Source organism: Glycomyces tritici (assembly GCF_030403505.1).
Genome location: NZ_JAUEMJ010000001.1, coordinates 115,078 through 170,583, shown reverse-complemented (window position 1 = coordinate 170,583; position 55,506 = coordinate 115,078). Strand labels below are relative to the sequence as shown.

56 protein-coding genes (2 of these 56 cut by a window edge) are annotated in these 55,506 nt (G+C 70.8%); 32 read left to right on the top strand and 24 right to left on the bottom strand.

Going from position 1 to position 55,506, the window contains the following annotated elements; all coding sequences use genetic code 11:
* Window positions 1–1,902: the 3' portion of a hypothetical protein gene (locus tag QWI33_RS00755; RefSeq protein ID WP_289953909.1), read on the top strand. The gene continues 336 nt to the left of window position 1, outside the view; 1,902 of the gene's 2,238 nt are visible here — the last part of the coding sequence; its start codon lies beyond the left edge, outside the window; its stop codon occupies window positions 1,900–1,902.
* 72 nt (window positions 1,903–1,974) lie between these two features.
* Here the strand turns inward: QWI33_RS00755 and QWI33_RS00750 are convergent, their stop codons facing one another.
* Both QWI33_RS00750 and QWI33_RS00745 read right to left on the bottom strand, forming a co-directional pair.
* Entirely contained in the window at window positions 1,975–3,012 is a 1,038-nt protein-coding gene (locus tag QWI33_RS00750) for an ABC transporter substrate-binding protein (protein WP_289953906.1), read from the bottom strand.
* Between the two features lie 159 nt (window positions 3,013–3,171).
* On the bottom strand, window positions 3,172–4,209 hold the full coding sequence (locus tag QWI33_RS00745; protein ID WP_289953904.1) for an ABC transporter substrate-binding protein: 1,038 nt from the start codon (window positions 4,207–4,209) through the stop codon (window positions 3,172–3,174).
* A 96-nt stretch (window positions 4,210–4,305) separates the two neighbouring features.
* Between QWI33_RS00745 and QWI33_RS00740 the strand changes: the two genes are divergently transcribed.
* From QWI33_RS00740 to QWI33_RS00730, 3 genes are read left to right on the top strand one after another with little or no spacing between them, the layout of a single operon-like run.
* Window positions 4,306–5,373, top strand: a complete 1,068-nt coding sequence (locus QWI33_RS00740; RefSeq protein ID WP_289953903.1) for a FecCD family ABC transporter permease — start codon at window positions 4,306–4,308, stop codon at window positions 5,371–5,373.
* Window positions 5,370–6,416: a FecCD family ABC transporter permease gene (locus tag QWI33_RS00735; protein WP_289953900.1), complete on the top strand. Its 1,047-nt coding sequence runs from the start codon at window positions 5,370–5,372 to the stop codon at window positions 6,414–6,416. The genes QWI33_RS00740 and QWI33_RS00735 overlap by 4 nt, the downstream gene beginning before the upstream one ends.
* On the top strand, window positions 6,413–7,210 hold the full coding sequence (locus tag QWI33_RS00730; RefSeq protein WP_289953899.1) for an ABC transporter ATP-binding protein: 798 nt from the start codon (window positions 6,413–6,415) through the stop codon (window positions 7,208–7,210). The genes QWI33_RS00735 and QWI33_RS00730 overlap by 4 nt, the downstream gene beginning before the upstream one ends.
* Here QWI33_RS00730 and QWI33_RS00725 read toward each other — a convergent pair.
* From QWI33_RS00725 to QWI33_RS00715, 3 genes are all read right to left on the bottom strand, one after another.
* Complete coding sequence (locus QWI33_RS00725; protein WP_289953897.1) at window positions 7,176–8,333, bottom strand: low temperature requirement protein A; 1,158 nt, start codon at window positions 8,331–8,333, stop codon at window positions 7,176–7,178. The genes QWI33_RS00730 and QWI33_RS00725 overlap by 35 nt on opposite strands.
* Before the next feature lie 120 nt (window positions 8,334–8,453).
* Window positions 8,454–9,851: a sensor histidine kinase gene (locus QWI33_RS00720; RefSeq protein ID WP_289953894.1), complete on the bottom strand. Its 1,398-nt coding sequence runs from the start codon at window positions 9,849–9,851 to the stop codon at window positions 8,454–8,456.
* A gap of 6 nt (window positions 9,852–9,857) precedes the next feature.
* Complete coding sequence (locus QWI33_RS00715) at window positions 9,858–10,535, bottom strand: response regulator transcription factor (protein ID WP_289953892.1); 678 nt, start codon at window positions 10,533–10,535, stop codon at window positions 9,858–9,860.
* A 355-nt stretch (window positions 10,536–10,890) separates the two neighbouring features.
* Here QWI33_RS00715 and QWI33_RS00710 point away from each other — a divergent pair, with 355 nt between their 5' ends.
* Entirely contained in the window at window positions 10,891–11,709 is an 819-nt protein-coding gene (locus QWI33_RS00710; protein WP_289953890.1) for an SDR family oxidoreductase, read from the top strand.
* Here QWI33_RS00710 and QWI33_RS00705 read toward each other — a convergent pair.
* The 3 genes from QWI33_RS00705 to QWI33_RS00695 all read right to left on the bottom strand — a co-directional run bounded on the left by QWI33_RS00705 (window position 11,706) and on the right by QWI33_RS00695 (window position 14,715).
* On the bottom strand, window positions 11,706–12,161 hold the full coding sequence (locus QWI33_RS00705; RefSeq protein WP_289953888.1) for a hypothetical protein: 456 nt from the start codon (window positions 12,159–12,161) through the stop codon (window positions 11,706–11,708). The genes QWI33_RS00710 and QWI33_RS00705 overlap by 4 nt on opposite strands.
* A gap of 791 nt (window positions 12,162–12,952) precedes the next feature.
* Entirely contained in the window at window positions 12,953–13,963 is a 1,011-nt protein-coding gene (locus QWI33_RS00700) for an S-adenosylmethionine:tRNA ribosyltransferase-isomerase (protein ID WP_289953886.1), read from the bottom strand.
* Window positions 13,960–14,715: an SDR family oxidoreductase gene (locus tag QWI33_RS00695; protein ID WP_289953885.1), complete on the bottom strand. Its 756-nt coding sequence runs from the start codon at window positions 14,713–14,715 to the stop codon at window positions 13,960–13,962. The genes QWI33_RS00700 and QWI33_RS00695 overlap by 4 nt, the downstream gene beginning before the upstream one ends.
* Window positions 14,716–14,838: 123 nt before the next feature.
* On the opposite strand from QWI33_RS00695, the gene QWI33_RS00690 reads away from it, so the two are divergent.
* Both QWI33_RS00690 and QWI33_RS00685 read left to right on the top strand, forming a co-directional pair.
* Window positions 14,839–16,002, top strand: coding sequence for a GAF domain-containing sensor histidine kinase (locus tag QWI33_RS00690; RefSeq protein ID WP_289953884.1), 1,164 nt, complete (start codon window positions 14,839–14,841; stop codon window positions 16,000–16,002).
* Complete coding sequence (locus QWI33_RS00685; RefSeq protein WP_289953882.1) at window positions 15,995–16,615, top strand: response regulator; 621 nt, start codon at window positions 15,995–15,997, stop codon at window positions 16,613–16,615. The genes QWI33_RS00690 and QWI33_RS00685 overlap by 8 nt, the downstream gene beginning before the upstream one ends.
* 531 nt (window positions 16,616–17,146) lie before the next feature.
* Here the strand turns inward: QWI33_RS00685 and QWI33_RS00680 are convergent.
* Window positions 17,147–17,977 carry an aldo/keto reductase gene (locus QWI33_RS00680; RefSeq protein ID WP_289953880.1) on the bottom strand — a complete coding sequence of 277 codons (831 nt, stop codon included), beginning with the start codon at window positions 17,975–17,977 and terminating at the stop codon, window positions 17,147–17,149.
* Window positions 17,978–18,092: 115 nt separating this feature from the next.
* Here QWI33_RS00680 and QWI33_RS00675 point away from each other — a divergent pair, with 115 nt between their 5' ends.
* Both QWI33_RS00675 and QWI33_RS00670 read left to right on the top strand, forming a co-directional pair.
* Window positions 18,093–18,557: a hypothetical protein gene (locus QWI33_RS00675; protein WP_289953878.1), complete on the top strand. Its 465-nt coding sequence runs from the start codon at window positions 18,093–18,095 to the stop codon at window positions 18,555–18,557.
* On the top strand, window positions 18,554–18,853 hold the full coding sequence (locus QWI33_RS00670; protein ID WP_289953876.1) for a winged helix-turn-helix domain-containing protein: 300 nt from the start codon (window positions 18,554–18,556) through the stop codon (window positions 18,851–18,853). The genes QWI33_RS00675 and QWI33_RS00670 overlap by 4 nt, the downstream gene beginning before the upstream one ends.
* Before the next feature lie 54 nt (window positions 18,854–18,907).
* Here the strand turns inward: QWI33_RS00670 and QWI33_RS00665 are convergent, their stop codons facing one another.
* Entirely contained in the window at window positions 18,908–19,753 is an 846-nt protein-coding gene (locus tag QWI33_RS00665) for an aldo/keto reductase (RefSeq protein WP_289953875.1), read from the bottom strand.
* Window positions 19,754–19,771: 18 nt separating this feature from the next.
* Window positions 19,772–20,779 (bottom strand): GDP-mannose 4,6-dehydratase, encoded by a 1,008-nt coding sequence (gene gmd, locus QWI33_RS00660; RefSeq protein ID WP_289953874.1) that lies wholly within the window; start codon window positions 20,777–20,779, stop codon window positions 19,772–19,774.
* Window positions 20,780–20,980: 201 nt separating this feature from the next.
* Here gmd and QWI33_RS00655 point away from each other — a divergent pair, with 201 nt between their 5' ends.
* The 3 genes from QWI33_RS00655 to QWI33_RS00645 all read left to right on the top strand — a co-directional run bounded on the left by QWI33_RS00655 (window position 20,981) and on the right by QWI33_RS00645 (window position 24,292).
* Entirely contained in the window at window positions 20,981–22,132 is a 1,152-nt protein-coding gene (locus tag QWI33_RS00655) for an alkaline phosphatase PhoX (protein ID WP_289953872.1), read from the top strand.
* A 103-nt stretch (window positions 22,133–22,235) separates the two neighbouring features.
* The gene (locus tag QWI33_RS00650; RefSeq protein ID WP_289953870.1) at window positions 22,236–23,225 is read left to right on the top strand and encodes an NAD(P)/FAD-dependent oxidoreductase; all 990 of its coding nucleotides are present in this window, start codon (window positions 22,236–22,238) and stop codon (window positions 23,223–23,225) included.
* A gap of 101 nt (window positions 23,226–23,326) precedes the next feature.
* Window positions 23,327–24,292, top strand: coding sequence for an NAD(P)H-quinone oxidoreductase (locus tag QWI33_RS00645; protein WP_289953868.1), 966 nt, complete (start codon window positions 23,327–23,329; stop codon window positions 24,290–24,292).
* Between the two features lie 348 nt (window positions 24,293–24,640).
* Here the strand turns inward: QWI33_RS00645 and QWI33_RS00640 are convergent, their stop codons facing one another.
* Window positions 24,641–25,111 carry a MerR family transcriptional regulator gene (locus tag QWI33_RS00640; RefSeq protein WP_289953866.1) on the bottom strand — a complete coding sequence of 157 codons (471 nt, stop codon included), beginning with the start codon at window positions 25,109–25,111 and terminating at the stop codon, window positions 24,641–24,643.
* Window positions 25,112–25,226: 115 nt separating this feature from the next.
* Between QWI33_RS00640 and thrS the strand changes: the two genes are divergently transcribed.
* Window positions 25,227–27,305 carry a threonine--tRNA ligase gene (gene thrS, locus QWI33_RS00635; protein WP_435367542.1) on the top strand — a complete coding sequence of 693 codons (2,079 nt, stop codon included), beginning with the start codon at window positions 25,227–25,229 and terminating at the stop codon, window positions 27,303–27,305.
* Window positions 27,306–27,355: 50 nt separating this feature from the next.
* Here the strand turns inward: thrS and QWI33_RS00630 are convergent, their stop codons facing one another.
* Window positions 27,356–28,849 (bottom strand): potassium/proton antiporter, encoded by a 1,494-nt coding sequence (locus tag QWI33_RS00630; protein WP_289953861.1) that lies wholly within the window; start codon window positions 28,847–28,849, stop codon window positions 27,356–27,358.
* A gap of 245 nt (window positions 28,850–29,094) precedes the next feature.
* Here QWI33_RS00630 and QWI33_RS00625 point away from each other — a divergent pair, with 245 nt between their 5' ends.
* From QWI33_RS00625 to pdxS, 7 genes are all read left to right on the top strand, one after another.
* Window positions 29,095–29,640 (top strand): HIT family protein, encoded by a 546-nt coding sequence (locus QWI33_RS00625; RefSeq protein ID WP_289953859.1) that lies wholly within the window; start codon window positions 29,095–29,097, stop codon window positions 29,638–29,640.
* A gap of 113 nt (window positions 29,641–29,753) precedes the next feature.
* Entirely contained in the window at window positions 29,754–30,383 is a 630-nt protein-coding gene (pgsA, locus tag QWI33_RS00620) for a phosphatidylinositol phosphate synthase (protein WP_289953858.1), read from the top strand.
* Complete coding sequence (locus tag QWI33_RS00615; RefSeq protein WP_289953856.1) at window positions 30,376–31,272, top strand: phosphatidylinositol mannoside acyltransferase; 897 nt, start codon at window positions 30,376–30,378, stop codon at window positions 31,270–31,272. The genes pgsA and QWI33_RS00615 overlap by 8 nt, the downstream gene beginning before the upstream one ends.
* Before the next feature lie 10 nt (window positions 31,273–31,282).
* Entirely contained in the window at window positions 31,283–32,401 is a 1,119-nt protein-coding gene (locus tag QWI33_RS00610; protein WP_353895358.1) for a glycosyltransferase family 4 protein, read from the top strand.
* 130 nt (window positions 32,402–32,531) lie between these two features.
* On the top strand, window positions 32,532–32,987 hold the full coding sequence (locus tag QWI33_RS00605) for an SPW repeat protein (protein WP_289953852.1): 456 nt from the start codon (window positions 32,532–32,534) through the stop codon (window positions 32,985–32,987).
* Between the two features lie 73 nt (window positions 32,988–33,060).
* Complete coding sequence (locus QWI33_RS00600) at window positions 33,061–33,540, top strand: hypothetical protein (protein WP_289953850.1); 480 nt, start codon at window positions 33,061–33,063, stop codon at window positions 33,538–33,540.
* Window positions 33,541–33,669: 129 nt separating this feature from the next.
* Window positions 33,670–34,590 carry a pyridoxal 5'-phosphate synthase lyase subunit PdxS gene (gene pdxS / locus QWI33_RS00595; RefSeq protein ID WP_360413233.1) on the top strand — a complete coding sequence of 307 codons (921 nt, stop codon included), beginning with the start codon at window positions 33,670–33,672 and terminating at the stop codon, window positions 34,588–34,590.
* A gap of 61 nt (window positions 34,591–34,651) precedes the next feature.
* Here pdxS and QWI33_RS00590 read toward each other — a convergent pair whose 3' ends face one another.
* The gene (locus QWI33_RS00590; RefSeq protein ID WP_289953848.1) at window positions 34,652–35,083 is read right to left on the bottom strand and encodes an SSI family serine proteinase inhibitor; all 432 of its coding nucleotides are present in this window, start codon (window positions 35,081–35,083) and stop codon (window positions 34,652–34,654) included.
* Between the two features lie 112 nt (window positions 35,084–35,195).
* Between QWI33_RS00590 and QWI33_RS00585 the strand changes: the two genes are divergently transcribed.
* On the top strand, window positions 35,196–35,495 hold the full coding sequence (locus tag QWI33_RS00585; protein ID WP_289953847.1) for a hypothetical protein: 300 nt from the start codon (window positions 35,196–35,198) through the stop codon (window positions 35,493–35,495).
* Here QWI33_RS00585 and QWI33_RS00580 read toward each other — a convergent pair.
* Together QWI33_RS00580 and QWI33_RS00575 are read right to left on the bottom strand one after the other, a co-directional pair.
* Window positions 35,492–36,061: a hypothetical protein gene (locus tag QWI33_RS00580; protein WP_289953845.1), complete on the bottom strand. Its 570-nt coding sequence runs from the start codon at window positions 36,059–36,061 to the stop codon at window positions 35,492–35,494. The genes QWI33_RS00585 and QWI33_RS00580 overlap by 4 nt on opposite strands.
* Window positions 36,062–36,109: 48 nt before the next feature.
* Window positions 36,110–36,520, bottom strand: a complete 411-nt coding sequence (locus QWI33_RS00575; protein WP_289953844.1) for a hypothetical protein — start codon at window positions 36,518–36,520, stop codon at window positions 36,110–36,112.
* A 181-nt stretch (window positions 36,521–36,701) separates the two neighbouring features.
* Here QWI33_RS00575 and pdxT point away from each other — a divergent pair, with 181 nt between their 5' ends.
* Together pdxT and QWI33_RS00565 are read left to right on the top strand one after the other, a co-directional pair.
* Complete coding sequence (pdxT, locus tag QWI33_RS00570) at window positions 36,702–37,352, top strand: pyridoxal 5'-phosphate synthase glutaminase subunit PdxT (RefSeq protein WP_289953842.1); 651 nt, start codon at window positions 36,702–36,704, stop codon at window positions 37,350–37,352.
* 20 nt (window positions 37,353–37,372) lie between these two features.
* Window positions 37,373–38,134, top strand: a complete 762-nt coding sequence (locus QWI33_RS00565) for a YebC/PmpR family DNA-binding transcriptional regulator (protein WP_289953840.1) — start codon at window positions 37,373–37,375, stop codon at window positions 38,132–38,134.
* Between the two features lie 55 nt (window positions 38,135–38,189).
* On the opposite strand, the gene QWI33_RS00560 is transcribed toward QWI33_RS00565, so the two are convergent.
* Window positions 38,190–39,440, bottom strand: a complete 1,251-nt coding sequence (locus QWI33_RS00560; protein ID WP_289953839.1) for a multidrug effflux MFS transporter — start codon at window positions 39,438–39,440, stop codon at window positions 38,190–38,192.
* Window positions 39,441–39,711: 271 nt separating this feature from the next.
* Here QWI33_RS00560 and ruvC point away from each other — a divergent pair, with 271 nt between their 5' ends.
* The 6 genes from ruvC (at window position 39,712) to secF (ending at window position 45,661) form a co-directional block, all read left to right on the top strand.
* On the top strand, window positions 39,712–40,230 hold the full coding sequence (ruvC, locus tag QWI33_RS00555) for a crossover junction endodeoxyribonuclease RuvC (RefSeq protein WP_353895338.1): 519 nt from the start codon (window positions 39,712–39,714) through the stop codon (window positions 40,228–40,230).
* Window positions 40,227–40,826 carry a Holliday junction branch migration protein RuvA gene (gene ruvA / locus QWI33_RS00550; protein WP_289953837.1) on the top strand — a complete coding sequence of 200 codons (600 nt, stop codon included), beginning with the start codon at window positions 40,227–40,229 and terminating at the stop codon, window positions 40,824–40,826. Before ruvC ends, ruvA begins: the two co-directional genes overlap by 4 nt.
* Before the next feature lie 2 nt (window positions 40,827–40,828).
* Window positions 40,829–41,890 (top strand): Holliday junction branch migration DNA helicase RuvB, encoded by a 1,062-nt coding sequence (gene ruvB / locus QWI33_RS00545; protein WP_289953835.1) that lies wholly within the window; start codon window positions 40,829–40,831, stop codon window positions 41,888–41,890.
* A 108-nt stretch (window positions 41,891–41,998) separates the two neighbouring features.
* Window positions 41,999–42,463 (top strand): preprotein translocase subunit YajC, encoded by a 465-nt coding sequence (yajC, locus tag QWI33_RS00540; protein WP_289953833.1) that lies wholly within the window; start codon window positions 41,999–42,001, stop codon window positions 42,461–42,463.
* 156 nt (window positions 42,464–42,619) lie between these two features.
* Entirely contained in the window at window positions 42,620–44,452 is a 1,833-nt protein-coding gene (secD, locus tag QWI33_RS00535; RefSeq protein WP_289953831.1) for a protein translocase subunit SecD, read from the top strand.
* 9 nt (window positions 44,453–44,461) lie between these two features.
* Window positions 44,462–45,661, top strand: a complete 1,200-nt coding sequence (gene secF / locus QWI33_RS00530) for a protein translocase subunit SecF (protein WP_289953829.1) — start codon at window positions 44,462–44,464, stop codon at window positions 45,659–45,661.
* Window positions 45,662–45,763: 102 nt separating this feature from the next.
* Here the strand turns inward: secF and QWI33_RS00525 are convergent, their stop codons facing one another.
* A complete protein-coding gene (locus QWI33_RS00525) occupies window positions 45,764–46,027 on the bottom strand; it encodes a YtxH domain-containing protein (RefSeq protein WP_289953826.1) in 264 nt (87 codons plus the stop codon).
* Window positions 46,028–46,170: 143 nt separating this feature from the next.
* On the opposite strand from QWI33_RS00525, the gene QWI33_RS00520 reads away from it, so the two are divergent.
* Window positions 46,171–47,382, top strand: coding sequence for an FAD-dependent oxidoreductase (locus QWI33_RS00520; protein ID WP_289953825.1), 1,212 nt, complete (start codon window positions 46,171–46,173; stop codon window positions 47,380–47,382).
* Here the strand turns inward: QWI33_RS00520 and QWI33_RS00515 are convergent.
* The 4 genes from QWI33_RS00515 to QWI33_RS00500 form a co-directional block, all read right to left on the bottom strand.
* Complete coding sequence (locus tag QWI33_RS00515) at window positions 47,379–47,861, bottom strand: hypothetical protein (protein WP_289953822.1); 483 nt, start codon at window positions 47,859–47,861, stop codon at window positions 47,379–47,381. The genes QWI33_RS00520 and QWI33_RS00515 overlap by 4 nt on opposite strands.
* A 66-nt stretch (window positions 47,862–47,927) precedes the next feature.
* The gene (locus QWI33_RS00510; protein WP_435367551.1) at window positions 47,928–50,273 is read right to left on the bottom strand and encodes a RelA/SpoT family protein; all 2,346 of its coding nucleotides are present in this window, start codon (window positions 50,271–50,273) and stop codon (window positions 47,928–47,930) included.
* Window positions 50,274–50,404: 131 nt separating this feature from the next.
* Window positions 50,405–51,322 carry a peptidylprolyl isomerase gene (locus QWI33_RS00505; RefSeq protein ID WP_289953819.1) on the bottom strand — a complete coding sequence of 306 codons (918 nt, stop codon included), beginning with the start codon at window positions 51,320–51,322 and terminating at the stop codon, window positions 50,405–50,407.
* Window positions 51,323–51,355: 33 nt separating this feature from the next.
* Window positions 51,356–51,673 carry a hypothetical protein gene (locus QWI33_RS00500; RefSeq protein WP_289953817.1) on the bottom strand — a complete coding sequence of 106 codons (318 nt, stop codon included), beginning with the start codon at window positions 51,671–51,673 and terminating at the stop codon, window positions 51,356–51,358.
* A 162-nt stretch (window positions 51,674–51,835) separates the two neighbouring features.
* Between QWI33_RS00500 and QWI33_RS00495 the strand changes: the two genes are divergently transcribed.
* Window positions 51,836–52,510 carry an MBL fold metallo-hydrolase gene (locus QWI33_RS00495; protein ID WP_289953815.1) on the top strand — a complete coding sequence of 225 codons (675 nt, stop codon included), beginning with the start codon at window positions 51,836–51,838 and terminating at the stop codon, window positions 52,508–52,510.
* A 59-nt stretch (window positions 52,511–52,569) separates the two neighbouring features.
* A complete protein-coding gene (gene hisS / locus QWI33_RS00490) occupies window positions 52,570–53,901 on the top strand; it encodes a histidine--tRNA ligase (RefSeq protein ID WP_289953813.1) in 1,332 nt (443 codons plus the stop codon).
* A 47-nt stretch (window positions 53,902–53,948) separates the two neighbouring features.
* Here the strand turns inward: hisS and QWI33_RS00485 are convergent, their stop codons facing one another.
* Window positions 53,949–55,172, bottom strand: a complete 1,224-nt coding sequence (locus QWI33_RS00485) for an NAD(P)/FAD-dependent oxidoreductase (protein ID WP_289953812.1) — start codon at window positions 55,170–55,172, stop codon at window positions 53,949–53,951.
* A gap of 91 nt (window positions 55,173–55,263) precedes the next feature.
* Window positions 55,264–55,506, bottom strand: the 3' end of a protein-coding gene (gene sigJ / locus QWI33_RS00480; RefSeq protein ID WP_289953810.1) for an RNA polymerase sigma factor SigJ. The gene runs 705 nt beyond the window's last position; the window shows 243 of its 948 coding nt (coding positions 706–948); the start codon falls outside the window, past its right edge; the stop codon is at window positions 55,264–55,266.

The following is a 55,506-nucleotide window of genomic DNA, read 5'->3' as shown; positions in this document are numbered from 1 at the left end:
ACCCTCAACGGCTCGCCCGCGCAGGCCGAGCTGGGCGCGAACTGGAACGTGCAGGTGGGCGACGAGATCGTCGTGCGCGCCGTCGTGGGCAACTACTTCGGGAACGTCCAGTTCAGCGGCGGCTCCACCTTCGTCTACGACGTGGTCGAGTCGGGCCTGGACCCCCTGGCGGCGGTCGAGCAGGTCGTGGTCGACCCGCCGAACGACGCGAAGGCCTCCACCGAGTACTTCCGCCGCCACCTCGGCATGCAGCTCACGGTCCCCGCCGACTCGGTCGTGACGGCCGGGCGCGACGTGTACTCCAGCGGCGGCGAGGTCTGGGCGATGCGCGGCGACAGCGAAGCGGCCCAGCAGGAGGGCTTCGCCTCCCGCGCCTACCGCGACGCGCACCCGCTCGACACGGTCGAAGGCAGTTTCGACGACGGCAACGGCTACCTGTTCGTCATGGGCGACATGGGCATCCGCGCCACCGAGGGCACGAACGAGACGATCATCGCCCCGGCCAAGACCTACGACGTCATCACCGAGGCCAACACCGGCGGCGTGTACCTCTCGTTCGCGAAGTACGGCATCCAGGTCGCGAACGACCTCGCGCTCGAAGGCGGCCTCGAGCCGGCCGAGAACGAGCCGGTCGAGCCCGCGGGCCGCAACGAGGCCACGATCGCCTCGTACAACATCGAGAACCTCTACGACTTCCGCGACAACCCGAACTCCGGCTGCGACTTCACCGGGAACGGCGGCTGCACCGACGCCGAGGACCCCGAGGGCAACGTCAAGCCGCCGTTCAACTACGTCCCGGCCTCCTATGAGGAGTACGAGGCGCAGCTGCTGCGCCAGGCCGGCCAGATCATGGACGACCTGCACAGCCCCGCGATCCTGATGACCCAGGAGGGCGAGGCCCAGGACGTCTGCTCGGTCAACCCCGAGTGGACGAAACGCTCCGACCTCGGCGCCGACCGCCTCGTGTGCGACCTGGTGAACGCCGGTGACGCCAACACCGGCGGCGACGGCGCCCCGGACTCGATCCAGGAGCTCGCGCTCGTCATCGCCGAGAACGGCGGCCCCGCCTACACGGCCGCGGGCGACCTCGACTCGGCCGACACCCGCGGCATCATGACCGGCTTCCTCTACCAGCCCAAGCTGGCCGGGCTCTCGAAGGTGAAGAGCTGGGACCCGGTCTTCGGCGCGGAGCCGGCGATCGAGTACCCGACCGAGGCCGACGCGATCAACGCCGACGTGCAGAACCCGAAGGCCCTCAACGCGGCGCTGCCGCAAGCGGTCGTCGACCAGTGCACGAACTCGGGCGTCTACGCCTGCAACGGCTTCGACGTCTACAGCCGCCCGGCGCAGGTCGCGAAGTTCCACCTCAAGGACAAGTGGGGCTTCAAGGCCTCGGAGATCTACCTGATCAACAACCACTTCTCCTCGAGCCCGAACACGCGCGTGCTGCACCGCACCGAGCAGGCGAACTACCTGGCCGCCATCAGCTCGGCGATCCTCGACCACGACCGCAAGGCGAAGGTCCTGGCCGGCGGCGACCTCAACGTCTTCCCGCGCCCGGACGACCCGTTCGCCGAGGGCCAGGTGATCGCGGGCGACTGGGTCGGCCCGTCCGACCAGCTCGCGGGCCTCTACGAGGACTCCGGCCTCTCGAGCATGTACGACTACATGGTCGAGGAGCACCCTGAGGCGGCCTACTCCTACACGTACATGGGGCAGACGCAGACCCTTGACCAGATGTTCGTCTCGCCGAGGCTCTTGCGCGAGGTCGAGTCCGCGGTGTCCGCGCACATCAACGCGGACTACCCGGCCGACGCCTACGAGTTCGGCGAGGAGCCCGCTTACGGGAACTACGGCGTCTCCGACCACGACCCGTCGGTGATCACGATCGACATCCGGTAGTACCGGAGCACGGCGAAGGGGCGGGTCCGCATGACCCGCCCCTTCTCAGTACGCACGCTTCAGCAATGCGCCTCAGACGAGCTTCTTCGCGTTCTGGATCGCGGTGGCCAGCGCCTCGATGGAGGCGGCGGCGAGGCCGTAGGCGTACATCGGCTCGGCCTCCCAGCCCACGATCTGTCCTTCCTGGACGGCCGGGAGGGCGGTCCAGGTCGGGAACTCGGTGAGCGCGTCGGGCTGGAGGGCCTGCACGCGGTTGTCGAGCAGCAGCACGTCGGCCTGGTACTTGTCGGCGTTCTCCCACGAGAGCAGTTCGTAGTAGTTGCCGGTGGCCTCGTCCAGCGCGTCGGGCACGATCAGGTCGACGCCGAGCTCGACGAAGAAGCGCAGGTCGTTGCCGGTGGCCGGGTTCGAGGCGTAGAAGGTCTCGGCGGCGGCCGAGCACGCGAGGACCTTGACCGGGTTCGCCTGGACGGCGGCCTTCAGGGCCTCCACGGCGGCGTCGTACCGCTCCTTGTTGGCGGCGTTGGCCTCCGAGTCGAGGTCGGCGCCGAGGGACTCGGCGAGCTCGGCGTGGCGGGCGATGATCTGGTCTTGCGTGTTCGCGCCGTCGTCCACGTTGAGCGCGGTGACGTCGGCCAGGCTCGTGATCTCGTCGTGGCTCTCCTCCGGCACGTACCAGAGGGTCGCGGGGTCGTAGTAGAAGTGCGTCATGAGCACTTCGGGCCCGTAGGCGGCGAAGGCCTCGACGTCGAACTCGCCGTAGACGTTGCCGAAGACCTCGAGGTCGGCCACGGGGAGGTTCCCGGCCTGGGTGGTGGGGGAGCCGTCCTCATTGGTGGTGGGGCCGAAGACGGCCGGGACCTCGACGCCGAAGTCGTACAGCGCGGCGGCCATGCCGGTGAACGCGACGATCTTGGCGGGGGTCCGGTCGAGCTTCACGGTGGCGGGCTGGTCGTCCGTGAACTCCCAGGGCTGCGATTCGGCAGCGTCGTCCCCGGATTCGTCGTCGCCCGCGCCGCAGGCGGCGAGCACGCCGGTGAGCCCGAGGGCGCCGCCGCCCGCGAGCAGGCCGCGGCGGCCGAACTTGACGCTGTCGGCATCGAAAGCCATGTGTTTCTCCTTCTTGAAAGGGGTTTGCGGGCCGGACTGCGAACGGCTCGCGGACGCAGCCCGGCCGATCTGAGGTTAGGCTAACCTCACTGGATTCGGTCGCGCTGCAGTGGGGCCCTCACGTGGCGTCAGCCACTGGCCCCGCGGCTAGCCCGATGCTCACGCGAGGGGCTGTGCGGCGCTGAGGCCTTCGGTGATCCGTTCCAGCTCAACGGCACCGCCGATGTGCGAGTAGACGGGCTCGCCGTTCCAGCCGTACACCTGCCCGGCCTGCACCGCCGGGAGCGCCGCCCAGGTCGGGTAGTCCGCGAGCAGCTGCTCGGCGGTGATGTTCCCGGTGCGGATGTCGAGGAAGATCGCGTCGGCCTCGTACTTGTCGATGTTCTCCCAGGACAGGAGCTCCCAGTAGCCGTTCTGGTCGGGCTTCTCGGGCACGACGAAGTCGACGCCGAGCTCCACGCACTTGGCGAGCACGTTGAACGTGGGCGGGTTCGCGATGTACAGCCCGTCGGGCCACGCACCGACCGCCACGGCCTTGAGCGGCTTGTCGGCGACCGCCGCGGCCACACCGCCGGCGGCGCTGCCGAACCGCTCCACGCCCGCCGCGTTCTCCTCCGACGCGAGGTCCGCGCCGAGCGCTTGCGCAAGGGCCGCATGGCGGTCGATGATCTCGTCGATGGTGGGCTTGGAGACCTCGATGCCGATGCCCGGCGCGAGCGCCTGGACCTCCTCAAGGCGCTCTTCAGGCACGAACCAGAGGTCGAAGCCCTCGTAGTAGTGGGAGACGACGAGTTCGGGGTTCAGCTGCGCGAACTTCTCGACGTCGAACTCGCCCCACGCGTTGCCGAGGATCTCGAGGCCCTCGACGGGCATGCGCCCGGCCTGGATGTCCGGGGAGCCGTCGGCGAGCGTCGTCGGACCGAACACCGCCGCGACCTCCACGCCGTAGTCGTACAGGGCCGCAGCGAGACCGGTGAACGCGACGACCTTCGTGGGCACGGCCTCCAGCTCGACCTCGGTCTGGTCCCGCTCGTCCAGGAAGCTGAACGACCCCGACGCGCCGCCCCCCGCGGCCGGCTCCTCGTCGGAACCGCAGGCCGCGAGGAGTGACACGGCACCGAGGCCGCCGCCGGCGGCGAAGAGGCCGCGGCGGGTGAGTCCGGCGGGGACGAGCACGGGGCGGGCGCGGAGTGGCACGGAAAACTCCTTCAGAGGGAGAGCGAGGATGGCAGGGGTATCGGGGTTAGGTTAGCCTAAACAAAACCGCAGCCACTATCCCTCCGGAGACCGCACTTGTCAACCGCCCAAAGCGCCAGGGAGCAGGCCCCGGAGCTCGATGCGACACGGGCCGGGGGCGGCACCCCGCCCCCCTCGCGCACCGGCCGAAGGGTCCTCGGACTCCTGGCGCTCGTCGCCCTCCTGGCCGCCCTCGCGGTCGTCAGCGTCGCCGTCGGCTCCCGCGCGATGGACCTCGGCCAGGTCTGGGACGGCCTCACCGACCCGGGCTCCGAGTCCTACCCCGTGGTCACCGAACTGCGCCTGCCCCGCACCGTGCTCGGCCTCGCCGCCGGTGCCGCCCTCGGCCTCGCCGGCGCGCTCATGCAGGCCATGACCCGCAACCCCCTCGCCGACCCCGGCCTCCTCGGCGTCAACACCGGCGCGGCCGCCGCCGTCGTCACCGCCTCCTTCTTCTTCGGCTCCTTCGGCTTCGGCCAGACCATCGTCTTCGCGTTCATCGGCGCGGCGGCCGCTTCGGTGGCCGTCTACCTCATCGCCGGCGCCGCCGGTGCGACCCCCGCGCGCCTCGCGCTGGCCGGCGCCGCGGTGACCGCCGCCGGGTACGCGTACGTCTCGGCGGTCCAGCTCATGGACGCGGCCACCCTCGACCAGATGCGGTTCTGGTCGGTCGGGTCGCTCGTGAACGCGCACGTCGCGCCGATGCTGCCGGTCGTGATGCTCATCGGCATCGCCGCCGCGGGAGGGGTGCTCCTCGCCCGGCCCCTCAACGCCCTCGCCCTCGGGGACGCGACCGCGACCGGCCTCGGCGTCGACCCGCGCGTGCTCCGCGTCGCCGGCATCCTCGCGATCACGGTCCTCGCGGGCACCGCGACGGCCGTCTGCGGCCCCATCGTCTTCGTCGGCCTCGTCGTCCCGCACATGGTCCGGGCCTTCACCGGGCCGGACCAGAACTGGGTCCTCCCGTACTCGATGCTCACGGGCGCGGCGTTCCTCATGGCAGCGGACATCCTCGGCCGCATCGTCGCCCGCCCCGCCGAGGTGCAGGTCGGCATCGTCTGCGCCGTCGCGGGCGGCCCGTTCTTCCTCTACCTGGTCAGCCGCAGAAAGGTGGCCCGGCTGTGAGCTCCCTGACCTCCGGATCGACGGTCCTGCGGGTCGGCGCGGCCTCGATCCGCCTGCGCCACCGCACGATCGCCGCGATCCTCGGCACCCTCGCCGTCCTCGCCGCCGTCAGCCTGTGGTCGGCCGCGACCGGCTCGACCGCGCTCGGCCTCGACCGGACCTGGGCCGCACTGCTCGACGAGGGCACCAAAGGCGACGAGTTCATCCTCTGGGACCTGCGCCTCCCGCGGCTCGCCACCGGCCTCGCCGTGGGCGCGTGCATGGGCCTCTCCGGCGCGCTCTTCCAGAACCTCACCCGGAACCCCTTGGGCAGCCCCGACATCCTCGGCCTGACCCAGGGCGCGACCACCGGGGCGCTCATCGCGATCATCCTCACCGACGCCACCCTCGAGCTCACCGCCGGATTCGCGGCGCTCGGCGCGCTCGCGACCGGCCTGGTGATCTGGTCGCTCACGCGCGGCGGCGACTCCTCGGGGTACCGGCTCGTGCTGGTGGGCATCGGGGTCGCGGCGATCCTCGCGGGCGTCAACGGCTACCTGCTCACCCGCACGACCATCGTGGACGCCTTCCGGGCGGTCTACTGGCTCACCGGCGACCTCTCGGGCCGCAACTGGGAGCAGGCCGCCGTCGTCGCCGTCGTCCTGTTCGCGGGCGCGGTGAACGTGGTCCTCCTGTCGCGCGGCCTCGACGCCCTGCGCCTCGGCGAGGCGAGCGCGACCGGGCTCGGCGTGCGCGTCACCGGGACCCGTGTCGCCGCGCTCGTCACCGCCTCGGTCCTCATCGCGGGGGCCGTGGCCGTCGCCGGGCCGCTCGCGTTCGTCGCACTGGCCGCGCCGCACATCGCGGCCCGCCTCACCGGCTCCACCAGGAGCTTCATGCTCTCCGCGATCGTCGGCGCCCTCATCGTCACCGGTGCGGACATGATCGCCGTCGCCGGCCTCGGCGACCGCCAACTGCCCACAGGGGTCGTCACCGGCGTGGTCGGCGGCGTCTACCTGATCTGGCTGCTCATCGCTCAACGCAAGAAGGGGGTCATGTCGTGACCGCAGGTCCGCTCGTCGTCGAGGACGCCACCATCGGCTACGGCCGCGTCGCCATCAGCGAAGGCCTCAGTGTGAACATCCCCGAGGGGGAGTTCACCGTCATCCTGGGCCCCAACGCGTGCGGCAAGTCCACGCTCCTCAAAGCCCTGGCGCGCATGCTGAAACCCTCCGCCGGGCGGGTCCTGCTGGACGGCAAGGACATCCACTCCCAGCCCACCCGCGCGGTCGCGCGCCGCCTCGGCCTGCTCCCGCAGTCGCCGATCGCACCCGACGGCATCACGGTCGCCGACCTCGTCGCCCGCGGGCGCTACCCCCACCAGGGCATCCTGAAGCAGTGGTCGGCGGAGGACGAGCACGTGGTCGCCGAGGCCATGGCCGCCACCGACATCAGCGAACTCGCCTCCCGCGGCGTGGACGAGCTCTCGGGCGGCCAGCGCCAGCGCGTGTGGATCGCCATGGTGCTCGCCCAGCAGACGCCGCTGCTGCTGCTGGACGAGCCGACGACGTTCCTCGACATCACGCACCAGATCGAGGTCCTCGACCTGTGCGCGAAGCTCCACCGCGAGGGCCGCACCCTCGTCGCGGTCCTCCACGACCTCAACCAGGCCGCCCGCTACGCGACGCACCTCATCGCGATGCGCGGGGGCGAGGTGGTGGCCGAGGGCGCCCCGGCCGACATCGTGACCGCCGAGACGGTCAAGCAGGTCTTCGACCTTCCCTGCCGGATCATCGACGACCCCGAGACCGGGACGCCGCTGGTCATTCCGAAGGCGCTGGACTCAGTGCCGATCTAGTCGTCCGCCGCTCGATCTCGAGCCCTGCGACCAGGACGATCACCACGGCGCCCAACTGGAGTGCCGTGTTGACGAGGCCGAGCGGGGCGATCAGGAGGACCGCGGCGGCGAGGGCCACGCGCTCCCAGGGCCTGGGCAGCGGCATCGAGAACCGCAGTCCGGCCGTGCCGAGCAGGAACATCGCCACGCCGCCGGAGAGCAGCAGTGCGGCGGTGAGGCCGAGCGGTTCGGTGGCGTGGCCGACCGCCTTCTTCAGGCCCGCGGCGGTGACCAGGATGCCGACGAGCACCGGGATGAACGCGTACGACAGGCCGGCCAGGACCTTCCGCACCCGCTTCACCGCATCCGTCGTGGAGGTGAGCACGTGCTCGGTCGCGGGGAGGTCGCGCACGAACAGCGACCACCACATGCACGCCCCGATCGCGAGTCCGAGGACCGCGGCGACGAGCAGGTCCGCGTCGATCGGCAGGCCGGCCGCGCCGATCCCGATGGCCACCACCGACTCGCCGAGGGCGACGATCACGACGAGGCCGTGCCGCTCGGTGATGTGCGCGGGGTGGAGGCGGAGGCCGCGCTGGCCGTGCCAGATCGGCACCGACCACACGATGGCCGAGGCCAGGCCCCAGCACACGTAGCGCCACAGGCCTTCGGGGCCGATCTCGGCGGCGAAGACGGCCGCGACCGCGGCGAGGTTGGCGGCGAACACGGCCCCGAAGGCGCGGGCGGCCTGCAGGTACATCAGGCCGTGGACGAGCACGACGATGAGCAGGCCGACGGCGATCCAGATGCCGCCGCCGCCGTGGAAGGCGGCCGGGATGGTCAAGGCGATGACGAGCCATCCGGCCATGGCGATCAGCAGGAGGATGCGGCGGGCGGGCCGCTCGGGCGGGATCACGTTGGTGAGCCAGGAGTACCCGGCGTACATCCACCACAGGAAGCCGAACATGAGCACGGTCTGGAGCAGGCCGATGAGCGGGTCGTGGGCGATGATCGCGGTGAACTGGGCGACGGTGAAGACGAAGATGAGGTCGAAGAACAGCTCCAGTGTGGAGACCGGGAGGTCGTCCTCGTCGGGCACGGGGTTGATGCGTTCGACGAACCAGGAGGGAAGGATGCGGGTCACGACCACCGAGCGTAGCAGTCGGACGGGAGCGCCCCGGTCTTCCGTCCGGCCTGCTGGAACCCCTTGGCGCCCTTGCCGAAGGCACCGTCGAAAGCGCTCTTGAACAGGGTGCCGGGCCCGCTATTCGAGGCGTGCGATCGGCAGCCGCACCTCGATCGAGGTGCCTTCGCCGGGCTCGCTGTCGAGGCGGATCTCGCCGCCGTGCGAGGCCACGATGGACGACACGATGGAGAGCCCGAGCCCGGAGCCGCCGGTGGCGCGCGAGCGCGACGGGTCGGCCCGGTAGAACCGGTCGAAGACCTTCTGGCGGTGCTTGGCGGGGATGCCGGGCCCGTGGTCGGCGACGCGCAGGACCGCCCAGCCGTCGTGCTCGGCGACCGAGACGTCGATGGCGGTGCCGCTGGGGGTGTGGACGCGGGCGTTGGTCAGGAGGTTCACCAGCACCTGCCGCAGCTGGCCCTCGTTCGCGACGACCGTGAGCTGCCGGCTCGCGGTGAGGCTGATCGGGTGCGTGGAGTCGGCGACCTCGGCGTCGTCCACGGCGTCCTGCGCGAGCTGGGCGAGTTCGACCAGCTCGCGGTCGCCGCCCACCTCCTCGTCGAGGCGGGAGAGGACCATGAGGTCGTCCACGAGCTTCGCGAGGCGCGCGTTCTCACTGCCGATGCGGCTCATGGCCCGGTCGAGCTTCTCGCCCGGCGGGGTGGCCCCGGATTCGTAGAGCTGGACGTAGCCGCCGATCGCGGTGAGCGGGGTGCGCAGCTCGTGTCCGGCGTCGGCGACGAACTGGCGCAGGCGCTCGTGCTGGCGGTCGCGCTGCGTGATGGCGTCGGTGAGGCGCGAGACCATCCGGTTGAGCGCCAAGGACAGCCGGCCCATCTCGGTGCGCGGGTCGGCGGCGGTGATGCGGTGGTCGAGGTTCCCGGAGGCGACGTGCTCGGCGTCGGCCACCATGTGGTCGACCACGCGCAGGCCGCGCCGGGTGACGCCCCAGGCGATGAGGATGCCGAGCGCGCCGACGATGAAGCCGGTGACGAGGACGGTCCGGGTCAGGGTCGAGACGGTGGCCTCGACGCTGGAGGTCGGGATGGCGAAGACGATCGTGTAGGTCCCCGAGACGCCCTTGATGGCGACCTCGCCGGTGGACACGGCCCGGTAGGTCGTGGCCCCGCCTTCGCTGTCGACGGTGAAGCTGTCCTTGGTGTGCGGTGGCCCTTCGATGTCGGGCAGTGAGTACGGGTCGTCCGCGAACCCGGCGGACCGGGCCTCGACGAGCCGGCCGCTGTCGTCGAAGATCATGATCGCGACTTCGCTGTAGGGCATCTCGCCGGCGGTGTCGCCGTCGGCGGCATCGGGGCTGGAGAGGCTGAAGGTGCCCTGCTCGACCAGGCCGTGCAGTTTCCAGTCGAGCTGGTCGGTCAAGTGGCTCGAGACGGTCTGGACGGTGACGAAGCCGATGATGCTCACCGCGACGATGAGGAGGACCGCCATGGCCGCGGCGATCTTGGTCCTGATGGCCATGTCGGGCTATGCCTGCGGCGGGCGCAGCATGTAGCCGACCCCGCGGACGGTGTGGATGAGGCGCGGGCCGAGCTTGTCGAGCTTGCGGCGCAGGTAGAACACATAGGTCTCGGCGAGGCTCGACTCGGTCTCGAAGTCGTAGCCCCAGACCTGGCGCAGCAGCTCCGATTTGGACACCACGCGGCCGGTGTTGGCCGCGAGGTAGCGCAGGAGCCGGAACTCGGTGGGGGAGAGGTCGATCGTCTTGCCGTCGCGGGTCACCTGGTGGGCCGAGAGGTCGAGGATGAGGTCGGCGACGGCGACCGTGTCACCGCCGCGCGTGGAGGGCGACTCCTTGCCGATGGTGCGGCGCAGGACCGCCGAGACGCGCAGGGACAGCTCCTCGAGCCGGAACGGCTTCATCAGGTAGTCGTCGCCGCCGGAGCCGAAGCCGTCCCGCAGGTCGCTGGGGGCGGTGCGGGCGGTGAGGAAGATGATCGGGGTCTCGTCGCCGGAGGCGCGCATCCGGTCGGCCACGCCGAAGCCGTCGAGGCCGGGCATGTTCACGTCGAGGATGACCAGGTCGGGGCGCACCTTCTCGAGCGAGGCGAGCGCCTCGGTGCCCGAGCGGGCGGCGGTGACGTCGTACCCCTGGAAGGACAGGGCTTCGACCAGCAGGTCGGCCAGGCTCTCCTCGTCATCCACTACGAGGAGTCGCGCCGGGGACCCGTCGCCCCTGAGCGGCACCGCAGGCGGTGTAGCCCCGGCTGGCCCGCTGGTCGAAGTCATCCACCGCTCCTCAGTACTCGTGTCGGACCGCGGTCGGTTGTCCGCACACCCGAATCGTTCGGCCAGCTTATTGCACCCTCTGCGGGGTCGAAAGGGTTCGGAGGCGTTTCCAGGGGAGTTCTGGACGCGCTCTCAGCTGGCGTTCAGCATTGGATCGGAGTGTCGTGTCGAGCGGCCTTCCGCCAGAAGTTACTGACTAGTAGTATTCGGGTGACACCGAACACTTGGAGGCAGAGCAATGGAGCCAGCCATCACAGCGCCAGCTGAGAGCATGTCGAACCTGAGCGGGCGCGCCGCGTTCGTCACCGGCGCCAGCCGCGGCATCGGCGCGGCCATCGCCGTCGCGCTCGGCGCGGCCGGGGTCAAAGTGGCGCTCTTCGCCAAGACCGGCGAGCCCCACCCGAAACTCCCCGGGACCCTCTACGAGACCGCGAAGCTCATCGAGGACGCCGGCGGGCACGCCCTCCCGATCGTGGGCGACCTGCGCGACGCCGAATCCGTGGGCGAGGCCGTCGACACCGCCGCCGCGGCGTTCGGCGGACTCGACATCTGCGTCAACAACGCCTCCGCGCTCGACCTCACCGGCATCGGCGAACTCAGCCTGAAGAAGTTCGACCTCATCACGGGCGTCAACATGCGCGGCACCTTCGCGACCATCAGCGCCGCCCTCCCGTACCTGCGCGGCTCCGACCACGCCCACCTGCTCACGATCAGCCCCCCGCTGAACACCGACCCCAAGTGGTTCGCGGGCGGGCCCTACACGGCCACCAAGTACGGCATGACGATCATGACCCTCGGCGCGTCCGAGACCGAACCGGGCGTCGCCGCGAACTGCCTGTGGCCCAAGACGACCATCGCCACCGCCGCCGTCGCGTTCGCCCTCGGCGGCCAGCCGATGCTCGACCGCAGCCGCAAGCCCGAGATCGTGGCCGACGCGGCGCTGGCCGTCCTCGCGAAGGACCCGAAGGACTACACCGGGAACGCCGTCATGGTGGAGGACGTGCTCGCCGCCGAAGGCGTCACGGACCTCTCCGGCTACGCGGTCGTACCGGGCCAGGAGGACTTCCAGCCCGACATCTACGTCGACTAGCGGGCCTGGCCCCGGTCCTCGTCGGTCATGAACTCCCGCGCGGTCTCCTGCTCCTTGCGAGCGGCCCTGACCTGCGCGGGAACCCCGGCGAGGACCACGATCGCCAGCGCCGCGAGCACGACCGCCGCGACGGCGGCGGGCACGACCCAGCCGGTCTGGCGCGTCTCGAACTCGCCGAGCTCGGCGCACGCGCCCTTGACGGCCTCGCCGTCCGGCCCGGTGGTCTCGCAGAGCGCGGTGGAGCTGACCTCCTCGCCGTCGTAGACGAGCGCCCGCTCCTCACCCGGCAGCGCCACGATGAACAGCACCACGGCGAGCGCCAACGTGACCAGCGCGCTGAAGACCGCGACCCCAGGGGAGTCCGGGATCAGCCGGCGCTTGCGCTTGGCGCCGCCCCCGAGCCCGAGGTCGGCCTCCGCGAATTCACGATCACGCCCGAAACGTTTTGCCACGCCCCGATGGTACTGCCGCGGTTCGGCGGCGGGCGCTGCTCGGCTCCCGTGCGATCGCGTCCGGCCTGCGGGTGGCGGAGGGTCGGTGTTCGAGCGGGCGGCGACGCGGGGGCGGGAGGCGGGCAGGGGCGGTTCGCGGGTGGCGGGTCGGTTCGCCTTGGGGCGTAGGCGAAGGACTTATCCGGGGCGCGAAACGTGAAGCCCTTCTCCCCGTGTGGATGTTGTCGCTGGTGCTGTCCTTGGGGACGATTGAGGTACGTACAGGGATACGGAATCCGTGTAGGTGAACGAGATGGTGGTAAGCAGACTACGACATAAGCCTCTGGCCATCTGCCTGCATTGCACGGACGTCGGGACCGGTGCCGGGGCCATGAGGACTTCCGGCGTCACCCGGCCACGGCCCTTGCGACACCACCTGGTGGACCGACCCGGTCGGGGAGGGGCCATCGGGATGCCACTGACCTCGTCACACCAGGCCGGCCTCACGGTATGCGGCTTGCGCTCGCCTGCCCGCAAGCGGCCACCATGCGATACCGGTGGCCGCTGCGAGCAGTCCGGCGGTGACGCCGAGGGCGGTGCGGGTGGCCGGCCGAGGGCCGCGCCGAGCTCGGCCAGTGAGAGGCGCGCCGAAACCCGGCCGGCTGGACCGCGGCGAGCGCCGCCGTCCCCGCGACCGCGAGGAGGTGGAGCGCGACGCTGATCTGGAGCATCCAGAACGCCGCCGAGAGGCAGGCCGACCACCGGAGCCGCACGTCGCGGCCACCGCTGCGCTGCTTACGGCCGGCTGCGCCTCAGGCGATCAGATGGACGTCGCCGAACTCGTGCCACAGGTAGCGGGCGTCGATCGCCGCAGCGTACGAGTCGCGCAGCAGGTCGGTGTCGACGATGGCCTCCAGCATCGAGAGGTGGGTCGAGCGCGGCTCGTGGAAGCCGGTGAGCAGGCCGTCGACGACCTCGACCGGGTGCGTGGGGGAGATGATCCGGTCCGTGTGGCCCGAGGCCGCGGCGACCTCGCCGTCGACCACCGCGCTCTCCAGCGCCCGCACCGCGGTCGTGCCGACCGCGATGACCCTGCCGCCGGACTCCTTGGCGGTGTTCACGTTCCGGGCCGTGTAGGCGCTCACCTCGAACCACTCCGGGTACGGGTCCTCGTCGCTCTCCAGCGAGGCCACCCCGGTGTGGAGGGTCACGGGCGCTATCCCGACGCCGGCCGAGACCAGGCGCGTGACGATCTCCGGCGTGAACGGCCTTGCCGCACTGGGCATCTCGGCCGATCCGGGCACCGTCGCGAATACCGTCTGGTAGGCGTCCAACGGCCGGTCGCGGTCCACGTACGAGTACCGGATCGGCTTGCCGAACCGCGCGAGGTAGTCGGGGACCGACTCGATCGCGGGCCGGGTCACCCACAGCCGCTTGCCGAACCGCCGCTCCAGGCGCAGCGGCACCTTGCCGGGCAGGTCCACGATCCCGCCGGGGACCTCGCCGAGGAACGGCCGGTCCCGGTCGCGCAGCTCGACCAGCCAGGAGCCGTCCGGCCGCGTGGAGGAGAAGTGGACGCGCAGGCCCTGGCGGGTCGGCACGGCCGCCGGAAGCGTCGCCGAGTTGTTGACCACGAGCAGGTCGCCGGGGCGCACCAGCGCCGGGAGGTCCTCGAAGTGGTGATGGCGGATGTCGCCGCGGGCCTTGTCCGACACCAGGAGCCGCACATCGGAGCGGGCCGTGCCGCGCGTCTCGGCGGGCTCGACGGCCTCCAGCGCGGCGTCCAGGGCGAACTCGAACGGGGAGGTCAACGTCGTACTCATGCCCTCGCCTCCTCATGGGTGTGCCGGTGCAGCTTGTCGAAGTCCCTGGCCGCGTACCGGCCGCTCTCGGGCGCCCGCCACTCGCAGGTGCACCAGCGGGCGCCCGCGAGCGCGTAGATCGCCGCGGCGGCCAGCGCGGGCGGATCCGCCTCGGCGGCGTCGGCCTCGCCCACCGCATCGGCGAGCATCGCGGTCGACATCTCGCCCGGGTCGATCGCCCAGACCGCGACGGCCGGCTCCTCGGCCGCGAGCACGTTCGACACCTGGTCGAGCGCGGCCTTCGTCGCCCCGTACGGGCCCCAGGTCGCATACGGCCCCGTCGCGGCGTCGGAGGAGATGTTCACGATCGCCCCGCCGCGCTCGCGCAGTGTCGGCAGCGCCAACTGCGCCAAGGCCATCGGGGCCCACACGTTCATCTCGAACAGGCGCGGCCACACGGTCAGGTCGGCCTCCGCGAGGAGCGGCAGCGGCACTTCACCGAGCGTCGACGCGTTGTTGACGAGCAGGTCGAGCCGGCCTCCGGCGAGCGCGACCAGCTCCCGCCGGTGCAGTTCGTCGGTCACGTCCCCGGCGAGGTAGCGGGCGTTGAGCCGCTCGGCGACGCGGGCCAGGCGCTCCTCGCCGCGGGCGGTCAGGATCAGGTTCCAGCCGGAGGCGGCGAGCCGTTCGGCCAGGGCTTCGCCGAGGCCCGCGGAGGCCCCGGTGACGATGGCGGTGCGGTCGTCGACTTGCGGCAGCGGTGCTTCACTCATGGCCCCACGCTATTTCCGGGGCCGGCGGGGCGCATCGGGCCGAGGTCGCGGTCGCGCCTGCGGCGCAGGTCCTAGGACCAGCGACCGAAGCCCGGACATTGCCCGGTGGACTAGATTGGCAGCGTGACCGCCTCCGAGAACGCCGATCCCGCTCAAGCGGCGACCGCCCTGCTGCACGAGGTGTCGGCGGCCGTCGGCGCGATCACCCGGCACCTGTCCGTGCACCAGGTGCTCGAGGTGATCGTCTCCTCGGCCCGCCGCCTCGTGGGCGCCGACTACGCCGCCATCGGCATCCCCGACGACGAGGGCGGATTCGCCGAGTTCATCACCGACGGCATCGGCGAGGAGCAGCGCCTCAAGATCGGCCCGCTCCCGCGCCAGCACGGGATGCTCGCCGCGATCCTCGCCGAGAGCGAGCCGATCCGCCTCGACGACCTGCGCCGCGACCCCCGCTTCCAGTGGTGGCCGAAGGCCCACCCGACCATGGCCGCGCTGCTCGGCGTCCCCATCCAGGACTGCGGGCAGACCCTCGGCATCGTCGTGCTCACCAACGACCTCGGGAGACCCGGCTTCAGCGAGTCCGACACCGACCTCATCGCACTGCTCGCCTCGCACGCGGCGATCGCGATCACCAACGCCCGCCTGTACGAGCGCAGCCGCGAACTCACCGTCGTCGAAGAGCGCAACCGCCTCGCCCGCGAACTCCACGACGCCGTCATGCAGCGCCTCTTCTCCCTGCGGCTCTCCGCCCGGGCCGCCCGCAAACTCGCCCCGACCGATCCCGAGGCCGCCGCGTGCCGCCTCGGCGAGGTCGAAGACCTCGCGGCCGAGGCCATCGCCGAGCTGCGCGCCGTCATCGTCGAGCTCCGGCCCGCCGACCTGGACGCGCACGGCCTCGTCGAGACGCTCCGGCGGCACGTCACGCTCCTGGACCGCCTGCACGACACCGAGGTCACCTTCGAAGTCCGCTCCCCAGTGGACCTCTCCCGGGACGGCGAGGTCGAAGTGCTCCGGCTCGTCCAGGAGGCCCTCAGCAACGCCTTCCGGCACGCCCGCGCCCGCCACGTCGCCGTCGCCGTCGAATCCGAGCGCATCACCATCACCGACGACGGCAGCGGCTTCGACGCCGCCGAAGCCGCCACCCGCGGACTCGGCCTCCTCTCCATGCGCGAGCGCGCCAAGGCACTCGGCGGCGACCTCGACCTCAAGACCGCCCCCGGCGAAGGCACCGTCGTCACCCTCGAACTCGAGGGCCCCACCGACACCGAAGCGGACGACCATGGCTGAGATCCGGCTCCTCCTCGTCGACGACCACCCCGTGGTCCGCCGCGGCCTGCGCGGCTACCTCGAACTCGAAGCCGACTTCACCGTCGTCGGCGAAGCGGGCGACGGCGAAGAGGCCCTGCGCGCCATCGAGGACACCCGCCCCGACGTGGTCCTCCTCGACCTCAAGATGCCCGGCCTCGACGGCCAGGGCGTGCTCGACCGCCTCGACCAGGACGGCCCGCGCGTCCTGGTCCTCACCTCGGCCACCGACGCCGAACACGTCCCGAACGCCATCGCCGCCGGCGCGGCCGGCTTCGTGTACAAGGACATCGACCCGGACGCGCTGGCGAGCGCCATCCGCACCGTCCACGCCGGCCAGCTGCTGCTCTCACCGGTCGCCATGCGCGGCTTGATGAGCGGCAACGGGAGCAGCCCGTCCGCGCCGGCCCTCACGCCGCGTGAGAGCCAGGTCCTGGGCTTGATCGCGAAGGGCCAGACCAACCGCCAGATCGCCCGCGCGCTCGGCGTCTCGGAGAAGACGGTGAAGACCCACGTCACGAACCTCCTGCGACGCATCGGGGCCGCCGACCGCACGCAGGCGGCATTGTGGGCGGTTCGACACGGTATCGGATGATTGACTGAGCGTGACCGCCTATTTGGGCGTCACCTCGGGTGATTCTTTAAGATCCCGTCGTGCCCCGAATACACAACGGAATCCTGCCTGCCCTACTCGGGCCGGGCGCGAGGCCTCGATCTGCGCACGGGTGAGCAGATCGATCCTGTTGCGGCGTACTACAGCCGGCTCGGATTCGGGACCGATGAATTCGACGGGTTCGACTTCGAAGACGTCGGTTTCGGTCGATCAGGCGACGGCCGGCTCGTCACCTGCAGGCGGAACATCGTGCAGTTCAGCCCGAGCGGCGACTTCGCCGAAGCGGCCAGCGGAGAACGGTTCGAAATCGCAGGCGCGGTGCCGCCGAGTACCTGGACAGTCGAGTTCTGACGCCCGGCTGGGGGCCGCTCGGGTCTGGGCCGTCCGGCTCGTCATCGCGGGCGTTGCGGTGGCGCTCGTGCTGGAAGGCCGGGCCGGTGCGGCCCGCGCGCGGCTCGAACGGCGAACGCCGTCGGCGGCACATCGAGGAGCCGCCGACGGCGTCTGGCTGCGCTAGTGCACTTCGAGCGGGTCGCCGCCTTGGCGGATGCCGGTGTCGAGGGCATCGATCTCGGCGAGGTCCTTGTCGGACAAGGAAAAGTCGAGGACCTCCCAGTTCTCGCGGATGCGCTCGGGCGTGACCGACTTGGGGATCACGACGTTGCCGCGCTGGAGGTTCCAGCGGAGCACGACCTGCGCGGGAGTGCGGCCGTGGGCTTCGGCGACGGCCCGCACCGCGGGCTCGTCGAACAGGCCGCCCGCGCGCAGGCCCAGCGGCCCCCAGGACTCGGTGACCACGCCGTGCGCCTCGTGCCAGGCGCGCAGTTCGGGCTGGCTGAAGTACGGGTGGAGCTCGACCTGGTTGATCTCGGGGGCGGTGCCGGTCTCGTCCTCGCAGCGGGCGAGGTGCTCGATGGTGAAGTTCGAGACGCCGGCCGAGCGGAGCAGGCCCTCCGAGCGGGCGTCGAGCAGCGCCCGCCAGGACTCGACGTACTTGCCGACCTGCGGGCGCGGCCAGTGGAGGAGGTACAGGTCGAGGTAGTCGGTGCCGAGCCGCTCGAGGGACTCCTCGAGGTTGCGGCGCACCTCGTCGTAGCCGTGCTCCCAGGTCTTGCTGGTGAGGAAGACGTCGCCGCGGGCGACGCCGGACTCCTTGATCGCCCGGCCGACGCCGGCCTCGTTCTGGTAGCCGACCGCGGTGTCGACGAGCCGGTAGCCGGTCTCGAGGGCGGTCGCGACGGCGGACTGCACGTCGGTGCCGTCGTCGATCCTGAAGGTGCCGTAGCCGTAGCGGGGGATCTCCGCGCCGCCGGACAAGGTGATCGTTGTGCTCAGTTCGCTCATGCGCGCGAGCCTACTCACTTGGCACGCGATTGCACAGCAGCGCAGCGCGAGAAACTTGCCGTTATGGAAAGTCCCGACTTGACGTGATGGAAAGTCCTGGGCTAGACTTTCCGACATGGAAAGTCAACTGAGCCCCCAAGAAGCCCGAGCCGCCCTCGCCGCCGTGGACGAGTCCCGCTCCGATATCGCCGACCGCCTCATCACCCCCTGGTGGTACCACCCCGTGCTCGGCGTCCTCATCGGCGGACTCATCGCCGTCGCGACGAGCGGCGTCTCGTTCCCCACCCTCATCGGCGTCCTCGCGGTCTACGCCGTGGGCGTCTACCTCCTGATGAGCGCCTACCGCCGCAAGACCGGCGTCTGGATGAACGGCTTCGGCGGCGGCCCCAGGGCCCGCCGCACCATGATGCTCCTGTTCGCCACCACCCTCGTGATCACGATCGCCGGCTCGATGTTCAGCATCGGCCTGGAGATCCGCTGGACCGCGCTGCTCACCGGCCTCGCGGTCGCCCTGACCATGACGTTCTGGGGCCGCCACTACGACAACGTGCTCCGGGCCGAACTCCGCGAGACCTCATGACCGAGCCGCAGTTCGACGAAATCATCCACGCGCCCAACCGGTTGCGGATCTGCTCGATGCTCTCGGCGACGAACGAGGTCGAGTTCGCCGCCCTGCGCGAAGCCCTCGGCGTCAGCGACTCCGTCCTCAGCAAGCAGCTCAAGGCACTGGAGGACGCCGGGTACCTCACCGTCAAGAAGTCCCCTCTGGACGGGCGCACCCGCACCTGGGCCGCCCTCACCCCCGCGGGCAAGGCCGCCTTCGACGGCCATGTGGCCGAACTCCGGCGGCTCGCGGCGGGCATCGCGATCGAATAGCACTCGAGACGCGGACGGGGCGGGTGGCCAGGCCACCCGCCCCGTCCGCGTCGTTCAGCGCTCGTTGCCGCCGGGGTCGATGCCCTGCCGTTCGCCGGTCTCCAACCCGTCGATCGCCGCCATCTCGTCCTCGGTGAGCGCGAAGCCGAACACGTCGAAGTTCTCGGCGATGCGGCTCGGCTTCGAGGACTTGGGGATCACGACGCAGCCGTGCTGCAGGTGCCAGCGGATCACGACCTGGCCCGGGGTCTTCCCGTGCGCCTCGGCCGCCGCCGCGACCGCCGGCTCGGCCAGCACCGAGCCGGTGCGCTGGCCCAGCGGGCCCCACGACTCGGTGGCGATGCCCCGTTCGGCCTGCCAGGCCCGCAGCTCGCGCTGGTTGAAGTACGGGTGCAGTTCGACCTGGTTCACCGAGGGGTACACGCCCGCGGCCTCATGGACGCGGTCGAGGTGCTCGGGCAGGAAGTTCGAGACGCCCGCCGAGCGGATAAGCCCCTCCTCCCTGGCCTTGAGCAGGGCCTCGAAGGTCTCGACGTACAGACCCTGTTTGGGGGAGGGCCAGTGGATCAGGTACAGGTCGAGGTAGTCGGTGCCGAGGCGCTCCAGCGAGGCTTCGAGCGCGGCGCGGGCGGCCGCGGCGCCGTGGTGGTCGTTCCAGACCTTCGTGGTGAGGAAGACCTCCTCGCGCGGGACGCCGGAGGCGGCGACCGCGCGGCCGACGCCGACCTCGTTGCCGTACATCTCGGCCGTGTCGATCAGGCGGTAGCCCGTGGCGAGCGCGGCCTCGACGGCCTGCTGGGCCTCGTCGTCGCCCACCTTGTAGGTGCCGTAGCCGATGCGGGGCATCGCGACGCCGTCGTTCAGTTCGACCTGGTCGGTCGGAGCGCTGGGATCTGTCATGCCACGAGGGTAACCAGATCACAGGGCCTTGCGGTCGGCGTCGACCATGATCCGTGCCAGTTCGTCCCAGTGGACGCGGGCCTTCCAGCCGATCTCGCGCTCGATCTTGGACGGGTCGCCGATGAGCTCGGGGACCTCCGCTGGGCGCTCGTAGCGCGCGTCGTGCTCGATGTGGTCGCGCCAGTCGAGCCCGGCGTGGCCGAACGCGGCCTCGGCGAAGTCGCGCACCGTCGCGGGCCTGCCGGTGGCGATCACGTAGTCGACCGGCTCGTCGTGCTGGAGCATGAGCCACATCGCCTCCACGTACTCGGGCGCGTAGCCCCAGTCGCGCACGGCGTCCATGTTGCCGAGGAAGACCTTCTGCTCCAGGCCCGCCGCGATCCGCGCGACGGCGCGCGTGATCTTGCGGGTCACGAACGTCTCGCCGCGGCGCGGGCTCTCGTGGTTGAAGGAGATCCCGTTGACGGCGAACATCCCGTAGGACTCGCGGTAGTTCACGGTGGCCCAGTGCGCGTAGACCTTCGCGACCCCGTAGGGGCTGCGGGGGTGGAAGGGCGTGGTCTCGTCCTGCGGGGGCGCGGCCGTGCCGAACATCTCCGAAGTGGACGCCTGGTAGATCCGGGTGTCGATGCCGCTGGCGCGCACGGCCTCCAGGAGCCGGATGGCGCCGAGCGCGGTCACGTTCGCCGTGTACTCGGGGAGGTCGAAGCTGACGCGCACGTGGCTCTGGGCGGCGAGGTTGTAGATCTCGTCGGGCCGCACGTCGCGGACGAGGTTCACCATCATGCCCGCGTCCGTCAGGTCGCCCTTGTGCAGGAAGAGCTTGCGCTCGGTCTCGTGCGGGTCCTGGTAGACCGCCTCGAGGCGGGAGGTGTTGGCGATGAGCGAGGACGCGTGCCGGACGATCCCGTGGACCGTGTAGCCCTTCGCGAGCAGCAGCTCGGTGAGGTAGGAGCCGTCCTGGCCGGTGATGCCGGTGATCAGGGCGGTCTTGCCGGGGGCGGTCGGGGGTGTCGCTGCGGTCATTCGTCCGCCTTCCTGTCGGCTGCGGTCCGAAGTCTAATCCAGGACGCGGGTCCGATCGGCGGTGAAAAGCGTTCATGTCCCGGTCATCGAGTCATCACCGACCCGTCCTGCAGCGTTGCCACGCCCTACGGGCCGAGTTCCCTACGGTGTACGGGCAAGCGATCCCTCCCCCCATCAGTTTCGCCCGCAAAGGAACCGCTCATGCACCGACGCAACGTACTCCGAGCCGCCGTGGTCGGCACCGGCTCCGTCGCCTTCGGCTTCACCATGACCCGCCCCTCGTTCGCCGCCTACCCCGTCCAGACCGGACCGAGCCCCTACGGCTCCCTCCAGTCCGCCGACGCCAACGGCGTGATGCTCCCGCAGGGCTTCACCTCCCGCGTCGTCGCCCGCTCCTCCCAGACCGTGCCCGGCACCGCCTACACCTGGCACGGCGCCCCCGACGGCGGCGCGTGCTTCGCCGACGGGAACGGCTGGATCTACGTGTCCAACGCCGAGCTCTCCACCGGCGGCGGCGCCGGCGCGCTGCGCTTCGACGCCGCCGGGAACGTCGTCGACGCCTACCGCATCCTCAGCGGCACCCGCACCAACTGCGCCGGCGGCGCGACCCCCTGGCACACCTGGCTCTCGTGCGAGGAGGTCGACCGCGGGTACGTGTACGAGACCGACCCGTTCGGCGTGAACGCCGCCGTGCAGCGGGCCGCCATGGGCCGCTTCAAGCACGAGGCCGCCGCATGCGACCCCGACCGGGGCGTGGTCTACCTGACCGAGGACGTCTCCGACGGCGCGTTCTACCGCTTCAAGCCCACCACCTGGGGGAACCTCGCCTCCGGGCAGCTCCAGGTCCTCACCGAGTCCGGCGGGGCGCTCACCTGGAGGAACGTGCCCGACCCGGACGGCTCGCCGACCGCCACCCGCAACCAGGTCGCGAACACCAAGCGCTTCAACGGCGGCGAGGGCTGCCACTACGCCGACGGCGTCTGCTTCTTCACCACCAAGGGCGACAACCGGGTCTGGGCCTACGACGCGGTGAACAACACCATCGCCATCGCCTACGACGACAACCTGACCTCCAGCGCGCCGCTCACCGGCGTCGACAACATCACCGGCGCCCCCGGCGGCGGCGACCTGTTCGTCGCCGAGGACGGCGGCAACATGGAGATCTGCATCATCACGCCCGACGACATCGTGGCGCCGTTCCTGCGCCTCTCCGGCCACGGCTCCTCCGAGATCACCGGCCCCGCGTTCAACCCGGCCGGGAACCGCCTCTACTTCTCGTCCCAGCGCGGCACCTCCGGCTCCAGCTCCGCCGGCGTCACCTTCGAGGTGACCGGCCCGTTCCGCACGGTGTGAACCGAAGGGGCTTCGCGGAGGTCCGCCTCCGCGAAGCCCCACGGGGGCCGCCGCGTCGCTAGGATGTCGGAACGTGTCCCTACAACGGAGTCGGTGATCGTCCATGCCCGTCCTCACCGTCGACCTCGCGATCGTCGGAGCCGGCCCCTCGGGCCTCTTCGCCGCCTACTACGCGGGCTTCCGCGGCCTCACGACCGCCGTCCTCGACGCGCTTCCCGAAGCGGGTGGCCAGATCACGGCCATGTACCCCGAGAAGCAGATCCTCGACGTCGCCGGATTCCCCTCGATCAAGGGCCGCGACCTCGTCGCCAACCTCCTGCGCCAGGCCGCCCCGTTCGAGCCGCAGTACCTCCTCGGCCGCCAGGCGAGCCGGCTCGAGTACCGCGACGGCGCCCCCGTGCTCGAACTCGAGCCCTCCGAAGGCGATGCCGGCCAGCGCATCGAGGCCCAGGCCGTGCTCATCACCGGCGGGCTCGGCAGCTTCGCGCCCCGCCCCCTGCCCGCGGCCGAGGGCTTCCACGGCGCCGGCATCGTCTACTTCGTGCCCGAACTCGCCGCCCACGCCGGGCAGGACGTGGTGATCGTGGGAGGCGGCGACTCCGCGTTCGACTGGGCGATCGCCCTGCACGGCATCGCCCGCAGCACCACGATCGTGCACCGCCGCGAGAAGTTCCGCGCCCACCAGGCCACTGTGGACCAGGTGCGGGAACTCGGGGTGCCGGTGGTCGTCAACGCGCAGGTGACCGCCGTGCACGGCACCGAGACGGTCAGCGGGGTCACGGTGGACGTGAAGGACGAAGGGACCCGGGAGCTCCCGGCCGACGCGATCGTGGCGGCCCTCGGCTTCACCGCCGACCTCGGGCCGCTGGGGGAGTGGGGCCTCGAACTCGACCGCCGCTGCATCGCGGTGGACTCCACGATGGCCACCAACCTGCCGCGCGTCTACGCCGCCGGCGACATCGCGGCATACCCGGGCAAGGTCAAGCTCATCGCCACCGGCTTCGGCGAGGCCGCCACCGCGGTGAACAACGCCGCGGTCGCGATCGACCCCGATGCGCACCTCTTCCCTGGACATTCGAGCGAACGTCCCTAATCCGTTGCAGCACAAGGGATCTCGCAAATCCAAACGGGACTAACGTGACGTACCGACGGGTATCACGCCGGTGACTCCGACCGGAGTCCTACTATGCGGGGATGCTTGCCATGTCCGTCGCCGACGGCCGCCTCACCGCCGCCCAGGTGCCCGAGCCCGCGCCCGGCCCCGATGAAGTCCTCATCGAGGTCGCCGCCGCCGGCGTCAACCGCGCCGACCTCCTCCAAGTCGCCGGCCACTACCCGAGCCCGCCCGGTGCGCCCGCCTGGTCCGGACTCGAGGTCTCCGGCACGATCGTCCACGTCGGCAGCGACGACAACGCCTCGTTCCTCGGCGCCGAGGTCTGCGCCCTGCTCCCCGGAGGCGGCTACGCCCAGTACGTCACCGTGGACGCCGGACTCGTGCTCCCCAGGCCCGAGAAGGTCGCCCTCGTGGACGCGGCCGGACTGCCCGAAGTCGCCGCCACCGTCTACTCGAACCTCGGCTACCTCCTCGACGCGGACGCCGACCGCAAGCGCCGCGTCCTCGTGCACGGCGGCGCGGGCGGCATCGGCACCTTCGCGATCCAGTTCGCGAAGAAGCTCGCCGCCGCCGAGACCTGGACGACCGCGCGCGCCGAATGGACCCAGCGCCTGCAGGCGCTCGGAGCCGACCGGGTCATCGACTACCGCAGCGAGGACTTCGCCGCGCTCGCCATGGAAGCGGGCGGGGCCGACGCCATCCTCGACGTGATCGGCGCGGCCTACTTCGAGCCGAACCTCAAGGCCCTCGCCCAGGACGGCCGCCTCGCGATCATCGGCCTCCAGCAGGGCACCGCCGCCCAGATCCACCTCGGCGGCCTCCTCGCCAAGCGCGCGACCATCACCGGCACCACACTCCGGGCCCGCCCCATCGAGCAGCGCCGCCAGATCCTCGCTGAAGCCTTCGAACGCGTCTGGCCCGCCCTCGACTCCGGCGAGATCGAACCGGTGGTCACCACCCGGATGCCGCTGACCGAAGCGGCCGAAGCCCACCGGCTCATGGGCGCGGGCGGCCACTTCGGCAAGATCGTCCTCACGGTCAAATAAGGCGACCGACCGGCCGACACCGTCGGACCCCTCGGGCGCCCTTGACCGGTGCTCATCCACGGCTCGCAAGCCGAGGCGGGGTCCTGCGAACATCCGATTCGCGCAGCACCGCCGAGGCGCGCCCGAACGACGACGACGCGTCGGACCCTTGAACCGGGGGCGCCTCGCGACGCCCGATCTGCGAAGACGCTCCGTGACACGCCGAAAACGCACTCGCCGCGGTCCCGACCCGGGACCGCGGCGAACGCGTCTGCTCCGACTACTTCTCGCAGCAGCCGTGGCAGCACGCCTCACCGGCGCAGTCGCACGCACTGTCGTTGCAGCAGGTGCAGCACTCATCGGTCATCATCATCGACACTCACCTCCATCGGCGACCTGATCGGATCCGCGGCTCGGCACGCGCGCCGAGCCCGGGGGACACCAGTTCTCGGGCAGCGGCGCATCGCACCCGCCCGCGTCGACCGCCCGCAGCATGTCCGTCAGCTGGCTCCGCAAGCCCTCCAGCCGCACGATCTCGGCCGTGATCTCGCCGATGCGCCGCTCCAGGTGCTGCCCGGCCGGCTCGCACGGGCACGAGCCCGTGTCGCGCACGGCCAGCAGGTCCCCGATGTCGGCCAGGCGCAGCCCCGCGCGCTGGCAGGCCCGGATGAACCGGGCCCGGTCCAGCGCCTCGGGCCCGTACCGGCGGTAGCCGGCGGCGCTGCGCTCGGGCGCGGGGAACAGGCCCTCGCGCTCCCAGTGGCGGATCGCGTCGGTCGAGACGCCCACCGCTTCGGCGAGCCTTCCGACCGTCAAGGTGGCGGCGATTGCTGCGGTCATGCAACGACCGTAAACCTTGGTGCCAGGACCAAGGTCAAGTCCGGACGCGAAGGAATCTCCGCCACGCCTGCGGCAGCCCCAATGCGATGGAGTCCACAGCGCCGCGGCTACTACCATGGACCCGTTATCCGACATCGGAAACTCCGATGACCAGCACCGAACGAGGAGAACCGTGGCATCCGCAGCGCCGAATCACAGCAGCCCAGCCGTCATAGAACCGCTGTGGGTGACTGCCGGCACCACGTGCGCTGCCGCGGTGGCCGAGGCCGGGCTCCCCGGCAACGGGCCGAACGCGATCGTCGTCGTCCGCGACGCCGACGGCCAGCTCCGCGACCTCTCCTGGGCCCCTGACGCCGACACCAAGGTCGAGCCCGTGCCGCTCGGCAGCCCGGACGGGCTCAACGTCATGCGCCACTCCGCCGCGCACGTCATGGCGCAGGCGGTGCAGGAGCTGCACGAGGCCAAGCTGGGCATCGGCCCGCCGATCACCGACGGCTTCTACTACGACTTCGACGTCGCCGAGCCGTTCAACCCCGACGACCTCAAGGCCGTCGAGAAGCGCATGCTCCAGATCATCAAGCAGGGGCAGACCTTCCACCGCCGCAAGTACGCGTCCCTCGACGAGGCCCGCGCCGAGCTCGCGAACGAGCCCTACAAGCTCGAGCTCATCGAGACCAAGGGCGAGGGCACCGACGCCGACGAGGTCATGGAGGTCGGCGGCGGCGAGCTCACCGCGTACGACAACCACGACCGCAACGGCGAGCGCGTCTGGGGCGACCTCTGCCGCGGCCCGCACCTGCCCTCGACCAAGCTCATCGGCTCGGTCAAGATCATGCGCTCGGCCGCCGCGTACTGGATGGGCTCGGAGAAGAACCCGCAGCTCCAGCGCATCTACGGCACCGCCTGGCCGACCCTGCAGGACCAGAAGGACTACCTCGCGCGCCTGGCCGAGGCCGAGAAGCGCGACCACCGCAAGCTCGGGCAGCAGCTCGACCTGTTCTCGTTCCCCGACGAGCTCGGCTCCGGGCTCCCGGTGTTCCACCCCAAGGGCGCGATCATCCGCCACGAGATGGAGTCCTACCTGCGCGAACGACAGCGCCAGGCCGGGTACGAGGTGGTGAACACCCCGCACATCACCAAGGAAGGGCTGTTCCACACCTCGGGGCACCTGCCGTACTACGCGGACACCATGTTCCCGCCGATGGAGCTCGAGGGCGCGAACTACTACCTCAAGGCCATGAACTGCCCGATGCACAACCTGATCTTCCGCTCGCGCGGGCGCTCGTACCGCGAGCTGCCGCTGCGTCTGTCGGAGTTCGGGACCGTGTACCGGTACGAGAAGTCCGGGGTGGTCCACGGCCTGACCCGCGTGCGCGGCCTGACCCAGGACGACGCGCACATCTACTGCACCGAGGAGCAGGCCCCCGGCGAGATCAGGAGCCTGCTGGAGTTCGTGCTGCAGCTGCTGCGCGACTACGGGCTCAACGACTTCTACCTGGAGCTCTCGACCAAGGGCGACTCGGACAAGTTCATCGGCGACGACGAGCTGTGGGAGTCGGCGACCGCGACCCTGCGGCAGGTCGCCGAGGAGTCGGGCCTCGACCTGGTCCCGGACCCGGGCGGGGCGGCCTTCTACGGCCCCAAGATCTCCGTCCAGGCGAAGGACGCGATCGGCCGCACCTGGCAGATGTCGACCATCCAGTTGGACTTCAACCAGCCGGTCGGCTTCGGCCTCGAGTACTCGGCTGCCGACGGCACCCGCAAGCAGCCGGTCATGATCCACCGGGCGCTGTTCGGTTCGATCGAGCGGTTCTTCGGGGTGCTCACCGAGCACTACGCGGGCGCGTTCCCGGCGTGGCTGGCCCCGGTGCAGGCCGTCGGCATCCCGGTGCGCGACGAGAACGCCGACTACCTGGAGGCGTTCTTCGGGAAGCTGCGGGCGGCGGGCATCCGCGGCGAGGTCGACCACTCGGACGACCGGATGCAGAAGAAGGTCCGCAACGCGCAGCTGCAGAAGATCCCGTTCATGATCATCGCGGGCGACGAGGACCAGAACGCGGGCACCGTCTCGTTCCGGTACCGCGACGGCTCGCAGCGCAACGGCGTCCCGGCGGACGAGGCGATCGCCCACGTCGCCGGCTTCGTCGAGTCGCGGGTCAACGAGGGCCCTTCGGCCGCAACCGAAGAGGCGTAAGCAAGCGCGAATGAGGGCCGGGGCGGCGACGTCCCGGCCCTCTCGTGTGCTCAGTCCTTGCCGGTCTCGCCGAGCCAGCGGGCGAGCCGGCCGGCGCGGGCCAGCGCCGTGAGGCGCTGCTCGGTCGCTTCGCGGAGGGTGGGGTTGGTGACGATGATGAGCTGGTCGCCCGAGCGGAGGCGGTCGGCATTGGCGGGGACGAAGAGGCGGTCGCCGCGCACCACGCCGGCGACGGCGCTGCCTTCGGGCAGGCGCAGCTCGAAGATCCTGATGCCCGCCAGACCCGATCCCTTCTGGACGGTGATGGTGAGGACCTCGCCGTCCACGGCGTCGAGCGGGGCGGTCTCGATCTCGATCTCCTGGACGATGTCCTCCTGCGAGAGGCCGAGCCGCCGCGCCACCCACGGCAGGGTCGGGCCCTGGAGCAGCGTGAAGACGACCACGAGCACGAACACGATGTCCCAGAGCTGCTGCGCGCCGGGCAGGTGCGCCGCGCGCGGGATCGTCGCCAGGACGATGGGGATCGCGCCGCGCAGGCCCGCCCATGACAGGAGCACCTGCTCCTTGCGCGTGAACTTGAAGGGCAGCAGGGAGACCCACACCGCGAGAGGCCGCGCGACGAGGGTGAGCACCACGCCGAGGACGAGGCCCGGCACGATCGCGTCGAGCAGGTTCGAGGGCGAGGCGAGCAGGCCCAGCATCACGAACATGCCGAGCTGCGCCATCCAGCCCAGGCCCGTGGCGAACGACTGCGTCGCGGCCCGGTGCGGCAGGCGCGAGTTGCCGAGCACGAGCGCCGCCAGGTAGGCGGCGATGAACCCGGAGGCGTGCAGCGCCCCGGCGGCCGCGAAGGCCGCCAGGCCGAGGCTGAAGACCGCCAGCGGGTAGAGGCCGGAGACCGGCAGTGCCAGGCGCCGCAGCAGCCAGGCGCCGCCGGAGCCGATCGCGAGGCCGATCAGCGAGCCGGCGGCGAGCTCCCACACGAGGACGCCGAACAGGTGCCCCGGCTCGGGCATGCCCGCGGCGGCCGAGAACGCGAGCACCAGGATCACCGCGGGCGCGTCGTTGAAGCCCGACTCGGCTTCGAGGGTGCCGCTGAGCCGCTTCGGCAGTCCGATGCCGCGCAGCACCGAGAAGACCGCCGCCGCGTCGGTCGAGGCGACGACCGCGCCGATGGTGAGCGAGAGCTGCCAGTCGAAGCCGAGCAGGAAGTGCGCGCCGAGCGCGGTGACGGCCACCGAGACGCCGACGCCCACCGTCGCGAGCATGCCGGCGGGGGCCACCTGCTTGCGGATCGCCTGCCAGCGGGTCGAGAGGCCGCCCTCGATGAGGATGAGCGCCAGTGCGAACGTGCCGAGCGCCTGGGCGAGTTCGAAGTCCTCGAACGGGATGCCGACGCCGTCCTCGCCGAGGACCAGGCCCGCACCGAGGAACACCAGCAGCGCCGGGAGTCCGAGCCGCTGCGTCGCGCGCAGGGCCGCGATGGAGAGGAGCACGGTGACGCAGCCGATCAGCACTACGAGGTACAGCTGGGGCAACGTCACGTCCGGAGCTTAACCGACACGACGTGGCACGGTGTTTTCGTCGGGTTTCCAACCGGTGCGGGCGGCGGCCTAGGGGGTGTTCGCGGGCCCCCGGCGAGTCGACATCCGAGTCCGTTCGTTCGCTCGGGAGGCGCAAGGCCCTCCGAATACCAGTGCCGTATTTCGAGGGCCGGCAGCGAAGTGAGCGGGCAAACGGGCCGGATAGCGGCCGTCAGGGGTCCGCGAGCACCCCCTAGGATCGTCCCGTGGAAGAGCGCGAAGGCGAAGGCGTCGGCGTCCCCGACGGGTACGAGCGGCTGTGGACCCCGCACCGCATGTCCTACATCCAAGGCGAAGGCAAGCCGACGGGCGATGACGCGGACGTGGAGGGCTGCCCGTTCTGCGAGATCCCGAAGCTCGACGACGCGGACGGCAACATCGTCGCCCGCGCGGCGCACATGTACGTGGTCATGAACAAGTACCCGTACAACAACGGGCACCTCATGGTCGTGCCCTTCCGGCACGTCCCCGACTACACCGACCTCGACGCCGACGAGATCGCCGAGATGGGCGCGCTCACCCAGCGCGCCATGACCGTCCTGCGCGCGGTGATGGGCGCGCACGGGTTCAACATCGGGATGAACCAGGGCCAGGTCGCGGGCGCCGGCATCGCCGGGCACCTGCACGAGCACATCGTCCCCCGCTGGGGCGGGGACGCGAACTTCATGCCGATCATCGGCCGCACCAAGACCCTCCCGCAGCTGCTGAAGGACACCCGCGCGGACCTCGCGGCCGCATGGGAGCGGGTGTGACCGGCCGGACCCCGTTAGAGTCAAGGCAGCGCCCCTCTCCGGCCCGGTCCGGGGGCGGGCACCGCACCCACTTGCCCGAACACCCACCCGGGCCGCCCAGAAAACAGGAGACCATGGCGAAGTTCCTTCGGACCTCCGGCCGAGCGGGCGTGCGCCGTTACGTCGACGCCGCCGCGAAGGTCCTCATCCGCGTAGGCGTGTCCGCCAACGCCGTCACCGTGACCGGGACCGCCGTGGTCGTCGGCGCTTCAGTGCTGCTCCTCGCGCCCGGCCACCTGCTGGCGGGGCTCCTCGTGGTCGCCGCCTCCGTCCTCACCGACATGCTCGACGGCGCGATCGCCCGCGTCAAGGGCACCACGAGCCGATTCGGCGCCCTCCTCGACTCCACTTGCGACCGGCTGGCGGACGGCGCGATCTTCGCCGGCCTGGCCTACTTCCTCCTCGCTGAGGACCGGGGCCTGGGCGGCGCGCTCGCGCTGTGGGCGCTCATCGCCTCGCAGATGGTCTCGTACGTGCGGGCCCGCGCCGAGTCGCTCGGCGCCGACTGCAATGTGGGCATCGCCGAGCGCCCCGAGCGGCTCATCATCGCGGCCGCTGCGGTCCTCGCCGAAGTCCTCGGTGTGCCGTGGGCGCTCGAGGCCGGCCTGGGCCTGCTGTGCGTGCTCGCCTCGATCACGGTGGTGCAGCGCCTCTTCCACGCCCGCGCGGTGCTCGCCGCGAGCGAGGGGCGCGTCGATGTCTGAGCGCCTCACCGAGCTGGCCTACCTGGCGGCCTGGCGCGGCGTGCGGCTCCTCCCCGAGGGCGCCGCGAGTGCGCTGGGGAACCGCTTCGCGGACCGGGCCCTGCGCAAGAACGGCCGGAGCGTGCGCCAGCTGCGCAAGAACCTCGCCCGGGTCGTCGGCACTGAGCCCGACGAGGCGCTGATGCGCCAGGCGATGCGCTCGTACGCCCGGTACTGGCTGGAGGCGTTCCGGCTGCCGTCGATGAGCACCGCGCAGCTCGAGCGGAAGTTCGAGATGAACGGGTACGAGCCCGTCCACGAGCGGGCCCGGCAGGGCCTGGGCTCGATCGTGGCGCTGCCGCACTGCGGGAACTGGGACTTCGCGGGCGCCTGGGTCGGCGCCGTCGCGAAGGACAAGCTCACCACGGTCGCCGAGCGGCTGAAGCCCGAAGGGGTCTACCGGCGGTTCCTGGAGTACCGCGAGTCCCTCGGCATGCAGATCATCCCGACCTCCGGCGGCGACCGCAACCCGCAAGCGGCCCTTGGTGAAGCACTCGACGCCGGGCATGTGGTCGCGCTGGTCGCCGACCGCGACCTGGGCCGCGGGGGCACCGAGGTGAAGTTCTTCGGCGAGCCCACCACGTTCCCCACCGGGCCCGCGCTGCTGGCGATCCGCAACAAGGTCGAGCTGTTCACCGCCGCCATCCACTACGAGGACGACCGCGCCGTCTGCCACATCTCGGGCCCGGTCGACCTGGGCACCGGCTCGTTCCGGGAGCGGGTCGCCGGCGCGACCCAGCGCATGGCCGAGGCCTTCGAGGAGGGTGTCCGCGCCCACCCCGCCGACTGGCACATGCTGCAGCGCTTCTGGTCCGCCGATTTCGAGGCGCCGCGGGAAGGCGCGGACTGACATGGGGGACCTGCGGATCGGGATCGTCAGCCCGTACTCCTTCGACGTCCCCGGCGGGGTCCAGTTCCACATCCGCGACCTCGCCGAGACCCTCATCGACGCCGGGCACGACGTGTCGGTCCTCGCCCCCGCGACCGAGACCGCGAACCTGCCCGACTTCGTGGTCCCCGGCGGCAAGGCCGTCGCCGTGCCCTACAACGGCTCGATCGCGCGGCTCGCGTTCGGGCCCCGTTCGGCCGCGCGCGTGCGCAAGTGGTGCGCGGAAGGCGACTTCGACGTCATCCACGTGCACGAACCGCTCACGCCGAGCCTCGCGTGCCTGGCGGTCCTCAACGCCCGCTGCCCGGTCGTCGCCACCTTCCACACCGCGATGACCCGTTCGCGCATCCTCGCGGCGGGGAAGCACATGGCGCAGCTGGTGCTCGAGAGCCTCTCCGCGCGCATCGCCGTGAGCCCGTACGCCCGCAAGGTGCAGGTCGAGCACCTCGGCGGCGGCGCCGTCGAGATCCCCAACGGCGTCTCGGTCGCGTTCTACCGCAAGGCCGCACCGCTCGCCGACAAGCCCGACGGGCCCACGATCGGGTTCATGGGCCGCTACTCCGAGCCCCGCAAGGGCTTCCCGATCCTCCGCGACGCCTTCGCCGCGCTCGCCGCCGAACGCCCCGACCTGCACCTGCTCGTGGTCGGCCGCGGCGACCCCGAAGCGGCCGTCGCCGGGCTGGAGCCCGACATCGCCCGCCGCATCCGCTTCCTCGGCGCCGTCGACGACGAGGAGAAGGCCTCGATGCTCGCGGGCGTCGACCTCTACGTCGCCCCCAACACCGGCGGCGAGTCCTTCGGCATGATCCTCACCGAGGCGATGGCCGCCGGGACCTGCGTCCTCGCTTCGGACATCGAGGCGTTCAGCTCCGTCCTCGACGACGGCCGGGCGGGGGAGCTGTTCGCGGTCGGCGACAGCGCCGACCTGGCCGCCAAGGCGGGGCGCCTCCTCGACGACCAGGAACTCCGTACGACGTACGTCGAACGTGCCAACGAGTGGGTCAAGCGCTACGACTGGCCCGAGGTCGCCGCCCGCCTCCTGGAGGTCTACCGCGCGGCCATCGAAGCGGGCACGGAGCAGCGCCGCTGAACCGCCGAACCCCACAAAGAACGTGAGCACCTCTTTACTCTGTGTGCACCACGGGTCCATAATGAGGCGAAGGGTCCGTGTAATCCCGTGCCGGAGCCGCACGCGCGCGGACTCGACGGAGGGCAGTTCGATGGCCGATATCTCTCACAGCACGGGCGAAGCGATGACCACGCACCCGGACGTTCACGAGATGCGGGCCCGTTACGACAAGATGCTCAGCCGCAGGGACGTGGCGATGATCGACGCGCCCATCTTCCTCGTCGGCCTGTACTGCATCATCTCGCCTTGGGTGGTCGGCTTCTCGGCCACGCAGGCGGACTTCGCGACCCACAACCTGATCATCGGCATCGCGGTCGGGCTGCTGGCTCTCGGATTCACCGTCACGCCCGAGCGCATGTACGGCATGAGCTGGGCGTTGTGCGCCGTCGGCATCTGGCTGGCGGTCTCGCCTTGGGTGCTCATCACCGATCCGCCCATGAGTCTCGCCTGGAACAACGTCATCGTCGGCGCGCTGACCTTCCTCCTCGGCCTCATGGCCGCATGGCAGGTCCGTACGTTCCGCGCGGAACCCGGAGCGGAGGTCTAAGCCAGGCCCGAACCCGCACAAGCGTCCACCACCGGGAAACCGGAGGTGGGCGCTCCGCACTAAGATCAGCCCGATGTGGTGGTTGGCTGTGCTCGTGACGATCGTGGCCGTCGTCGGCGCGTACGCGACGTGGACGGTCACCCGCGTCGAACGCCTGCACCGCCGCGCCCACGCCGCCGAAGGCGCCCTCCTCGCCAAGCTCGACGACCGCGCCGAGACCGTCCTCAAGTTCGTCGGCAACCCCGGCTTCGAGGAGGTCGTCGCCCTCGCCCTCTCCGTCGTCGCCGTCCCCGCCGACACCCAGCGCCAGCGCGAGCTGCGCGAATACGCCGAGAACGACCTCACCCGCGCCCTGCGCGAACTCGCCGAGAACCCCCTCTGGTCCGACGACCTCGAGGCCGCCAACCGCCGCGTCGCCCTCGCCCGCCAGATCCACACCGACTTCGTCCGCGACGCCGTCTCCTCCCGCTCCCTCCCCATGTCGGTCGTGCTCCGCCTGCACCGCCGCCTGCCCCGCCCCGAGTACTGGGACATCGAGGACCCGGTGCACTGAGACGCCCCGGTCACCCCCTTTGTATCAAGGGGCTTGTGAGGCGGGTCGCGGCGTAGAATCGGACCGGTCAACCCCTAATGGCGAAGCGTGCGAGCCATACATTTGCCCAGCAGTTGGCGACTACCTCAGATGGAGCCGGGAACCGTGTCACAGACCCAGAAGACCGAGGCCGAGATCGGGACCGCCCGAGTCAAGCGCGGCATGGCCGACATGCTGAAAGGCGGCGTCATCATGGACGTCGTCACGCCCGAGCAGGCCCGGATCGCCGAGGACGCCGGGGCCGTCGCGGTCATGGCGCTCGAGCGCGTCCCCGCCGACATCCGCCGCGAAGGCGGCGTCTCGCGCATGTCCGACCCCGACATGATCGACGGCATCATCGAGGCCGTCTCGATCCCCGTCATGGCCAAGGCCCGCATCGGCCACTTCACCGAAGCGGCCGTCCTGGAGTCCCTCGGCGTCGACTACGTGGACGAGTCCGAGGTCCTCACCCCGGCCGACGAGGCCAACCACATCGACAAGTGGCAGTACAACGTGCCGTTCGTGTGCGGCGCGACCAACCTCGGCGAGGCCCTGCGCCGCATCAGCGAGGGCGCGGCCATGATCCGCTCCAAGGGCGAGGCCGGCACCGGCAACGTCGTCGAGGCCACCCGCCACATGCGACAGATCCGCCAGGACATCGGCCGCCTCACCACCCTCGACTCCACCGAGCTGTACGCCGCGGCCAAGGAGCTCCGCGCCCCGTACGAGCTCGTCGCCGAAGTCGCCCGGCTCGGCAAGCTCCCCGTGGTGCTCTTCACCGCCGGCGGCATCGCCACCCCCGCCGACGCGGCCATGATGATGCAGCTCGGCGCCGAAGGCGTCTTCGTCGGCTCCGGCATCTTCAAGTCCGGCGACCCGGCCAAGCGCGCCGCCGCCATCGTCAAGGCCACCGCCTTCCACGACGACCCGAAGGTCATCGCCGAGGTCTCCCGCGGCCTGGGCGAGGCCATGGTCGGCATCAACGTCGACACGCTCGCCGAGGACCAGAAGCTCGCCAAGCGCGGCTGGTAGACCCGAACGCGACAGGGGCCCGGGCGGTTGCGCCCGGGCCCCTCTCCACGTCCTGCCCCGCTCAGAAGTCGAGCAGGCTCCCGCCGGTGGCGAGGACCGCCTCGCAGCGGTTCGAGTACTCCTTCATGAAGAACTGGTTCGTCTGGTGCCAGTGGCCGGACACCACCACCAGGACCGGCGCGTACTCCTTGGTGCACATGCCGTCTGCCGGGGCGATCGCGTTGATGAGCCCGCGCGCCTCCTTGAGCTGGTCGCACACGGCGGCCGCGTTCGGGTGCTCGCTCCACTCCTGCGGGCACGAGAGCGTGATCGCATCGGCCTCCCCGTTAGCGGCGGCGACGCTGATCTCGAACGCGCTGTGCGGACCGGAGCCGTCGCCGATGCCGGGGTCGACCGGGATCGGCTCGTACGGCAGGAGCGCCGCTTGGACCGGACCCGACCCTGCGGCGACGAATGCGGCGGCCGCGAAGGCGCCGACGATGAGCTTTCTCATGGCCCGATCCTAAGGAGTGGAACGCTCCCGATCCGGTTCCGACACTCCGCATCCGGCCCGCTCTCGCCCCGGCCGCGCCCGCGCCCGCGGGACAGGCCCTAGGCTAGGAGCCATGGACGCAAGCGATCTCGACCGGTACTCGACCCCCGACCTCCAGCACCGCGCGTTCGCGCTGGCGCGCGAGCGCCGCGACTGGCGGTTCTTCATCGACCTGTTCCGGCACACCCCGACCGCGCTCGAAGCCGAGGACCTCGACCCGGACGTGTCCGAGATCGGGGTGGCGATCGACGACCTGCTGAGCATGTGGCGCGAGGGCACGAAGGGCGACTGGGGCTCGGCCGAACCGCTCGCGCGGGCGGCCTTCATCGACTACATCCAGCGGCACGGCGCCGAGGAGGAGTCGAAGGGCTAGCCCTCGGCGCGGCTCTTGGCGGACTCGTTGAGCCAGTAGCGGATGTCGCTGGCGAAGAGCCACCACAGGGCGAGCACGGAGGCGAACACCCACGGCGCCACCAGGAGTCCGAACTGCGTGGACATGTACATGCCCACCAGGAAGAGGATGGCGGTGGCGCCGACGGCCCACCAGCGCACGGCCTTCAGGCGGGACTTGAGCCGGATCGCGCACAGCGCGGCGACGATGGCCGCGACGATCGCGAAGCCGGAGATCGCGAGCATGAAGACCATGAACTCGGTGCTCTGGAACGTCTCGTAGGCCGTGCGCGCCGCGTCCTCGGGGGAGATGCCGCCGGGCGGCGGCTGCTCCTTGTAGTCCGCGAGGATCTCGGCCTCGGAGATGTCGCGCGCGCCGATGACGCGGAACGCGTGGAGGTTGCCGAGCAGCACGGCGAAGACCACCTGCACCCACATTGCGATCTGCAGCCGGCGGAGCTTCTTGCGGGGCACCTCGTCCTCGCCGTGCTCGTCCTTCGCGGGCTCTATCGGGCCCTTGTCGCGGCCGAAGTTCGGTTGCGGAAGCATTATGTGGCCTTTCAGCGGTGGCGGCTGGGTCGCCCGCCGACGTTCGTCCTAGTGGTTGAACCAGCGTCGGGCGAAGCGTTCGGTAAGCGTTCCCAAGATCGTAATCGGCACGATGACGAGGCCGATGCACAGCGCCCAGTAGAGGCCGCCGGTGAACAGCAGCCAGCCGAGGCCGACGATCGCGCCGGCCTGCACGAGCAGGATCAGGATCCACAGGATGCGCCACTGGAAGCGCAGCAGGGCGATGGCCAGGACCAGGAACAGGGCGAGGCCGCCGAGGCCGACCGCGGCGCGGTAGACGTCGTGCACGGCGGCGGGGGGCACGAAGTCGTCCGCCGTGTGGTGCAGGAGCACGATGAGGCCGCCGGCGACGAGGGCGATCAGTGCTTCGATCCACATCGTGTTGCGTCCGGCCCGGACGGCACGGGGCATCGGGTTGCGCTTCGAGGTCTTGGCCATCTGTACTTACTCCCGGGCATGAAGGGGTGCGTCACGTTCGATCGCAGACTTTAACGGATCGTCGCCTGTCGACCGAGTTCAGCCTGCTTTCGGTCACAGGGACGCTTCTCCAGGTAGGCGCCGGAGCGAACCCGAATTACGCTTGTGGCGCCCGTTGACGCGAGACTTTTGGAGTTCTCTGATGACCGCTGTGCCCCAGATCGGTGTGCTCGCCCTGCAGGGCGACGTGGTCGACCACATGCGCGCGCTCGAGGCCGCCGGGGCCCGCGCCGTGCCGGTGCGCCGCGCCTCGGAGCTCGACGCCGTGGAGGGCCTGGTCATTCCCGGCGGGGAGTCGACCACGATGAGCAAGCTCCTGGAGATCTTCGACCTGTTCGAGCCCGTCAAGAAGCGCCTGGACGCGGGGCTGCCGGTGTTCGGGTCGTGCGCGGGCATGATCATGCTCGCCGACGAGGTGCTCGACGGCCGCCCCGACCAGCGCTCGTTCGGCGCGATCCCGATGACGGTGCGCCGCAACGCATTCGGGCGCCAAGTGGACTCGTTCGAGACCGAGATCGCCATCGAGGGCGTCGCGGGCGGGCCGTTCCGGGCGGTGTTCATCCGCGCCCCGTGGGTCGAGCGGATCGGCGAGGGCGTCCAGGTGCTGGCGCGGGTCGACAGCGCCTCGGACAGCGGTGCAGGGTCCGGCGGGGAGCAGGGCGGTAGGATCGTCGCCGTACGTGCGGGCGCCTGCCTGGCCACCTCCTTCCACCCGGAGGTGACCCCCGACGCGCGGGTGCACGAGTACTTCGTGGATATGGTCCGAGGCGCAGACGCCGGACCGGTCGAGTAGTAGGAACGAGGAACGCCGGTATGAGTGGCCACTCCAAGTGGGCGACGACCAAGCACAAGAAGGCCGCGATCGACGCCAAGCGGGGGAAGATCTTCGCGAAGCTCATCAAGAACATCGAGGTCGCGGCGCGCACCGGCGGTCCTGACCCGACCGGCAACCCGACGCTCTTCGACGCGATCCAGAAGGCCAAGAAGAGCTCGGTCCCCAACGACAACATCGACCGCGCGGTCAAGCGCGGCGGCGGCCTCGACGGCGGCGGCGTCGACTACGAGACCCTCATGTACGAGGGGTACGCGCCCGGCGGCGTCGCGGTGCTCATCGAGTGCCTCACCGACAACCGCAACCGGGCCGCGGCCGAGGTCCGCGTGGCGCTGACGCGCAACGGCGGCTCGCTCGGCGAGGCCGGCTCGGTCGGCTACATGTTCTCCCGCAAGGGCACGATCATCGTCTCGCCCGACGAGAAGCTCACCGAGGACGACATCCTCATGGCGGTCCTCGACGCCGGCGCCGAAGAGGTCAACGACCTCGGCGAAGGCGGCTTCGAGGTGCTGTGCGAGCCCACCGACCTGGTCGCGGTGCGCACCGCGCTCCAGGAGGCCGGGATCGACTACGACTCGGCCGAGGCCGGCTTCCAGGCCTCCATGCACATCGCGGTCGACGTCGACGGCGCCCGCAAGGTGCTCCGCGTGGTCGACGCCCTGGAGGACTCCGACGAGGTCCAGAACGTGTGGACCAACGCGGACATCAGCGACGAGGTCTTCGCGCAGCTCGACGCGGAGTAGCGACCGGCGAAAAGGGGCCCGCGGCGGATGCCGCGGGCCCCTTTCACGTTGCCGTCTAAGCGATGCCGGGTACCGGCTTGCGGCGGTAGACCACGATCGTCCACGCGACCGCGGCGGCCGTCGCCAGCGCGTACACGCCGATGCCGAGCGTCATGCTCGCCAGCGTCACGCCGCCCACGGTCGCGAGCGCCGGCAGGACGCCGCCGGCCGCCATCTGGAGCGAGCCCATGAACGCGGAGGCGGTGCCGGCGATCTGCGGCGGCTGCGAGGACATCGCTGCCGCGCCCGCGTTCGGGAACACGATGCCGCAGCCGAACATCATCACGATGATCCCGACCGGGACCGTCCACAGGTTCTCGGCGCCAGCGAACTGCACGCCCGCGAGCCAGGCGACGCCCGAGAGCGAGACGATCATGCCCGCGATCATGCGGTTGCTCGACCTGGAGCGGTCGATGAGGAGCATGTTGAGCTGGTTGCCGGCCAGCAGCGCGAGCGTGCCGAAGGCGAACAGCAGCGAGAAGAAGCCGGGGGAGGCCCCGAGCTCCTCCTGCGAGATGAAGCTGAACGTCGACACGTAGGTGAACAGCATCGAGAAGTTCATGAGCACCGCGATCGTGGGCGCGATGAAGTGCGCGTCGCGCACCAGCGTCACCAGGGCCGAGCCGAACTCGCGGCCGGTCATCGTGCGCCGGTCCTCGGCGGGGAGGCTCTCGGGGAGGAACCTCCACACCAGGAACGTCGACAGCGCGGACAGGACCGCCATGAACACGAACACGGTCTGCCACGGGCCGAAGCGGATGAGCTGGGCGCCGACGATCGGGCCGAGCATCGGCGCGAGCATCGTGACGAACATCATCTTCGCCGTGAACCGGGTCATGTCGTCCCCGGAGAAGTGGTCGCGGATGACCGCGCGGGCCACGACCACGCCGGCCGCGCCGGACAGACCCTGGAGGAAGCGCAGCCCGACGAGCAGGTCCGCGCTGGTCGCCACCGCGCACAGCAGCGAGGCGAGCGTGAAGACCGACATGCCGATGAGCAGCGGCTTGCGTCGTCCGAACCGGTCGGAGAGCGGGCCGATGACGGCCTGGCCGAGGCCCATGCCGATCATCATCGACGTGAGGGTGAGCTGAATGCGGCTCTCCGGGCTGCCGAAGGCCTCGGCCATCGCCGGGAACGCGGGGAGGTAGAGGTCGATCGCGATCGGCGCGGTCGCCGAGAGCGCGCCGAGTACGAACACCATCGTGGCGATGAAGCGTCGTGAGTGTCCGGGCGCGGCGACGGGCGGGATGAAGACAGCAGCAGACACAGTGATTCCAACAGGTTCGCGGGGCGGAGTAAGGACGGCGGGAAGCCGGGATCGCGCCTCGCGCTGCTCGCCGATGGGAGGCGGGCGCGACCGGTCCGGCCTGCAACAAGCCAAGCACGTTACTAGCCGACCGGCAAGTGGTTTATGGGCAAGGCCACCGGTCCGATTCCCGACTGACGGCGATCAACACGATCGCTCCCCACGACGTGCTTCGGACCGAACGTCAGTGCGGCCGGATAAGCTGACGCGAGTCCAGCGACAGGAGGAACGCGTGCGCGTCATGGGGATCGACCCGGGCCTGACCCGGTGCGGCGTCGGCATCGTCGACGGCCGCCCCGGAGCACCCGGCACCATGGTCGCCGTCGGCGTCGTCCGCACCGATCCCGAAGCGCCCCTTGCCGACCGGCTCCTCGCCCTCGACGACGGCCTCCGCGCCTACCTCGAGGAGCACGAGCCCGAGGCCGTGGCCGTCGAACGCGTCTTCAGTCAGCACAATGTGGCCAGTGTCATCGGCACCGCGCAGGCCTCCGGCATCGCGCTCCTCGCCGGCGCCCGCCTCGGACTGCCCACCGCGACCTACACGCCGTCCGAAGTGAAGTCCGCCGTCTGCGGCAGCGGAACCGCCGACAAGCGCCAGGTCACCAGCATGGTCACGCGCATCCTGCGCCTCAAGGAGGCGCCCAAGCCCGCCGACGCGGCCGACGCCCTCGCCATCGCCATCTGCCACCTGTGGCGCGGCGGCGTCAAGGCCCGGATCGCCGCCGCCGTCAAGAAGGAGAGCGCCCGATGATCGCCCAGCTCACCGGCACCATCGCCTCCGTCAGCGAGTCCTACGCCGTCGTCGACGTCCAAGGCGTCGGCTACGCCGTCCACGCCGGCGCCCACACCCTCGCCAACCTCAAAGTCGGCTCGCAGGCCGTCCTCGCCATCTCCACCATCGTCCGCGAGGACTCGATCACCTTGCACGGCTTCAACACCGCCGAAGAACGCGACCTGTTCGAACTGCTCCAGAACGCCCAGAAGATCGGCCCGCGCATCGCCCGCGACGCCGTCGAAGTGCTCCGGCCCGACGCGATCCGCCGCGCCATCGCCACCGGCGACACCGCGACCCTCACCCGCATCCCCGGCGTCGGCCAGAAGAGCGCCGAGCGCATCGTCCTCGACCTCGCCGACAAGATCGGCCCCGTCGACCTCGGCGGCGTCCCCAAACAGCCCGGCGGCCGCCCCGGCGGCTGGAGGACCCAGGTCAGCCAGGGCCTCCAGGCCCTCGGCTGGTCCGCCAAGGAGGCCGAGACCGCCGTCGAGAAGCTCGACGCCGAAGGCGCGGACGGCACCGACGTGCCCTCACTCCTCAAGCAGGCCATCCGCCTCCTCGGGAAGCGATAGCGATGGAACGCCCCGACGACTACTCCGCAGAGGAATGGACAGCGGCCCTCACCGCCGCCGAGGCCACCGAACTCGACCGCCTCGCCGAAGAGGGCATCCGCCCCGGCAAGCTCGACGACGTCATCGGCCAGACCCGCGTCCGCGAGCAGATCAGCCTCCTCCTCGAAGGCGCCCGCCGCCGCGGCGCCTCCCCCGACCACCTCCTGCTCTCCGGCCCGCCCGGCCTCGGCAAGACCACCCTCGCGATGATCGTCGCCGCCGAACTCGGCGTCGGCATGCGCCAGACCTCCGGCCCCGCCATCGAGCGCTCCGGCGACCTCGCCGCGATCCTCACCAGCCTCGGCCCGAACGAAGTCCTCTTCATCGACGAGATCCACCGCATCGCCCGCCCCGCCGAAGAACTCCTCTACACCGCCATGGAGGACTTCCGCGTCGACGTCATCGTCGGCAAAGGCCCCGGCGCCACCGCCATCCCCCTCGAACTCGAGCCGTTCACCCTCGTCGGCGCCACCACCCGCGCCGGGCTCCTCACCGGCCCGCTGCGCGACCGCTTCGGCTTCCTCGGCCAGCTCGAGTTCTACAGCGACGCCGAACTCGAAGCGATCTGCACCCGCTCCGCCGGCATCCTCGACGTCGCCATCGACCCCGCCGGCGCCGCCGAGATCGCCGGCCGCTCCCGCGGCACCCCCCGCATCGCCAACCGCCTCCTGCGCCGCGTCCGCGACTTCGCCCAGGTCCGCGCCGACGGCGTCATCACCGCCAAGGTCGCCTCCGACGCGCTCGCCCTCTACGACGTCGACGAACTGGGCCTCGACCGCCTCGACCGCGCCGTCCTGCGCGCCCTGTGCGGCACCTTCAACGGCGGTCCCGTCGGCCTGACGACCATCGCCGTCGCCGTGGGGGAGCAGCCCGACACGGTCGAAGAGGTCTGCGAGCCGTTCCTCGTGCGCGCCGGCCTCCTCGCCCGCACCCCCCGGGGCCGCGTCGCCACCGCCGCCGCCTGGCACCACCTGGGCCTCAACCCCCCGAACGCCGAAGGGCTCTTCGGCAGCGGCGACGCGTAGGGTGGTCCATAGGGGGGACGGAGCGTCACGCCCGGCGGGATAGACTCCGCCCACGTCACCCACCGACGACATCGACATTTTGTACGGCAACCGACGAAAGGCACCACCGTGCTCGCATCCGCAGACGTCCTCGCGCAGGACGGCGCCGGCAGCTCGAACTTCATGTTCCTCATCATGATCGTGGGCTTCATCGCCCTCATGTACTTCGTGATGATCCGCCCGCAGCGCAAGCGGCAGAAGGAACAGCAGGACATGCAGAGCAACGTGGCCCCCGGCGCCCGCGTCATGACCATCGGCGGCCTCTACGGCACCGTCGTCGACTCCGACGACGAGACCGTCACCCTCGAAGCCAGCGACGACAACTTCCTGGTCTTCGCCCGCCAGGCGATCGCCAAGGTCATCACCCCCGCCGAGACCGTCGAGACCGCCGAGGAGACCTCCGGCGAGGAGCTCGCCGAAGCGGACGCCACCCTCTCCGACGAGGACCTCGACAAGCTCCGCGCCACCGACGAGGCCTCCGGCGAAGACGAGAAGGGCAAGCACGCGGGCAACCCCGACCGCAAGGACTACTAGCCCCACCCCTGGGCCCTGCACCGCCTTTGAGGCACCCGTCCTAGAATGAGGCCCGCCGAGGGTACGTGTGCGAGAGCACAGCCGCGGCGCGCTCCCCGCGCGCCGGCGGCGTCCTCGCGCCCGCCCCTATTCGAGTTCTGAGGAAGAGACCGACCATTGGCTTCAGTAACGGGCGCTGACCGCCCACGGAAGAAGATCCAGCGCAAGCGCCTGCCAGTCGCCCCCTACTTCGTGGCGCTGTTCCTGGTGCTCGCGATCCTGTGGGTCGCCGCGCTGGCGGGCTCCGGATGGAAGTTCCCCACGCCGAAGCTCGGTCTCGACCTGCAAGGCGGCCTGTCGATGACATTGACGGCCTACCAGCAGGGGAGTGACGAGCCCCCCTCGCCCGAGACCATGGAGCAGGCCCGCCAGATCATCGAGGGCCGCGTCAACTCGACCGGTGTCTCCGAGCCCGAGGTCTACGTCGAGGGCAACGAGAACATCGTCGTGAACGTCGCCGGCGACGACATCGACGAGCAGGCCCTGCGCGACGTCGGCGCCCCCGCCGAACTCCGGTTCCGCATCGTCACCAACTCGGTCGCCGACACCTCCGCGCTCGAGGAGCAGCTCGCCGAGGAGGCCCCGACCGAGGAGCCCACCGACGGCGCCGCCAGCGAGGAGCCCACCGCCGAGACCTCTGAGACGCCCGCCGAGGACGCCTCCGAGACGCCGAGCGAAGAGGCCACCAGCGAAGCGGGCTCGGGCCAGGCGCCCACCACCGACGAAGTGGCCGCCACCCTCGACGAGGTGTGGGCCAAGGTCGGCCCCGACGCGGCCGCGGCCGCCCAGGCGCTCACCGCCGCCCCCGACGAGGCCACCAGCGCCATCCTGGAGCCCTTCGGCGCGCTCACGCCCGAAGAGGTCGCTCTCCTGCCGGCCACCGTGCAGTTCTACCTCCCGCAGATCACCTGCGAGACCCTCGACGCGCGCCCGCCGGGCGCCGTCCAGCAGCCCGACATCGAGGTCACCGCCTGCAAGGCCCCTGAGCCCGCCGCGGCAGACGACCCGTCGCTGACCTTCCAGTACAAGTACCTGCTGCAGCCCGCGACCGTGCTCGGCTCCGACGTGACCTCCGCCGACGTCGGCACCGACCAGGCGAACCTCAACCAGTTCGTGGTCAACGTGCAGTTCTCCACCGAAGGCGCCGAGAAGTGGGGCGCCCTCACCACGCAGAACCTGCAGTCGCAGGTCGCGATCGTCCTCGACAACGAGGTCGTCAGCGACCCCACCATCCAGGAGGTCTCGTCGAACTCGACGCAGATCTCCGGCGACTTCAGCGCGGACGAGGCCAACCAGCTGGCCGACCAGCTCAACTTCGGCTCGCTGCCCACGAACTTCGTGGTCCAGACCGTCAACGAGGTCACCGCGACCCTCGGCGTCGACCAGCTCGAGGCGGGCGTGTTCGCGATGGCGATCGGCCTGCTGCTGGTCATCATCTACTGCTTCATCTACTACCGCGTGATCGGCTTCGTCGTCCTCGGCAGCCTCGTCGTCGCGGCCGCGATCCTGTATCCGACCGTGTCGCTCCTGGGCACCCAGATCGGCTTCACGATGACCCTCGCGGGCATCGCGGGCTTCGTGGTCGCGGTCGGCATCACCGCCGACTCGTTCGTCGTCTACTTCGAGCGAATAAAGGAGGAGATGGCCGGAGGCCGGTCCGTGCGCTCGGCCGTGCCGAGGGCCTGGGTCCGCGCGCGGCGCACCATCCTCTCCGCCAGCGCCGTCTCGATGATCTCCGCGATCGTCCTGTACATCCTGGCCATCGGCCCGGTCCGGGGCTTCGCCTTCACGCTCGGCCTGTCCACGGTCGTCGACCTCCTGGTGGTGTTCGTGTTCACCCACCCGCTGGCCGAGTGGATGGCCCGCGGCAGGGTCCTCAGCAACCAACACCTCTCGGGGCTCCACTCCAAAGCGACCCCGGCCACCGCCGATGCGGCCGCGAAGGCCTAAGGAGATCCGATGAGCACCAAGCAGACCGGGCGCGGCGAGAAGCGCCCCAACATCTTCAGCCAGCTGTACCGGGGCGAGACGGACTTCCAGTTCGTCGCGCACCGCAAGAAGTTCTACATCGCCTCCGCCGTGGTCGTCGCGGCCCTCGCGATCGTCATGCTCACCAAGGGCTTCGTCCTCGGCATCGACTTCGCCGGCGGTGTGCAGTACAACGTCCCGGCCGGTGAGACCGCCGCGTCCCTCGAGGACGTCGAGAGCGCGGCCGCCTCGGCCGGGGCCGACGTGGCCTCCGGCCAGGTCGTGGGCTCGGGCGAGGACCGGTCCTACATCGTCCGCATCGGCGAGCTCTCCACGGACGAGGCCTCCTCGATCCGCGAGGCGATCGCCGCCGAGGCCGGGATCGGCACCGAGGCGATCTCGGTCTCCGAGGTCTCGGCGACCTGGGGCGAGTCGGTCTCCCGGCAGGCCCTGATCGCGCTCGGCGTGTTCATGGTCCTGGTGGGCGTGTTCATCTGGATCCGGTTCGAGCGGCGCATGGCCATCGCGGCCCTCGCGGCGCTGGTCCACGACCTGGTGCTGACCGCGGGCTTCTACGCCTTGGTCGGCTTCGAGATCACGCCGTCGACCATCGTCGGCATGCTGACGATCCTCGGCTACTCGCTGTACGACACGGTGGTGGTCTTCGACAAGGTCCAGGAGAACACGGCGCAGCTGCTCCAGACCCGGAGCAAGACCTTCGCCGAGGGCGTCAACGACGCGATCAACCAGACGCTCATGCGCTCGATCAACACCTCGCTCATCGGGGTGCTGCCGGTGGCCGCGCTGCTGTTCGTCGGCGTGGGCCTGCTGGGCGTCGGCACGCTGAAGGACCTCGCGCTCGTGCTGTTCGTCGGCATGATCGTGGGCGCGTACTCGTCGATCTTCCTGGCCGCGCCGTGGGTGGTCGACATGGCCGAGCGCGCCGCCGTCATCCGCCGCCACAACCAGAAGGTCGCCAACAAGCGGTCCGGGGCGGACGACGAGAAGCCCGCCCGCAAGGGCGCCCCGAAGGCCGCTGACAAGGCCGTTGACGGGGACGACGACCGCCTCGTGCTGGCCAAGAGCGACGACCTCCCGCTGGAGCTGCTGGAGGAGCCCGAGAAGGCTTCGAGCGGCTCGGGCGGCGGGAACCGCTCCGGCGGCGGCGCGAAGAAGCGCAAGCGTCGCTAAGGCATTCTCAGCGCACACGAATCGGCGGGCGGACCTGGTAGGTCCGCCCGCCGATCCGCGCTGGTGGCTCACTCGTGAACCGGCGGCGCGAGGCCGCGTGCGTTATCGGGCGTTGTCGCCCTTCATCTTGCCGAGGAGGCCTTGGGCCTTCTCTTTCGCCTTGTCGGCGTATTCGTCCATCTTATCGCCGGCCGGCGACTCTTTGGCCTTGTTGTACAGATCCTCGGCCTTGTCCTTCATGTTGCCGGTCCGGTTCGAGGCCTTGTCCCTCATGTCGCCGGTCCGGCCCGAGGCCTGGCCCCGCGCGTCGTCGGTCCGGTCCGTGACCTTGTCCTTGGCCTCGTTGAACTTGTCCTGCATCCCCACGATGAAACCCCTCCTGTGTGAGTCGGTTTCACTATAGGGGCGGGTGGGGCGCCTCGCCGGAATTTCGGATACATCCCAGGTCGATGCCCGAACGCTACCGGAGGATGACGCGCCCTGGGCCGCTTGCGCCGTACGGTCGCCCCATGAACGACATGGAACGCACCGGGCGGGCCCGCACCGCGATCGTCATCGGCGGCGGCGTGGCCGGTCCCGTGGCCGCTCTGGCCCTGGCCAAGGCCGGTATCGACGCCACCGTGTTCGAGGCGCACCGCCCGGGCACGGGCTCGCGCGGAGGACCGCTGACGTTGGCCTCCAACGGCCTGAACGCCCTGCGCGTGGTCGGCGCGGACCGGGTTCTGGCGGGGGAGGGCATCCCCACGCCGCGGATGACCATCCACTCGGGATCGGGGAAGGTCCTCGGCACGATCGAGTCCGCCGCCGATCTTCCGGCGAACACGACCCTGCCGCGCGGGCGGATGTCCGAACTGCTCCAGGCGCACGCGGCGGGGGCCGGGGTGCCGTTCGTGTACGGCAAGCGGCTCGTGGACGCGGTGGACACCGGGCGCAGCGTCATCGCCCAGTTCGACGACCACACCACCCACGAGGCGGACCTGCTGATCGGCTGCGACGGCATCCGCTCGACGGCGCGCGGGCTCATCGACCCCGCCTCGCCGAAGCCGCGCTACACGGGCCTCATCGGCCTGGGCGGGTTCAGCGACGCGCCGCTCGGCGTGAGCGACACCGGAGGCTCGTTCCACATGGTCTTCGGCCGCAGGGCCTTCTTCGGGCACGTCTCGGACGGCGCGCGCACCGGCTGGTTCGCGAACCTGCCGTTCAAGTCCTTCACCCGGGAGCAGCTGGCGGCCACCTCGTACGAGGAGTGGATCGCCTTGATGCGCAAGCTGTTCGCGGACGACCGGAGCGCGGCCGGGCTGATCCTCGACCACGTGACGCCCGAGGCGTTCATCCCGGCGTCGCCGCTGGAGGACCTGCCGCACGTCCCCGTCTGGTCCAAGGGCCGAATCGTCCTCATCGGCGACGCCGCGCACGCCACCTCGCCCTCCTCGGGCCAGGGCGCGAGCCTTGCGGCCGAATCGGCGGTGGAACTGGCGCGATGCCTGCGCGACCTGCCTGTGCCGCAGGCCTTCCAGGCCTACGAGCGGGCACGCCGGACGCGGGTCGAACGCGTCATCGCCACCGCCGCGCGCACGAACCAGTCGAAGGCCGCCGGCCCGGTCGCGGCCCGCTTCAGAGACGCCCTCATGCCGTTCTTCATGGCCCGCTTCACCACTCCGGGGAAGACGGCATGGCAGTACGCCCACACCGTCGACTGGGACGAGCCCGCGGTCGCCTAGCGGCCGACGGCCTGCGCGAGTTGCTCGAGGAAGACGCGCTCGCCTTCGGAGACGGCGACCTTCTTGCTGAAGAAGCCGCCGTCCTTGGTCTTCACGGACTCGGCGATGACGGTGGCGATCCGCAGGAGCCAGTCGGCGTACGCCTCGGCGTCGACCGCGTCGGCCCGCTCCCGCAGGAGCGCGGTGGCGTCCTCGGCCTGCTTGAGCGCCTGGGTCATCGCCTCGTCCTCGAACGGGAGCTCGCGGTCGTCCTCTGCGGGGTCCGTGCCGCGCTCGCGCAGCCGGGTGGCGACGTCCTTCACGAAGGGGTTCTCGTGGCGCTGGGCCGCGCGGAACTCCTTGGCGCCGGCGGTGACCTCCTTGAGGAACGCGAGGGCGTTCCGGTGGCCGTCGGCGACGATCGCGCCCTTCATGACCACGCCGGGGGTGTCCAGGAGCAGGTCGAGGTCGTCGCCGGCGAAAGCCGAGAGCTCAGTCATGTCAACGCTTTCCGTCGGGTTGGTACGTGAACACGGCCCAACCTACCGGGCGCCGGCGCGCTGCGCTCAGGAGCGCTCGGCGCCGGTGAGCCGGTACGCGTCGTACACGCCGTCGACCTTGCGGATCACCTTGATGATGTGGTCGAGGTGCTCCGGGTTGGCCATCTCGAACGTGAAGCGCGACAAGGCGACCCGGTCGCGGGTCGTGGTCACCGTGGCCGAGAGGATCGAGACCCGCTCGCCCGAGAGGACCTGCGTGACGTCCGCGAGGAGCCGGTGGCGGTCGAGCGCCTCGACCTGCACGGTGGCGACGAACGTCGCCTGGTCGTCCTCATGGGACCAGTGCACTTCGAGCACCCGGTCGGGCTGCAGTTCGATGCGCTCCTCGGCGTTCTCGCAGTCCCTGCGGTGCACCGAGATCACGTGGTAGCGCGTGGCGAAGCCGATGATCGGGTCGCCCGGGATCGGGTTGCAGCAGTGGGCGAGGCGCACCGGCATCTCGCCCTCCTCCATGCCCGCCACGGTGACGGCGGCGTGGATGTCGCCGTGCGCCTCGGGGACGATCCGGGCCGGCTGCGTGGGCGCGGTGGCCTCGGCCATGTCCTCGGCGGCGCCCTCGGCCCCGCCCTGGACGTCCAGGAGCCGCTGCACGACCTGCGTGGGCGAGACGTGGTGCTCGCCCAGGGCCGCGTACAGCGCCTCGACGTCCTTGAGGTTCAGGTCCTTCGCGAGCGACGTCAGGTTGTCGTGGGTGAGCATGCGCTGCAGCGGGAGCCGGCGCTTGCGCATGGCCCGCGTCAACTCGTCCTTGCCCAGCTCGATCGCCTCTTCGCGGCGCTCGCGCTTGAAGTGCTGCTTGATCTTGGTGCGGGCGCGCGGGCTCTTGACGAACCCCAGCCAGTCCTCGCTGGGGGAGGCGTTCTCGGAGTTCGAGGTGAAGACCTCGACCACGTCGCCGTTCGACAGGGTCGACTCCAGCGGCACGATCTTGCCGTTGACCTGCGCGCCGATGCAGCGGTTGCCGACCTCGGTGTGCACGGCGTACGCGAAGTCCACGGGCGTCGAGCCCGCCGGGAGGGCGACCACGTCGCCCTTCGGCGTGAACACGTACGCCTCGGAGGAGGCCAGGTCGAAGCGGAGCGCGTCCAGGAACTCGGACGGGTCGGCGGCCTCGCGCTGCCAGTCCAGGAGCTGGCGCAGCCACGCCATGTCGTCGATGTGGGCCGGGGGACCGGCCACAGTGGAGTTCTTGGTCTCCTTGTACTTCCAGTGCGCGGCGATGCCGTACTCGGCGGTGCGGTGCATCGCCCACGTGCGGATCTGGATCTCCACGGGCTTGCCGTTCGGACCGATCACCGTGGTGTGCAGCGACTGGTACATGTTGAACTTCGGCATCGCGATGTAGTCCTTGAAGCGCCCCGGCACCGGCTGCCAGTTCGCGTGGATCACACCGAGCGCCGCATAGCAGTCCCGCTCGCTCTCGACGAGGATGCGCAGGCCCACCAGGTCGTAGATGTCGTTGAAGTCGCGGCCGCGCACGATCATCTTCTGGTAGATCGAGTACAGGTGCTTCGGGCGCCCGGAGACCTCGGCCTTGATCCGCGAGTTCTTCAGGTGGTCCTTGACCTGCGCGATGACCTGCTGCAGCAGCATCTCCCGCTGCGGGGAGTGCTCCGAGACCAGGCGCGCGATCTCCGAGTACCGCTTCTTGTACAGCGTCGCGAAGGAGAGGTCCTCCAGCTCCCACTTGATGGTGTTCATGCCCAGGCGGTGGGCGAGCGGGGCGAGGATCTCCAGCGTCTCGCGGGCCTTCTGCTCCTGCTTCTCGGGCGGCAGGAACGTCAGGGTCCGCATGTTGTGCAGGCGGTCGGCGAGCTTGATGACGAGCACCCGCGGGTCCTTGGCCATCGCCACGACCATCTTGCGGATCGTCTCGGCCTTCGCCGCGTCGCCGAGCTTCACCTTGTCGAGCTTGGTGACGCCGTCCACGAGCAGCGCGACCTCGCCGCCGAACTCCTCCGACAGCTCTTCCAGCCGGTAGTCGGTGTCCTCCACCGTGTCGTGCAGGAGCGCGGCCACGAGCGTGTTCGTGTCCATGCCCAGCTCGGCCAGGATCGAGGAGACCGCGAGCGGGTGCGTGATGTACGGGTCGCCGGACTTGCGGAACTGCCCGTTGTGCAGCTCCTCCGCCCGCGTGTAGGCCTGCTGGAGCAGCCGCACGTCGGCGCGCGGGTGCGCGGCGCGGTGGGCGGCCACCAGCGGCTCGAGGACCTCCGGGAGCTGCGAGGCCTGCCAGGGCGCGTTGAAGCGCGCCAGACGGGCTCGCATCCGCCGCCCCGTCGGGGGCCCGGTGGGGCCGCCCGAGGTCGGCGCGGCGTCAGCGGACTTGCCGGACGCGGCTCGCTCGGTCACCACGCACGCCTCCTCGGTGTCAGCACGGTTCGACGACTTCGCAAATGATCAACAAAGCCTCGAGCTCCATCCTAGCCGCGCTGGGTGGTGTGATCGCCCACCGATGCCCGGAGTGAGACCCGCCCGGCGTGCTACATGCCCGGGACGGCGACCTCCATCGCCCCGGCGGCCGCCACCTGCTCGACGATGTCGAGCCCGGCGGTCACCTGGCCCAGGATCGTGTAGTCGGCGGGCAGCTGCGTGTCCTTGTACACGATGAAGAACTGGCTGCCCGTGGTGCCGGGGCCGGCGTTCGCCATCGCGATGGTCCCGACCGGGTAGTTGGCCGCGGCCTGCACCGGCAGGTTCTCCTCGCCGTACGAGTAGCCCGGGGAGCCCTGGCCCGCCATCTCGGGCGTGCCGGCCTCGATCGCGGCGCGCGCGTCGGGGTCGCCGCACTGCAGGACCCAGATGCCGTCGATGACCAGGCGGTGGCACTGCTGGCCGTCGAAGTAGCCCTCCTGCGCGAGGTGCGTGAAGGACCCGGCGGTGCACGGGGCCTCCGCGGTGTCGATGTCGGCGGTGATCGTGCCCAGGTTGGTCACGATCGTCATCTCCTGGCGGCCGGCGGCGGGCTCGGTCCCCGGCGGGGTCGGGCTCGTGCCGTCGGCGGAGGTGTACATGCAGTCCTCGGTCGCGGAGGCGTCCGGCGTGCTCATCTGCACGCACTCGAGGTAGACGTCCTGGGCGGGCTGGCCGTCCGTGACGCCCTCGGTGGCGGTGCCCAGGGCGCCCTCGCCGCTGGGCTCGACGCCGTCGCAGCGCGTCGAAGCGGCCTCGGCCTTGTCCACGAGCGACGCGATGTCCGCGTCGACCGACCCGCCGTCCGCGTCGTCACCGCCGAACACGGCGACGGCGCCCCAGGCGACCAGCGCCAGGGCCACGAGGGCGGCCACGCCGCCGATGCTCCACGCGACGGTCCGCCTGCGGGCCTCTTCCTCGGCCTTGACGGACATGCGCTGCTGCAACTGCTGGCGGGCGGCCAGGCGCTGGGCTTGTTTCGACGCCACCGTCGATCTCCTTCGTCGCGCGTACGGGGGTACTTACTCGGTCGTTTCGGAGGGGGTCTCTGAAGGTGCTTCTGAGGGCTCGGCGCTCGCGGTGGGGTCCGCGGTCGCGTTGGGATCGATCGGGGCCTCGGTGACTTCGGAGGTGGGGGTCTCCTCTGCCACGGGCTCCTCGTCCTTGAAGAACCCCGACTGCCACAGGTAGGCGAGGGTCAGCACCGCGGCGATCGCGAGGAGTCCGCCCAGCGCCTGCAGCTGCCGGCGGCGGCGCAGCTTGGTCGCGAGGCGCGCGTTCTTCTTCGCGTTCGCGATGCGCTGCTTGCGCTGCTCCATGTGCTTGGACTTGGCGGGCACCTGGCCTCCTACGTATGACCGGTCTCGGCGATGCCTGCGAACCGTAAGGACGCACACCGCCCGTTTCAGGGGTTACGAGTTCCGCAGTTTAGCCGGGTCACGTCAGACGCGTCACCGCAGGATGCCCGGTGTATCCTGACCCGGCGAAGGGAGGGGGAGCGGTTGCTCATCGAGACGCTGGTGGCGGATGCGTTCGGCACGAACTGCTACGTGCTGTCGGCCGGTCCCGGATCCGAGTGCGTGGTCGTCGACCCCGGCATCGGCATCGCGCCCCGCCTGGAGGACCTCCTGGCCGAACGCGGCCTCAAGCCCGTCGCCGTGGTCCTCACCCACGGCCACCTCGACCACACCTTCTCAGTGGCCCCGGTGTGCGGCGCGAGCGACATCCCCGCCTACATCCACACCGCGGACCGCCACCTCCTCGAGGACCCCGCCAAGGGCTTCAGCGCCAACATGATGTCGCTCGTGGGCACCGGCCTCGAATGGACCGAACCCGACGACGTGCAGGCCCTCGCCGACGGCGGCGTCGTCGACCTCGCCGGGATGCGCTTCACCGTCGACCACGCCCCCGGCCACACCGCCGGCTCGGCCATGTTCCACACCGCCGACGACGAAGGCCTGTACACGATCACCGGCGACGTCCTCTTCCGCGGCGCGATCGGCCGCACCGACCTGCCCGGGGGCAGCGACGCGGCCATGCAGCACACCCTGCGCCACAAGGTCCTCCCGCTCGACGACGCGACGATCGTCCTGCCCGGGCACGGCCCCAGCTCCACCATCGCGGCCGAACGCGCCCGCAACCCGTACCTCAAGCGCGCAGCGCAGCCCGGCCATTAGCCTCGCCGCGCCGCCTCGTTCCGCACACCACGTTCACCGAACAACGCTAGGAGACCGCCATGTCACGACCCCAGCCGCTCTCGGGATTCCCCGAACTGCTGCCCCGGCAGCGGATCGTCGAGCAGCAGGTCGTCGACCATCTCCGCCGCGCCTTCGAACTCCACGGCTTCGCGAACCTCCAGACCCGCGCCGTCGAACCCATGGACCAGCTCCTGCGCAAGGGCGAGACCTCCAAGGAGGTCTACGTGCTGCGCCGCCTCCAGGCCGACGACACCGAGGCCACCGGAGACGACGCCCTCGGCCTCCACTTCGACCTGACCGTGCCCTTCGCGCGCTACGTCTTGGAGAACGCCGGGAAGCTCAACTTCCCGTTCCGCCGCTACCAGATCCAGCAGGTCTGGCGCGGCGAGCGCCCCCAGAGCGGGCGCTACCGCGAGTTCTGGCAGGCCGACATCGACATCGTCGACCTGGGCGAGCTGCCCGCGCACTACGAGGTCGAGGTCGCCCTCGTCGTCGCCGACGCCCTGCGCGGCCTGCCGCTGCCGAAGCTGCGCATGCACGTCAACAACCGCAAGCTCTCCCAGGGCTTCTACCAGGGCCTGGGCATCCGCGACACCGAAGAGGCGCTGCGGATCATCGACAAGCTCGACAAGATCGGGCACGACGCGGTCGCCAAGCTCCTCATCGACTCCGTGGACGCGACCCCCGAGCAGGCCGAGGCCTGCCTCAAGCTCGCCTCGATCAGCACCGCGGACACCTCCTTCGTGGAGGAGATCCGCGCCCTGGGCGTCACCGACCCGCTCCTCGAAGAGGGGCTGAGCGAACTCGCCGCGGTCGTCGCCGCCGTCGCCGAACAGGCCCCGGGCTTCGTGGTCGCGGACATGAAGATCGCGCGCGGCCTGGACTACTACACCGGCACGGTCTACGAGGTCTTCATCGAAGGCCAGGAGCACCTGGGCTCGGTCTGCTCGGGCGGGCGCTACGACAAGCTCGCCTCCGACGGCAAGCACACCTACCCCGGTGTGGGCCTGTCGATCGGCGTCTCGCGCCTCCTGGTGCCCCTGCTCCAGTCCGGCGCGCTCGACGCCAGCCGCGAGGTCCCCACCTGCGTCCTGGTCGCGCTGGCCAACGAGGACGAGCGCCCCGCCGCCAACGCCCTCGCCCAGCGGCTCCGCGGGCGCGGCGTTCCGACCCAGGTCTCGCCCTCGGCCGCGAAGTTCGGCAAGCAGATCAAGTTCGCCGACAAGCGCGGCATCCCCTTCGTGCTCTTCACCAATGACGAAGGCACGCAGATGAAGGACATCCGCTCCGGCGACCAGGCCACCGTCGACGTCGACGCCTGGGAGCCCCCGGCCGAGGACCTCCACCCGACCATCGTCGCCGCCCGATAGCGAGCGAGAAGGCGGGCGCCCGCCCGGGCGCCCGCCTTCTCCGTGCCCTAGGCGAGGGCTTCGACGGCGGCGCCGGTCGCGTTCGCGGTCGCGGCCTCGGTGACGTGCCTGCGGCGCACCGGGACGGCGAGGGTCGGGTTGGCGACGGCCCAGGCGGCGCCCTTGCAGATGAACTCCTTGTAGACCGCGGCGAGGCGGCCGCCGAGGTAGCCGTTCTTGGCCTGGTCGTCAGGGGTCACGAACTGGACGAGGCCGTCCTTGCGGCCCAGCGAGATGCACTGCTGGACGTAGGCGAGCGGCGCGCGGCCGGCCTTGCCGCCGGTGAGGCGGGCCGCGATGGTGTCGGCGGCCTGCCAGGCCATCGGGGTGCCCGAGGCGCACGACATGCGCAGCGGCTTCCCGGCGTCGCCGATCGCGTAGCCCGCGTCGCCGACGGCGTAGACGTCCGGGTGCGAGACCGAGCGCATGTCGCGGTCCACGACGATCTGGCCCCGGTCGGTGACCTCCATGGTGGTCGCGGCGGCGATCGGGTGGACCGCGAAGCCGGTGGTCCACACGGTGGCGGCGGCCGGGATCGTCCCGGTCTCGGTCGCCACCGCGTCGGCGGCGACGGCCGTGACGGCGGCGTGCTCGTGGACGGTGATGCCGAGCTTGGCGGCGACCTTGCGCAGGTGCGCCCGGGCCTTGGGCGCGAGCCAGTCGCCGAACTCGCCGCGGACGGCGATCGCGACGTCGAGATCGGGCCGGGCCTCGGCGATCTCGGTGACCGCCTCGATGCCGGTGAGGCCGCCGCCGACGACCACGACGGGCTGCCCGGCGTCCATGCGGGCCAGACGCTCCCGGAGCTTCAGCGCGCCGGGGCGGCTCGCGACCTCGTAGGCGTGCTCGGCGGTGCCGGGGACGCCCATGTCGTTCCAGCCGCTGCCGAGCGCGTAGACGAGCGTGTCGTACTCCAGCTCGGCGCCGCCGTCCGCGTCGATGACCGCGACGCGCTTGCGGTCGGCGTCGACCGCCGTGACCTTGGCGAGGCGCAGTTCGACGCCGGTGCCCGCCAGCATGTCGGCGAGCGGGCGCACCTTGAGGTCCTGCCCCGCGGCGACCTGGTGCATCCGGACGCGCTCGACGAAGTCGGGCTCGGCGTTGACGAGGGTGATCCGGACGTCCTCAGGGCCCACCCGGCGGGCGAGGCGACCGGCGGCGATGGCACCGGTGTAGCCGGCTCCGAGGACGATGATGCGGTGCCGCGTGCTGTGCTTCTGGCCGTCGAACATGGCGTGCTCCTGTCTGGTTCGGGTTCGCCACTTGAACCGGGCGGCCCCGCGATTCCTGACAGGAAGTGAGAGTGAAGCGCGTCACATCGTTTTAGAAGGCGGCGACCACGAGCGGTTCGCCGTGGTCGAGCGCGGCCCACTGGGCCGTCGCGCGTTCGAGCTTGTCCGGGTTGACCTGGTTGCGGAACGCGACGATGCCGTCCTCGCCGACCTCCAGGCACATGACGCCGACGACCCGGCCGTCGAGGACCGCGACCGCCGCGGGCTCGCCGTTGGCGGTCCAGGCGTAGACCTGCGGCGAGCCGCCGAGGATGGCGCGCTTGGCCTCCGCGGG

What these genes read in the sequence shown, in the direction of transcription:
- QWI33_RS00750 (WP_289953906.1), bottom strand. Translation starts at nt 3,012, where the DNA reads ATGGCTTTCGATGCCGACAGCGTCAAGTTCGGCCGCCGCGGCCTGCTC.
- QWI33_RS00720 (WP_289953894.1), bottom strand. Translation starts at nt 9,851, where the DNA reads ATGGCCATCAGGACCAAGATCGCCGCGGCCATGGCGGTCCTCCTCATC.
- QWI33_RS00710 (WP_289953890.1), top strand. Translation starts at nt 10,891, where the DNA reads ATGTCGAACCTGAGCGGGCGCGCCGCGTTCGTCACCGGCGCCAGCCGC.
- QWI33_RS00700 (WP_289953886.1), bottom strand. Translation starts at nt 13,963, where the DNA reads ATGAGTACGACGTTGACCTCCCCGTTCGAGTTCGCCCTGGACGCCGCG.
- QWI33_RS00695 (WP_289953885.1), bottom strand. Translation starts at nt 14,715, where the DNA reads ATGAGTGAAGCACCGCTGCCGCAAGTCGACGACCGCACCGCCATCGTC.
- QWI33_RS00685 (WP_289953882.1), top strand. Translation starts at nt 15,995, where the DNA reads ATGGCTGAGATCCGGCTCCTCCTCGTCGACGACCACCCCGTGGTCCGC.
- QWI33_RS00680 (WP_289953880.1), bottom strand. Translation starts at nt 17,977, where the DNA reads ATGAGCGAACTGAGCACAACGATCACCTTGTCCGGCGGCGCGGAGATC.
- QWI33_RS00675 (WP_289953878.1), top strand. Translation starts at nt 18,093, where the DNA reads ATGGAAAGTCAACTGAGCCCCCAAGAAGCCCGAGCCGCCCTCGCCGCC.
- QWI33_RS00670 (WP_289953876.1), top strand. Translation starts at nt 18,554, where the DNA reads ATGACCGAGCCGCAGTTCGACGAAATCATCCACGCGCCCAACCGGTTG.
- QWI33_RS00665 (WP_289953875.1), bottom strand. Translation starts at nt 19,753, where the DNA reads ATGACAGATCCCAGCGCTCCGACCGACCAGGTCGAACTGAACGACGGC.
- gmd (WP_289953874.1), bottom strand. Translation starts at nt 20,779, where the DNA reads ATGACCGCAGCGACACCCCCGACCGCCCCCGGCAAGACCGCCCTGATC.
- QWI33_RS00655 (WP_289953872.1), top strand. Translation starts at nt 20,981, where the DNA reads ATGCACCGACGCAACGTACTCCGAGCCGCCGTGGTCGGCACCGGCTCC.
- QWI33_RS00650 (WP_289953870.1), top strand. Translation starts at nt 22,236, where the DNA reads ATGCCCGTCCTCACCGTCGACCTCGCGATCGTCGGAGCCGGCCCCTCG.
- QWI33_RS00645 (WP_289953868.1), top strand. Translation starts at nt 23,327, where the DNA reads ATGCTTGCCATGTCCGTCGCCGACGGCCGCCTCACCGCCGCCCAGGTG.
- QWI33_RS00640 (WP_289953866.1), bottom strand. Translation starts at nt 25,111, where the DNA reads ATGACCGCAGCAATCGCCGCCACCTTGACGGTCGGAAGGCTCGCCGAA.
- thrS (WP_435367542.1), top strand. Translation starts at nt 25,227, where the DNA reads ATGGACCCGTTATCCGACATCGGAAACTCCGATGACCAGCACCGAACG.
- pgsA (WP_289953858.1), top strand. Translation starts at nt 29,754, where the DNA reads ATGGCGAAGTTCCTTCGGACCTCCGGCCGAGCGGGCGTGCGCCGTTAC.
- QWI33_RS00615 (WP_289953856.1), top strand. Translation starts at nt 30,376, where the DNA reads ATGTCTGAGCGCCTCACCGAGCTGGCCTACCTGGCGGCCTGGCGCGGC.
- QWI33_RS00605 (WP_289953852.1), top strand. Translation starts at nt 32,532, where the DNA reads ATGGCCGATATCTCTCACAGCACGGGCGAAGCGATGACCACGCACCCG.
- QWI33_RS00600 (WP_289953850.1), top strand. Translation starts at nt 33,061, where the DNA reads ATGTGGTGGTTGGCTGTGCTCGTGACGATCGTGGCCGTCGTCGGCGCG.
- pdxS (WP_360413233.1), top strand. Translation starts at nt 33,670, where the DNA reads ATGGAGCCGGGAACCGTGTCACAGACCCAGAAGACCGAGGCCGAGATC.
- QWI33_RS00590 (WP_289953848.1), bottom strand. Translation starts at nt 35,083, where the DNA reads ATGAGAAAGCTCATCGTCGGCGCCTTCGCGGCCGCCGCATTCGTCGCC.
- QWI33_RS00585 (WP_289953847.1), top strand. Translation starts at nt 35,196, where the DNA reads ATGGACGCAAGCGATCTCGACCGGTACTCGACCCCCGACCTCCAGCAC.
- QWI33_RS00580 (WP_289953845.1), bottom strand. Translation starts at nt 36,061, where the DNA reads ATGCTTCCGCAACCGAACTTCGGCCGCGACAAGGGCCCGATAGAGCCC.
- QWI33_RS00575 (WP_289953844.1), bottom strand. Translation starts at nt 36,520, where the DNA reads ATGGCCAAGACCTCGAAGCGCAACCCGATGCCCCGTGCCGTCCGGGCC.
- pdxT (WP_289953842.1), top strand. Translation starts at nt 36,702, where the DNA reads ATGACCGCTGTGCCCCAGATCGGTGTGCTCGCCCTGCAGGGCGACGTG.
- QWI33_RS00565 (WP_289953840.1), top strand. Translation starts at nt 37,373, where the DNA reads ATGAGTGGCCACTCCAAGTGGGCGACGACCAAGCACAAGAAGGCCGCG.
- ruvA (WP_289953837.1), top strand. Translation starts at nt 40,227, where the DNA reads ATGATCGCCCAGCTCACCGGCACCATCGCCTCCGTCAGCGAGTCCTAC.
- ruvB (WP_289953835.1), top strand. Translation starts at nt 40,829, where the DNA reads ATGGAACGCCCCGACGACTACTCCGCAGAGGAATGGACAGCGGCCCTC.
- secF (WP_289953829.1), top strand. Translation starts at nt 44,462, where the DNA reads ATGAGCACCAAGCAGACCGGGCGCGGCGAGAAGCGCCCCAACATCTTC.
- QWI33_RS00520 (WP_289953825.1), top strand. Translation starts at nt 46,171, where the DNA reads ATGAACGACATGGAACGCACCGGGCGGGCCCGCACCGCGATCGTCATC.
- QWI33_RS00515 (WP_289953822.1), bottom strand. Translation starts at nt 47,861, where the DNA reads ATGACTGAGCTCTCGGCTTTCGCCGGCGACGACCTCGACCTGCTCCTG.
- hisS (WP_289953813.1), top strand. Translation starts at nt 52,570, where the DNA reads ATGTCACGACCCCAGCCGCTCTCGGGATTCCCCGAACTGCTGCCCCGG.
- QWI33_RS00485 (WP_289953812.1), bottom strand. Translation starts at nt 55,172, where the DNA reads ATGTTCGACGGCCAGAAGCACAGCACGCGGCACCGCATCATCGTCCTC.